A 45,489-nucleotide genomic window follows, 5' to 3' on the forward strand; every position below is an offset into this window, starting at 1 on the left:
ATGGAGGTGATCTCCAGCTCGCCGCGCTCGGAAGGCTTCACGCGCTTAGCGTACTCCACCACCTTGCTGTCGTAGAAATAGAGGCCGGTGACCGCCCAGTTGGATTTAGGCTGTTTCGGTTTTTCTTCCAGCGAGAGCGCGTGAAAATTATCATCAAACTCCACCACGCCAAAGCGTTCCGGGTCCATCACCTGATAGCCAAACACCGTCGCCCCTTCGTTACGCGCCGCCACGTGGCGCAGTTTCGGGCTAAAGCCCTGCCCGAAGAAGATATTGTCGCCAAGCACGAGGCACGACGGTTCGCCGTTGAGGAACGTTTCGCCAATGATAAACGCCTGCGCCAGGCCGTCCGGGCTTGGCTGCTCGGCATACTGCAGCGAAATACCAAATTCACTACCGTCACCCAGCAGGCGCTGGAAGTAACTTTTGTCTTCCGGCGTGGTGATGATCAGAATTTCACGGATCCCCGCCAGCATCAGCACCGACAGCGGATAGTAGATCATCGGTTTGTCGTAAATCGGCAGCAGCTGTTTTGACACGCCGCGGGTGATCGGATGCAGGCGCGTGCCCGATCCGCCAGCAAGAATAATACCTTTCATTGCTTTCCTCCTCTGGGGTGATTACCCCTTCAGACCCAGACGTTCACCCTGATAGCTACCATCCTGTACCTGCTTCCACCAGCTTTCGTTGGCGAGGTACCACTGGACCGTTTTACGCATCCCACTTTCAAAGGTCTCTTCTGGGGTCCAGCCCAGGTCGCGGGCGATTTTCGCCGCATCGATAGCGTAACGTAAATCGTGGCCAGGACGGTCGGCGACAAACGTAATCAGGTCATGATAATGCGCGATACCCTGCGGCTTTTCCGGCACCAGTTCTTCAAGCAGGGCGCAGATAGTCTCGACCACATCGAGGTTTTTACGCTCGTTATGACCGCCGATGTTGTAGGTCTCTCCGATGCCGCCTTCGGTGGCAACGAGGTAGAGCGCACGGGCGTGATCGTCAACATAGAGCCAGTCGCGGATCTGCTGACCGTTGCCATACACCGGCAGTGGTTTCCCGGCCAGCGCGTTGAGGATGGTCAGCGGAATCAGCTTCTCCGGGAAATGGTACGGGCCGTAGTTGTTTGAACAGTTGGTGATAAGCGTAGGCAGGCCGTAGGTACGCAGCCAGGCGCGAACCAGATGGTCGCTGCTGGCCTTCGAGGCCGAGTAAGGACTGCTTGGCGCATATGGGGTGGTTTCGGTGAAGAAATCGTCCACGGAATGCAGGTCGCCGTACACTTCATCGGTTGAAATATGGTGGAAGCGGAATGCCGCTTTACCGCTGTCATCCAGCGCAGACCACCAGGCGCGAGCAGCCTCCAGCAGCGTGTAGGTGCCGACGATATTGGTTTCGATAAACGCCGCCGGGCCGTCGATAGAACGGTCAACGTGACTCTCCGCCGCCAGGTGCATCACCACATCCGGGCGATACTGTGCAAACACGCGATCCAGCTCTGCGCGATCGCAGATATCCACCTGCTCGAATGCAAAGCGTGGATCTTGCGCCACCGGTGCCAGCGAAGCCAGGTTACCTGCGTAGGTCAGTTTGTCCACAACAACGACGCTGTCAGAGGTGTGGTTGATAATATGGCGGACGACCGCCGAGCCGATAAAGCCTGCGCCACCGGTTACCAGAATTCGTTTCAACGCCAGACTCCTTTGGTATCAACTACATACTGCTGAGTAATTGCATCGCCGCTGATGGCTTTAAATTGGCTGTGATCGACCAGCATCACAATCACATCAGCGCTGGCAAGCGCGGCCTCAAGCGAGACCAGCGAGCACAGGCCGTCGAGTTTTTTCGGCAACTGATGAATATTGGGTTCCACGACCAGCGTTTCGCCGCTGTGCCATTGGGCAATCAGTTGCGCAATTTCCATCGCCGGGCTTTCGCGCAGATCGTCGATGTTGGGCTTAAATGCCAGGCCAAAGCAGGCAATTTTCAACTCGCTGGCGCGCTTATCGCTGGCCGCCAGACAGTCGGCGACGTTAGCCTTCACCTTGTCGATAACCCAGAACGGTTTATGGTCGTTCACCTCGCGGGCGGTGCGAATCAGACGCGCCTGCTCCGGGTTTTGCGCCACGATAAACCACGGGTCGACGGCAATACAATGCCCACCGACGCCTGGGCCCGGCTGGAGAATATTGACGCGCGGGTGGCGGTTCGCCAGGCGAATCAACTCCCAGACGTTAATGCCCTGATCGGCGCAGATAAGCGACAACTCGTTGGCAAAGGCGATGTTCACATCGCGGAAGCTGTTTTCCGTCAGTTTGCACATCTCGGCAGTGCGGGCGTTGGTTACCACGCATTCACCTTCGAGGAAGATGTTATAGAGTTCACTGGCGCGCGCGGAGCATACCGGCGTCATCCCGCCAATCACGCGGTCGTTTTTAATCAGTTCCACCATCACCTGCCCTGGCAGCACACGCTCCGGGCAATAGGCGATATTGATGTCCGCCTGCTCGCCCGCCTGCTGCGGGAAGGTCAGGTCCGGGCGCATCTCGGCCAGCCAACCGGCCATCAGCTCGGTTGCGCCCACCGGGGAGGTGGATTCGAGGATCACCAGCGCGCCTTTCTTCAGCACCGGCGCAATGGAGCGCGCCGCTGCTTCGACGTAAACCATATCCGGCTCATGGTCGCCCTTGAACGGCGTTGGCACGGCAATCAGATAGGCATCTGCCGCTTCCGGCGTGGTGGTGGCGCGTAAATAACCAGCGGACACCGCCGTTTTCACCACCCTGTCGAGATCGGGCTCAACAATATGAATCTCGCCGCGGTTGATGGTATCAACCGCATGCTGATTAATGTCTACGCCCACCACCTGTTTTTGCCGCGAAGCAAACGCAGCCGCAGTTGGAAGGCCGATATAGCCCAGACCGATCACCGAGAGGGTTGAGAAACTCATAGCGTTACCTGATTATTTTTTAATGCTGACAATATACGTTCGCATGCCCGGCCATCCCCATAGGGGTTATGGGCCCGGCTCATCCTTTGATATTCATCTTCGTCACGCAGTAGTCGCGTGACTTCATCCACGATGCGTTGGCTATCGGTGCCCACCAGGCGTACCGTTCCGGCATCAATGGCTTCCGGGCGTTCGGTGGTTTCGCGCATCACCAGCACCGGTTTGCCCAGCGACGGCGCTTCTTCCTGAATGCCGCCAGAGTCGGTCAGGATAAGCCAGGCGTGGTTCATCAGCCAGACGAACGGCAGGTACTCCTGCGGCTCAATCAGCATGACGTTATCAATATGTCCCAGAATACGGTTAACCGGTTCGCTGACGTTCGGATTCAGATGCACCGGGTAGACAATCTGTACGTCTGGGTTGTTCGCGGCGACTTCCGCTAGCGCATGGCAAATTTGTTCAAAGCCCTGACCAAAGCTCTCCCGACGATGCCCGGTGACCAGAATCATCTTCTTTCCTTGGCTCAGGAAAGGGTAACGTTGGGAGAGATCTGCATTCAGCGCCTTATCGTTCATCACCCGATCGCGTACCCAGAACAGCGCATCAATCACCGTATTGCCGGTCACAAAAATCCGCTTATCTGACAGATTTTCTCGCAGCAGGTTCTGCCGGGAATTTTCAGTCGGCGCGAAGTGATACATTGCCAGATGCCCGGTCAGCGTCCGGTTGGCTTCTTCCGGCCACGGCGAGTAGAGGTCACCTGTGCGCAGACCCGCCTCAACGTGCCCTACGGGAATACGCTGATAGAAGGCCGCCAGGCTCGCGGCAGCAGTGGTGGTAGTATCGCCATGCACCAGCACAACGTCGGGTTTAAACGACTCCAGAACGGGCTTTAACCCCTGCAGAATTCGGCAGGTAATTTCAGTTAAACCCTGTCCTGGACTCATGATGTTGAGATCATAATCTGGAACGATGGAGAAGAGGCTTAGCACCTGATCAAGCATTTCCCTATGCTGCGCGGTGACGCAGACCTTCGCCTCAAAATGAGGGTCCTTTGCAAGCGCGTGGACCAGAGGCGCCATTTTGATCGCCTCCGGACGTGTGCCAAATACAGTCAGTACTTTCACATCGATTCTCTTCTATAGATGAAACAGGCCCATCGCCCTTCATCAATTGATGGGTATTTACTGCGTGCGACGACGCGCCAGTGCTACCCCAGCACCAACCAATGCGCCGACAATGCCCCACATGACCATCAGGAATACACGACGTGGGCTAGTGCGTTTTACCGGTTCCTCCGGTGTGCGCAAATACCGATATGTCTGGAAACTTGGCGCCAGAGTCGGGCCTACGTTGAGGGTCGTTAGCATAGCCCTCCCCTGATCGTAATCAAGGTCAAACGTCGGACCTACGGCCTGAAGATTCTCCAGACGCGCCTGCAGCATCGGGCGGCCAAGCAGGGAGAGCTCAGAGTCCGGCAACTCATCGGACGGCACGTCAGTCTCGCTGCGATTGATATTGTGCTGCTGCGCAATTTTCAGCGCTGCTTCAATGCTGTGCAGACGGCGATTGAAAATCGCCTGCGCGACCTCTTCCTGGCGTTTTACCTGCGCCTTCACCTGAATGGTGCGGGCAGCCCAGGCGCCTTTCAGTTCGTCATTCAGGTGCCCTGCGGCGCGCTGGCTGGCGAAGGCCACGTACTGACGTAGCAGATTATTCGCGTCCGGTGCCGTTTCCGCCGTCAGTTTCACGCTGTCGCTAACGCTTTTCTGCGCATCGCCGGGGATAAACTGAATATCGTCAATCAGGTCATCGAGCAACGCAGCATCAGCGCGCGAGTTACCGACCATCCGCTGCTTGTAGTAATCCGTCTGCAGCCAGAAATCACGGCGGGTATCCCAGGACGCCAGTTGCATGACGAACTCTTTGTAGACTTCATCCATCACCGAAGGCGGCGTTGCGCTAGTCGGGTTGACCTTCACATCCAGATTGCGCAGGAACTGCTGCTGCGAATAGTAGCCACCCAGCATGTTAACGGTTGGCCGGTCGGTGATCGCCGTTGCGCTCCACTCCTGGCGGGCAAAAAAGGTATAAATCAGCACCACGGCGGCAAACAGCACCGCAAAGCCAATAATCCAGTGTTTTCCTGACCACAACGCGCGAAACAGGCCACGAATATCCAGTTCATTCTCAGCACTAGCCAACTGTGCTTCCGGTAATGGTTGTGTCATTACTACCCCAGTTTTACTTGGTTAATTTTGGATTGTTGTCGCTGTTCCGACGCATTCTGCGCTTCATGCGCTTAATAAAGCGCGCCACTTTCCAGGCCCGCTTGATGCAGTAACCGTAGAGGCCAAAGGCCAGCAGGAACAGGATCAGCATGACCCATTCAGGCACCACGCGGGTGTACTCCGCGACAACACCAATGGCTGCCAACAGCGCGGCGGCGAGAGTAATCAACACCAGCGCCTGACGCGAGGTGAAGCCCGCGCGCATAATGAGATGGTGAATATGCTGGCGGTCAGGAGAGAACGGACTCATCCCTTTGCGTAAACGACGATACATGATGGCAACCATGTCCATCAACGGAATCGCCACAATCCACAGCGCCGTAACCGGGCTTATCGGATGGTGCGTTCCCTGGGTGGTTTCCAGCAGGATCCAGATGACGGTAAAACCAATCAGCGTACTGCCGGCATCGCCCATAAAGACTTTGTAACGGCGGCCCAGCACGCCCAGGTTCAGCATGATATAAGGCAGGATGGTGGCAATCATCGCGAAGCACCACATGGCGAGGCTGGTCTGGCCGTCAAACCACAGGATCAGGCCAATAGCGCCAAAGCTGACGCACGACAGACCGCCGAGCAACCCATCAATACCATCGACCATGTTGAAAGCGTTAATCATTCCCCAGACGGCAAACAGGGTCAGGAAGAAACCAAATGGCCCCAGCACCAGTTCCCACGAACCGAAGAGATAGCCCAGGCTTTGCAGATATAAATGGCCTGCGGTCATCATGACGATGCCTATTGCCGCCTGAACGGTGGCACGGATTTTGACGCTGATGTCGTAACGGTCATCCAGAGCCCCCACAAGCACCAGAACACCGGCACAAGCAAGGTACAGGGAAGCGTGTGGGATATAGTAATTGGCAATCGTGAAAGTGAGGCAGATCCCGGCATACACAGAGATGCCGCCCACAAGCGGGATAAGCCCCTGGTGACGTTTACGAAAGTTTGGTTTATCCACCAAACCGACCCATTTTGCCGCTTTGCGGGCAAAAAACAGGAATACGGTGGTGAACAAAAAAATACTGATCAGGTCAGTACCGACGGTCAGTAAACTCACAATTTATACTCGCTGCGAATATTAATAGCGAAAGTATACCCACGATAGCAACGCATCAGAAGAGGAAGCCTGATGAATATTGGGGAAACTTGCCTGATTTATAACCGATTTTGCAAACTAACTATCATTGTAGCCACAAACTCCAAGTATCCATGAAAAAATACGATTCCCCATTGGCTAAACTCCTAAAAACGAAAACGCCACACGATTGTGTGGCGTTCGTCAGCAAAAACCTTATGTTACGAGCGTTTCATCATATCGAAGAAATCGTCGTTGGTTTTGGTCATGGCCAGCTTATTAATGAGGAACTCCATCGCGTCGATTTCACCCATTGGATGGATGATTTTGCGCAGGATCCACATTTTCTGCAGCTCTTCAGGCGTGGTGAGCAGCTCTTCTTTACGAGTACCGGAACGGTTGTAGTCGATAGCCGGGAAGACGCGTTTTTCAGCAATCTTACGAGAGAGGTGCAGTTCCATGTTGCCGGTACCTTTAAACTCTTCATAGATAACTTCATCCATTTTAGAGCCGGTATCGATAAGCGCGGTCGCGATGATAGTCAGGCTACCACCCTCTTCCACGTTACGCGCAGCACCGAAGAAACGCTTCGGACGGTGCAGGGCGTTGGCATCAACACCACCGGTCAGGACTTTACCAGACGCTGGAACCACGGTGTTGTACGCACGTGCCAGACGAGTGATGGAGTCGAGCAGGATGATAACGTCTTTCTTGTGTTCAACCAGACGTTTCGCTTTCTCAATAACCATTTCCGCAACCTGAACGTGGCGAGATGCTGGTTCGTCAAAGGTAGAAGCAACCACTTCACCTTTCACCAGACGCTGCATCTCGGTCACTTCTTCTGGACGTTCGTCGATCAGAAGAACCATCAGTACGCAGTCTGGGTGGTTGTAGGCGATGCTCTGCGCGATGTTCTGCAGCAGCATGGTTTTACCGGCTTTTGGCGGTGCCACAATCAGACCACGCTGGCCGCGACCGATTGGCGAGGCCAGGTCCAGGACGCGAGCGGTTAAGTCTTCGGTAGAACCGTTACCACGTTCCATACGCAGACGAGAGTTTGCGTGCAGCGGGGTTAAGTTCTCGAACAGGATCTTGTTGCGCGAGTTTTCCGGCTTATCGTAGTTAACCTCGTTAACTTTCAACAGCGCAAAGTAACGCTCACCCTCTTTCGGAGGACGAATCTTACCTGAAATGGTGTCACCAGTGCGGAGGTTGAAACGACGGATTTGGCTAGGGGAAACGTAGATATCATCAGGGCCGGCGAGGTAGGAGCTGTCTGCGGAGCGGAGGAAACCAAATCCATCCTGCAGTATCTCCAGCACACCGTCGCCAAAGATATCCTCGCCACTCTTCGCGTGCTGCTTCAGGATGGCGAAAATGATGTCCTGCTTGCGCATACGTGCCTGGTTTTCCAGACCCATATTTTCGCCGAGAGTGATCAGCTCAGAAACCGGCGTGTTCTTTAATTCGGTAAGATTCATAATGGTGTGGGTTCTTAAACTCGGGGTAAATCTCGAACTTAATTTGTGAATGGTATGGCAGGGTCATCCGTGCCTGTTTACGGCCATCAACTCATGTCTGTTCGCTGCCTGGTCACAGGAGAGTACGCAGAACTGAAACGACAAGACGGAAAAGAGTGACAAGCCTGGAATTTTTCAACCTCTGACGCTGTTAACGACAACGGGAGGTTTGGGTCAAACAGATTCAAACAAGGTATGTTTAAAACGAAGTCAAAGTTAACTTAGCACGACTGATGGCAAGCGTCCAGAGTTCCGCTCAAATTAAGAACACAGGAACCCTGAACGCCCACGTTGAATCTCTTACGCCAGGTTAGCGTCGAGGAACTCTTTCAGCTGGCCTTTAGACAGTGCGCCAACTTTGGTCGCCGCGACTTCGCCGTTTTTGAACAGCAGCAGCGTAGGGATACCGCGGATACCATACTTCGGTGCAGTACCTGGGTTCTGATCGATGTTCAGTTTAGCCACGGTCAGTTTGCCCTGATACTCCTCGGCGATTTCATCCAGAATCGGGGCGATCATTTTGCACGGACCGCACCACTCTGCCCAGAAATCGACGAGTGTCAGCCCGTCAGCCTTGAGTACGTCCGTGTCAAAACTGTCGTCAGTCAGGTGAATAATTTTATCGCTCATATTTAACTCCACAGGAATAAGCCTGGTGTGTTGGTGTAGCATTAACCAACGAGGTGTTGATGTTGACTTCGCCAACAAAGGTTGACGTTATTTCACCGGATACGCTTTCTTAATGCAATAGTAAGCTGATATTCTACCACACTATGAGCAAAACACATTTAACAGAACAGAAGTTTTCCGACTTCGCCCTGCACCCTAAAGTGGTTGAAGCCCTTGAAACTAAAGGGTTTTATAATTGCACGCCCATTCAGGCGCTGGCTTTGCCGCTGACGCTTGCTGGACGTGATGTAGCGGGACAGGCGCAAACCGGTACCGGGAAAACGATGGCGTTCCTGACGTCAACGTTTCATTATCTTCTTTCTCACCCGGCAGTTGCTGACCGCCAGGTGAACCAACCGCGCGCCTTAATTATGGCGCCAACCCGTGAGCTGGCAGTACAGATTCACGCTGACGCAGAGCCGCTGGCTCAGGCGACTGGCCTGAAACTGGGCCTGGCCTACGGCGGTGACGGCTATGATAAACAGCTGAAAGTGCTGGAAAGCGGCGTCGATATTCTGATCGGCACCACCGGCCGTCTCATTGACTATGCAAAACAGAACCATATCAACCTGGGCGCGATCCAGGTCGTGGTGCTGGACGAAGCGGATCGTATGTACGATCTGGGCTTTATTAAAGATATCCGTTGGCTGTTCCGCCGTATGCCTGCGGCCAACCAGCGTCTGAACATGCTGTTCTCCGCGACGCTGTCTTACCGCGTACGTGAACTGGCGTTCGAGCAAATGAACAACGCCGAATACGTGGAAGTCGAGCCAGAGCAGAAAACGGGCCACCGTATTAAAGAAGAGCTGTTCTACCCTTCCAACGAAGAGAAGATGCGTTTGCTGCAAACGCTGCTGGAAGAAGAGTGGCCAGACCGCGCGATTATCTTCGCCAACACCAAGCACCGCTGTGAAGACATCTGGGGCCATCTGGCTGCCGATGGTCATCGCGTCGGCCTGCTGACCGGCGACGTGGCGCAGAAAAAACGCCTGCGTATTCTGGAAGATTTCACCCGTGGTGATATCGATATCCTGGTCGCAACCGACGTTGCGGCACGCGGCCTGCATATTCCTGCCGTCACGCACGTCTTTAACTATGACCTGCCGGACGACTGTGAAGACTACGTACACCGTATTGGTCGTACCGGTCGCGCGGGCGCAAGCGGCCACTCAATCAGCCTCGCCTGTGAAGAGTATGCGCTCAACCTGCCGGCCATTGAGACCTACACCGGTCACTCTATTCCGGTGAGTAAGTACAACCCGGATGCGCTGTTAACCGAACTGCCGAAGCCGCTGCGTTTGACGCGCGTTCGCCAGGGTAACGGCCCGCGTCGTTCGGGCGCACCGCGTAATCGTCGTCGTTCAGGTTAAATAAGTTATGCTCACTACCACCTCGCTCTATGCAGCTATCGATCTCGGCTCCAATAGTTTTCATATGCTGATAGTTCGCGAGGTGGCGGGCAGTATCCAGACACTGACGCGCATCAAGCGCAAAGTACGTCTGGCTGCCGGACTTAACCGCGACAACACGCTTACGACGGAAGCAATGGAGCGAGGCTGGCAATGCCTGCGTCTGTTCGCCGAACGTCTTCAGGATATTCCCCCAACGCAAATTCGTATCGTGGCTACCGCGACGTTGCGTCTTGCCGTTAATGCCGACGTCTTTATCGCCAAAGCCCAGGAAATCCTCGGCTGCCCGGTGCAGGTTATCCGCGGCGAAGAAGAAGCGCGCCTGATTTATCAAGGCGTGGCGCACACCACCGGCGGCGACGATCGTCGTTTAGTGGTTGATATTGGTGGTGCCAGTACCGAACTGGTCACCGGCACCGGTGCGCAAACCACCTCGCTGTTTAGCCTCTCAATGGGCTGCGTGACCTGGCTTGAACGTTACTTTACCGACCGCAATTTGGCGCAAGAACATTTCGACGAAGCGGAACGTGCCGCCCGTGAAGTGTTAAAGCCCGTTGCCGATGAACTGCGTCACCACGGCTGGAAAGTCTGCGTGGGTGCATCCGGTACGGTGCAGGCGCTGCAGGAAATCATGATGGCGCAGGGGATGGATGAACGCATCACCCTCGCCAAACTTCAGCAACTTAAACAGCGCGCCATTCAGTGCGGCCGTCTGGAAGAGCTGGAAATTGAAGGGCTGACGCTGGAGCGCGCGCTGGTATTCCCAAGCGGGCTCGCGATTCTTATCGCCATTTTCACCGAGCTGGATATCCAGTGCATGACTCTGGCCGGCGGCGCGCTGCGTGAAGGGCTGGTCTACGGCATGCTGCATCTGGCGGTTGATGAAGATATTCGCAGCCGCACGCTGCGTAACATTCAGCGCCGCTTTATGGTCGATATCGAGCAGGCAAATCGCGTGTCCCAACTGGCGGCGAATTTTGTCGAACAGGTGAAAGATAGCTGGGATCTGGAACCTTTAAGCAGCGAACTGCTGTTAAGTGCCTGTGCATTGCATGAAATTGGCCTCAGCGTCGATTTTAAACAGGCACCTCAGCATGCAGCCTATCTGGTCCGTAATCTCGACCTTCCGGGTTTTACTCCTGCGCAGAAAAAGCTGCTCGCCACCCTGCTGCTGAATCAGACCAACACCGTGAATCTGCCGTCGCTCCACCAGCAGAACGCCGTGCCACCACGCGTCGCGGAGCATCTCTGCCGTCTGCTGCGTCTGGCGATTCTGTTTGCCAGCCGCCGTCGCGATGATCTTCTGCCAGCGATTACGCTTGCCGCCGACGGGGAAAGTCTGACCCTGACGCTGCCGGACAGTTGGCTGGAACAGCATCCGCTGGGGCGTGAAATGGTCGATCAAGAGTGCCAATGGCAAAGCTATATTCACTGGCCGCTGCAGGTTGCTGGCGTCGGGCTACCGGATAGTTTGTAGCGCCGACTTCGGGAAGGCACTGTGCATATTCCCGGCGTCGCTTCGCTCGGCCGGGCTACTTGTTAGCTTTTTTTCGCTTTTGCCAGCATTTCTCGAATGTTGGCGACGTTAGCCTGTCCTTTATGCATGCGCTCTTCGGGCGTAATCACTTTTCGTTCCTGCTCCCATACCACATCGTCCTGCGGCAGTTCTAACAGGAAGCGGCTCGGCTCCGGGCGCACCAGTTCACCATACTGACGACGCTCTTTGCAGAGGGTGAAAATCAGCTCTTTCTGCGCGCGGGTGATACCCACGTAGGCCAGACGGCGCTCTTCATCAACATTATCCTCGTCGATACTGCTCTGGTGCGGCAGCAGCCCCTCTTCCATCCCCACGAGGAAGACGTACGGGAACTCCAGCCCTTTCGAGGCGTGTAGCGTCATGAGCTGAACCTGATCCAGCTCTTCTTCACTTTCGCCGCGCTCCATCATATCGCGCAGGGTAAAGCGAGTGACTACCTGAGTCAGGGTCATCGGCTCTTCCAGCTCGCTGCCTTCCAGCATCTCCGTCATCCAGCTGAACAACGTGTTGACGTTTTTCATGCGCATTTCGGCCGCTTTCGGGCTCGGCGAGGTTTCAAACAGCCAGGACTCATAGTCGATACCGTGGATCAGATCGCGCACGGCGGCGATCGGCTCACGCTCTGCCAGGCGTTGGATTTCCCCCAGCCACTGGGTAAATCGAGTCAGGGATTCATAGCCGCGCCCGGTTAGCGTCTGGTTCAGCCCCATATCGAAGCTGGCGGTAAACAGGCTTTTGTTGCGGGTCATCGCCCATTCGCCAAGCTTTTGCAGCGTCGCCGAACCAATCTCACGCTTCGGTGTGTTGACGATGCGCAGGAACGCGCTGTCATCGTCCGGGTTGCTCAGCACGCGCAGATAGGCCAGCAGGTCTTTAATTTCCGGGCGGGAGAAGAACGAGGTACCGCCGGAAATTTTGTAAGGGATGCGGTTTTGCATCAGGAATTTTTCAAACACCCGCGACTGGTGGTTGCCACGATAGAGAATGGCGTAATCCTTGTACTGCGTCTTGTTGACGAAGTGATGAGCGATAAGCTCGCCGGTGACGCGTTCGGCCTCATGCTCTTCATGGTTGGCGCTCAGCACTTTCAGTTCCGGGCCATAGCCCAGCTCGGAGAACAGGCGCTTTTCAAACACGTGCGGGTTATTGGCGATGAGGATGTTCGCTGCCTTCAGAATACGCCCGGAAGAACGGTAGTTCTGCTCCAGCTTAATCACCTGCAGTGCGGGGAAGTCTTTGCTCAGCAGCACCAGGTTCTGCGGACGCGCGCCGCGCCAGGAGTAAATCGACTGATCATCGTCACCGACCACGGTAAACCGCGCGCGCTGCCCCACCAGCAGCTTCACTAGCTCGTACTGGCTGGTGTTGGTGTCCTGATATTCATCCACCAGCAGGTAGCGAATTTTGTTCTGCCAGCGCTCACGCACCTCTTCATTACGCTGCAACAGCAGCGTCGGTAACAGGATCAGGTCATCGAAGTCCAGCACGTTGCAGGCCTTCATATGGGCGTCGTACAGGCTGTAGCAGTGGGCGAAGATACGATCGCGCTCGCCCTTCGCGCTGGCCGCTGCCTGCGGCGGCGTCATCAGATCGTTTTTCCAGTTGGAGATCGTCGAGATCAGCTGCTGGAACACCACTTTATCGTCTTCGATCAGCCCCTCGGTCAGATCCTTAAGCAGCGCGGTTTGATCGGTATCGTCAAACAGTGAGAAGTTCGACTTCATGCCCAGCGCCGCGTATTCGCGCTTAATGATATCCAGCCCCAGGGTGTGGAAGGTGGAGATCATCAGCCCGCGCGCCTCTTTACGTCCCAGCGTTTGCGCCACACGCTCTTTCATCTCGCGCGCGGCCTTGTTGGTAAAGGTGACGGCGGCGATATGACGTGCCTGATAACCGCAAACGCGGATCAGGTGGGCAATTTTATTGGTGATCACGCGGGTTTTGCCGGAGCCAGCACCCGCCAGCACCAGGCAAGGGCCAGTGACAAATTCGACGGCTTGTTGTTGTCCGGGGTTTAAACGCATAGGGGCATTGCTCAATCTGTAAACACGGGGGTGTGGATTGTAGCAGAAACTCAGGCTGAGATTTACCCGCCGAATGGTAAAGTGTTGGGCAGCAACCCAACGAAAAGAGTGACCTTATGGCAAAGAGCGCGGCAGCCCTGCACATCCTGGTAAAAGAAGAAAAACTGGCGCTGGAGATCCTCAGCAAGCTGGAGCGAGGAATAAGCTTCGATCATCTGGCAAAACGCTATTCCCGCTTCCCTTCCGGGCGCAACGGTGGCGATCTTGGGGAATTTAAACAGGGAGCGATGGTGGGGCCATTCGACGCCGCCGTTTTTAGCTGCCCACTGCTCAAGCCTTTCGGGCCAGTTAAAACCAAATTTGGCTATCACATCATCAAGGTGCTGTATCGGCGATAAGCCATGCTAAAATCGCCAGCCTTACAGACTCGCTTATAGAAAGGCACGATCATGGCAAAAACAGCAGCAGCAGTGCATATCCTGGTGAAAGAAGAGAAACTGGCACTGGACCTTCTGGAACAGATTAAAAACGGCGCCGACTTCGGCAAGCTGGCGAAGAAGCATTCCATCTGCCCATCGGGCAAACGCGGCGGTGACTTAGGTGAATTCCGCCAGGGCCAGATGGTTCCGGCGTTCGATAAAGTGGTCTTCTCCTGCCCGGTGCTGGAGCCAACCGGCCCGCTGCACACTCAGTTCGGTTACCACATCATTAAGGTGTTGTACCGGAAATAAACAGCAACGCCTTCTCATGGAGAAGGCGTTTAGTGTTTGCCCCCTCTCCCCGTGGGAGAGGGCACCAGCGTGCTCCGCAATTAGCCAGCGACGCCGGGTTTTTTATTTCTGCGATTGCAACGTCTGCTGGGCGTTATGCTTCATCACGTGGGTGCTAATCGCCGCCTGGAACACCTTAAACATCAATCCGTTAATTAGCGTCGTAATGGTAATCACGATAAACGCCGTCATCACCCAATCAATCAGCGCAAAGCCGCTGTTCAACAGCGCCGGACGATAGACCGCCATCCCGCCAAATACCACCCAGTGGCTTAAGCAGTAAAAGCAGTGGAACAAGTGCCCCATCAGCGCATTCTTTTTCGCCGTCCATTCGCGAAACGCGGCAAACAACTCCGTCTGCGTCACCGTCATCGAAATACTGCTCGCCGCCATCGCAATCATCAGGCAGGTGGTTAAGGTTTCAATCATGGTCGTGGCCTTTGTCGTTGAAGTAGCTGATAAATTCGCGGCCGATATCCTGTAGCGTCAGACGCTTAAAGCGATCGAGGATCAGCGTCTGCGCATCGGCGAGCGTCTCTGACATCACTCGGTTTACCCCCTGCTCCACCAGGCACTGTGGGTTTTCACTGCGGTTTCCCAGCGCAAACAGCGCCGGCTCGCCGAGCGCCATGTAGATATCGTAAAGCGTGATATCGCCGACCGGTCGACATAGCCGCCAGCCGCCGTGGTGCCCCTTAGTGGCACAGACAATGTTGTTTTCCCTGAGCCCGGCAAGCAGCTTACGGATGAATGCCGGGTTGCCGTCGATAAAGGCGGCCATCTGTTCGGATGTCAGAGGTTTATCCATCTGCTCAAGGTGAAGCAGGATGTGCAGAGTTGCTGAGAATGAGTTATTTGTTTTCATGTAACTTACGATATTACATTAAGACAACAATGAGCAATCTCGAATACTAAAATTTATACGAAAATGGAATTATTTAATTGATAAATATGCTTATTTATTTTTTACAGCAACGTTATTGATCAAAAACCATCTTGTGTTACTTTAAATATTACATGAAATTTATCGTCAATAAACGAGGTGATTATGCACGACGTTGAGCAACAGTCGGAAGCCTTCTGGGAGTCGCATTACGATGCGATGTCTCCACGTTCTAACGGCATTCCGGGTAAAATCCTGGTGCGCTTCACCGAAGGTTTGGCACCGGGTAAGGCACTAGAGTTGGGCTGCGGGCGTGGGGATGATGCAGTCTGGCTGGCAAAACAGGGCTGGCGAGTCACGGCGGTCGATCTTTCGCATCGGGCAATTGAATACGCGGCGGCCAATGCAGAACGTGCTGGTGTCGATATCACCTTCCAGCAGTGCGATCTCACTCAGGCGTTCCCGAAGGGGGAATTCTCCCTGATTGTCGCCTCGTTCCTGGAATCACCGCTGGCGTTCGATCGGGCCACGATCTTCCGCACCGCGCTCGATCACGTTGCGCCAGGCGGCATGCTGCTTATCACCTCGCACGGCAAAGTCCCGGGCTGGTCAAAGCACGTCCGCCCATTCCTGCCTGCACACGAAGTGCTGGCCTCTCTGGGCGCATTGCCACCGGGTTGGGAAGTGCAGTTTTGTGAAGAGGTTTCACGCACTATGACCGGGCCTGAAGGGCAGCGGGAAGAAGTATCAGATTCAGTGGTAGTATTAAAACGCGGATAAAAAAACAGCCCGGTCGCGAGGCGCTGACCGGGCCGGATGATAACGAGGTTTTATTAGCCTGCGACGGCAATACGCTTCATGTCGGTCATGTAGCCGCGCAGTTTCTTACCAACCTGCTCGATTGCGTGGCCGCGAACCGCTTCGTTCACGTCGCGCAGCTGAGCGTTGTCTACCGCGCCTTCAGCAATCGCTTTGCCCAGGTCGCCGGTCTGCAGGGTAGTCATGAACTCTTTCAGCAGCGGTACGCAAGCGTAAGAGAACAGGTAGTTACCGTATTCTGCGGTATCAGAGATAACCACGTTCATTTCGTACAGACGTTTACGGGCGATGGTGTTCGCAATCAGCGGCAGTTCGTGCAGTGATTCGTAGTAAGCAGACTCTTCGATGATGCCGGAATCCACCATGGTTTCGAACGCCAGCTCAACGCCCGCTTTCACCATCGCAATCATCAGAACGCCTTTATCGAAGTACTCCTGCTCGCCGATTTTACCTTCAAACTGCGGGGCGGTTTCGAACGCGGTTTTACCGGTCTCTTCACGCCAGGTCAGCAGTTTCTTATCGTCGTTAGCCCAGTCAGCCATCATGCCGGAAGAGAATTCACCGGAGATGATGTCGTCCATGTGTTTCTGGAACAGCGGCGCCATGATCTCTTTCAGCTGTTCTGACAGCGCGTAAGCGCGCAGTTTCGCCGGGTTAGACAGACGGTCCATCATCAGAGTGATGCCGCCCTGCTTCAGCGCTTCGGTGATGGTTTCCCAGCCGAACTGAATCAGTTTTTCGGCGTAAGCCGCATCGGTGCCTTCAGCCACCAGCTTGTCGAAGCACAGCAGAGAACCAGCCTGCAGCATACCGCACAGGATAGTCTGCTCGCCCATCAGGTCTGATTTCACTTCCGCCACGAAGGAGGATTCCAGCACGCCAGCACGGTGACCGCCGGTTGCTGCTGCCCAGGCTTTAGCGATGGCCATGCCTTCGCCTTTTGGATCGTTTTCCGGGTGAACGGCGATCAGGGTTGGAACACCGAAACCACGTTTGTACTCTTCACGTACTTCGGTACCCGGGCACTTCGGTGCCACCATCACAACGGTGATGTCTTTACGGATCTGCTCGCCAACTTCAACGATGTTGAAGCCGTGGGAGTAACCCAGCGCGGCGCCATCTTTCATCAGCGGCTGCACGGAACGCACCACGTCGGAGTGCTGTTTGTCTGGCGTCAGGTTAACCACCAGGTCAGCCTGCGGGATCAGCTCTTCGTAGGTACCGACTTTAAAGCCGTTTTCGGTCGCTTTGCGCCAGGAAGCACGCTTCTCAGCAATCGCTTCTTTACGCAAGGCGTAGGAGATATCCAGACCGGAGTCACGCATGTTCAGGCCCTGATTCAGACCCTGAGCGCCACAGCCGACGATGACCACTTTTTTACCCTGAAGGTAGCTTGCGCCGTCGGCGAATTCTTCGCGGCCCATAAAGCGACATTTGCCCAGCTGAGCCAGCTGCTGACGCAGATTCAGTGTATTAAAGTAGTTAGCCATGATGGTGTACTCCGTGATGTTGTGTGTCTTATTGTTCGGTTCGCGTTTCAGCGAGAATGAACCCACATTACAACAGGAAATTTATTGCGGAAATTGATATATTCACAACGTCACATTGCAATTTATGCAACGTCGAAAACCGGAGACTCGTCTGTGGATTTACGCGATCTGAAAACCTTCCTGCATCTGGCGGAAAGCCGCCATTTTGGCCGCAGCGCGCGGGCGATGCACGTCAGCCCGTCCACGCTTTCCCGGCAGATTCAGCGCCTTGAAGAGGATCTCGGCCAGCCGCTGTTTGTTCGCGATAACCGCACGGTAACGCTGACCGAAGCGGGAGAGGAGCTGCGCGTGTTTGCCCAGCAGACGCTGTTGCAGTATCAGCAACTACGCCACACCCTTGACCAGCAGGGACCATCTCTTTCCGGCGAGCTGCATATCTTCTGCTCGGTCACCGCCGCCTATAGCCACCTGCCGCCGATTCTTGACCGTTTCCGCGCCGAGCATCCGTCGGTTGAAATCAAGCTCACTACCGGCGATGCCGCCGATGCGATGGAGAAGGTCGCCACCAACGAGGCCGATCTCGCCATCGCCGGAAGGCCCGAAACGCTGCCCGGTGCCGTTGCCTTCTCAATGCTGGAGAATCTGGCAGTGGTGCTGATTGCCCCGGCGCTGCCCTGCCCGGTGCGCAACCAGGTCTCGGTGGATGAGCCAGACTGGTCAACGGTGCCGTTTATCATGGCCGACCAGGGGCCGGTGCGCCGCCGTATCGAGCTGTGGTTCCGCCGCCATAAAATCAGTAACCCATCCATTTACGCGACCGTCGGCGGACATGAAGCAATGGTATCAATGGTTGCGCTAGGTTGTGGCGTGGCGCTGATTCCCGAAATCGTGCTGGAAAATAGCCCGGAGCCGGTGCGCAACCGCGTAATGATTTTAGAGCGCAGCGATGAGAAGACCCCGTTCGAACTAGGCGTCTGCGTGCAGAAAAAGCGGCTGCATGAACCGTTGGTGGATGCCTTTTGGAAGATTGTGCTGGAGCGCAAAATCGTCGAATAGCGTTATTGCATTCAGCCCCCAGTCATGCCCCTGGTTCGGGAGATTAATTGGTATCAAAGGTGCCAGGTGTAAACGGACTCCGCAGGTAAAATCGTCACTAAAGAAACAGGACCTTACGAGAGGGAGTGACGATGCAAAAACCCAAAAAGATCTTCAACAACACCGATAATATTCGTAACGAAATCATGGAAGGGCTGGTGTACGCCGGGCGCGGTAAGATCCACGCCCTACCGGAGTATTGCGCGATTTATCGTACGATGGCGCAAAACGGCCAGACCGTTATCGTCAGCGGCGGCGGCAGCGGCCATGAGCCGACCTTTGCCGGGTTCGTCGGCGAAGGCGGCATCGATGCCTGCGCGCTGGGCGAAGTCTTCACCTCCCCTTCTCCCGACCAAATCATTGAAGCCAGCCGGGCCGTACATCAGGGCAACGGCGTGCTGTTCCTCTACGGCAACTATTCCGGCGACGGCATGAACTTTGATATCGCGGCTGAAATCCTTGCGGAAGAAGGGATTGAGTGCCGAACCGTGCGCGCCACGGATGATATTGCCTCGGCGCCGCCGGAAAGAATGTCCGATCGCCGCGGTGTCGGTGGGCTAGCGTTTTTGTACAAGCTAACCGGTGCCGCAGCCCAGTTTGAGCACTACGCTCTGCCTGAGCTGGAAGCGCTGGCAATCAAAGCCAACCATAACACCCGCACCATTGGCGTCGCACTCAGCGGCTGCGCGCTGCCGCAGGCCGATGCCTTTAACTTCACGCTGGCCGATAACGAAATCGAGCTGGGCATTGGCATTCACGGCGAGCCCGGGCTATGTCGCATTCCGATGCCGCAGAGCGATGAGCTGGTTGAGATGATGATTGAACGCCTGTGCAACGACCTTCCTTTCGCCAAGGGCGACAGCGTGTGCGTGAGCGTCAACAACCTCGGTGCGCTAAGTAATACCGAGTTGATGGTGGTCACCCGCAAAGTCGGCATGGCGCTAGCGGCGCGCGGCATCGAAACCTACGACGTGCAGGTTGGCCATTTCTGCACCTCGCTGGAAATGTCCGGCTTTTCCCTGAGTATGCTGCGGCTGGACGACGAAATGCAGCGCCTGTACGACCACCCTATTCGCACCCTCGGCTGGAGAAACTAAGATGAATACCACACAATTTATCGCCTGCCTGCGGTACGTCTCTGAGGGGATGATCGCCAGTGAGCCGCGGCTGACCGCGCTCGATCAGGTGATTGGCGATGGTGACCACGGTATTGGCATTAAACGCGGTTTTACCGCGCTTAACGCACTACTCGCCGCACCTGAATTTACCGCTACCGATATTGGCGACGCTCTGCTGCAAAGCGGTACTCGCCTGATGACCAGTATGGGCGGCGCCTCCGGCGCGATTTTCGGCACCCTTTTCCGCGCTGGGGGTAAAGGTCTGGCTGGGCGCGCTGAGCTGGATGCCGCTACCCTCTCCGAATGGTTGGCGATCGGCTTGCAGGCCATCCACCAGCGCGGCGGTGCCGAGCCGGGGGACAAAACCATGGTCGATGCGCTGGCCGCCGCCGCCGAGTGCGCCAAAACGGACGTCGCGCTAGCGCTGCCGGAAGCCCTTAACCACTGCGCACAGGCAGCGATGGCAGGCGCAGAGGGAACCAGCGCGATGGTTGCCCGCTTTGGGCGGGCAAAAAATCTGGGTGAGCGGGCCATCGGTCACTGCGACCCTGGCGCAGTGTCGATGGCGCTGATCCTGCAGTTTATGGCGGAATTTACCCATCAGAACTAACCTGCAATAGCGCTCAACATCTACAGGGGCCATGTTTACGCATGGCCCTTTTCTGTCCTGCGGCCCGGCGTCTGACGGCTAAAATCAGTGGTAGATTCAGTATTGGCGCTCCTTTTCTGTATAATGTTGCGATCCATTGTAGTGGGGGGCTTGTTAACCATGTCGTTAAGCAAGCCAGAACAGACGGTGTCATTGCGCACTTGACAGCGAAAATACAAACTTAATTAGCCATCATTATGATAATCAAACCAAAAATTCGTGGATTCATCTGTACAACGACCCATCCGACTGGCTGTAAAGTCAATGTGGAAAAACAGATCGAGTACGTTAAGCAAAACGGGAAAATCGAGAACGGCCCTTCCCGTGTGCTGGTGATCGGTGCTTCCACCGGTTACGGCCTTGCATCCAGAATTTCCGCCGCCTTTGGCAGCGGTGCCGCCACTATCGGCGTATTTTTCGAAAAACCAGGCACGGAGTCCAAACCAGGTTCCGCGGGCTGGTATAACTCTGCCGCCTTCGACGAAGCGGCCAAGCGTGAAGGTCTGTATTCCAAAAGCATCAACGGCGATGCGTTCTCTGACGAATGCCGCGATGAAGTGATCAAACTCATCAAAGAAGACCTGGGTCAGATTGATCTGGTGGTTTACTCACTGGCTTCCCCAGTGCGTAAAATGCCAAAAACCGGTGAAGTCGTCCGTTCTGCACTGAAGCCAATCGGCGAGGTTTACACCTCTAAAGCGATTGATACCAACAAAGATCAGATCATGACCGCCAGCATTGAGCCGGCAACCGAAGAAGAAGTTCAGAACACCGTTACCGTAATGGGCGGCGAAGACTGGGAACTGTGGATGGGTGCGCTGAGCGAAGCTGGCGTGCTGGCTGAAGGCGTGAAAACCGTAGCCTACTCCTACATCGGTACCGACCTGACCTGGCCAATCTACTGGCACGGCGCGCTGGGCAAAGCGAAAGAAGACCTCGATCGCGCGGCGGGTGAACTGCGTAACCAGCTGGCTCCGCTGAACGGTTCCGCGAACGTTGCGGTACTGAAGTCCGTCATCACTCAGGCGTCTTCCGCTATTCCAGTGATGCCGCTGTACATCTCCATGGTCTTCAAGCTGATGAAAGCACAGGGGATTCATGAAGGTTGTATCGAGCAGATCAACCGTCTGATGACCACCAGCCTGTACGGCGATAAAGTGGCGCTTGATGACAACCAGCGTATCCGCATGGACGACTGGGAACTGCGTGAAGATATTCAGCAGGCATGTCGCGACCTGTGGCCGCTGATCACCACTGAAAACCTGGCGCAAGAAACCGACTATGCAGGCTACAAGCAGGAATTCCTGAACCTGTTCGGTTTTGGCCTCGACGGCGTGGACTACGATGCTGACGTGAACACCGAAGTCGAATTCGACGTGATCACGCTGTAATTTGTTGATGTAGTAACAAAAGCAGACCACTGATAAAGCCCTGGCTAAAAAAGCCGGGGCTTTTAACTAATAAGGTCTGGACTTAATAACAACCGCTCCTGTACGATTCAATCCAACTTCCAATATATAACGTCAATTAAGCACTGAATGGAATTAATAGCTTCATCCAGATTAACTATATATCAATGGATGACCTATATTTCTCCACAATAATTTACAGCATGAATTAAACGAAATACTTCCATTAAATAGTTAGAGACTATCCTAATAGACACCATTTTGCAGTCAGTTTAAACCTGGATACCTGATCCCAGCATACTGGTAGGCCAAGCCTCATAGGGCTTTAAGCGGTTATAGGTGGACGATAAAATGGCCCATTTGGATAGGCTCTGAATCCTGCTCATGGATTGGAGCTTAATATTATGCACTCAACAAACCTATATCATCCTGACCATTCAGGTAATTTATTAAGATCGCCTAAATATATTCAAGAACAGGTGACTCTCCCGCCAGGAGATATAACAACAGCGGATCACCGTCCCTTTGTTTCGGCAATCATTCCATGCCTGAATGAAGAAATGACGCTTGCCATCTGCATTAATAAAATAATGGCCGCCTTTGAGCGTCGAGGTATTCGAGGTGAAGTCGTCGTGGGGGATAATGGTTCAACGGACAAATCCGTTGAGATTGCCACATCACTGGGTGCCCGGGTTATTCACCAACCCGTCAAAGGCTATGGTGCGGCAATAAGCGCGGCTGCCCAAGCAGCGCAGGGTAAGTATCTCATCATGGCCGACGCCGATGACTCTTATGACTGGAGCCAAATTGATATTTTCGTTGATGCACTGGAAAACGGCGCTGACTTCGTGATGGGTAATCGATTTGCCGGAGGAATAGAACCAGGGGCTATGCCCCCTCTGCATCGCTATCTGGGTAACCCGCTGCTTTCGGGCATTGCCCGACTGCTTTATCACTCTCCTATTCGTGACTTTCACTGCGGGATGCGGGCCTTCACCCGCGAGGCGTTCCAGAAGATATCCGCCCACGCTACCGGTATGGAATTTGCCTCCGAAATGATCATTAACGCACATCGCGCAGACCTCACCATCCGTGAAGTGCCGATCAAGCTCTACCCGGATAAACGCAACCGCCCGCCTCATTTACGCTCATTTCGCGATGGCTGGCGGCACCTGCGCCTTCTCATTGCCCACGCCCCGGATAAGCTATATTTGATCCCCGGATTTACGTTGCTCCTGCTCGGAACAATCGGCCTTGCGCTGCTTGCTGCGGGCCCCATCGAAATCAACGGTCACTATTTTGGTATTCATTTCGTCGCCCTGGCAACCATGTCGACGCTCATTGGCCTGATCTCAATCCTGCTAGGCGTGCTAGCTAAGGTCGCTATCGCCATTTATCAACCCGTTGCACAAAGTCGGATGATTTGCTGGCTGAGACGAGCGCACACGCTGGAATGGCTGGTTTTCGGCGGCTCTGCTCTGGCCGTATCAGGTTTTTTTGCCGACCTCCTCCTGGCCTTTCAATGGCTTTTTACCCAAGGTTCAATGGAACAGTCGGTACATGTTGTTTTTATCATTAGCACCGTGTGTATCGCTGGTGTGCTAATGGTGCTGGCCGGATTCGTACTGCAGCTGCTGCTGGATATCCTGAATCGGCTTGATTCAAACTCATCAACAAAAGGATCGGCAGTATGAAAGGAAGCAGAGCCATCCCACGTATTTGGCATACTGACTGGCTGCTGCTACGAGCGCTGAGGCAACGGTTACGCGAGCAGGCAGAACGCCACGTTCAGCCCGGTACATTCATGGTCGACTACGGCTGCGGCGATACCCCCTATGCCGAGATGATGCGCCAGCTGAATATCGACTACTGCGGCGCCGATCTGGACGACAGCGGCACGCTCAAAATTGACCCACAGGGACGCATCCCTTTAGCGGATGGTGCCGCCGGAGCCGTGCTTTCAGTCCAGGTACTGGAACATGTCAGAGACCTTGATGCCTATTGCGCCGAGATTCGGCGTCTGTTAGCGGACGATGGCCTCTTATTACTCTCCACGCATGGAACCTGGCTCTATCATCCTCATCCCGAAGATCACCGCCGCTGGACCCGCACTGGTCTCATAGCCGATCTCGCCGATCGTGGGTTCGTGGTGGATGAAGTCGAAGCGCTGGTTGGCCCGTTAGCCACCACGACCATTATCCGCCTGACAGGGTTTGCTTTTTTCCTCCGTCGGCTCCCCATCATCGGTGGTATTCTTGCCTCTGGTTTAGCCATCATGATGAATCTGCGAGCGATGTTCGAAGATTATGTCACTCCAGCGCACATACGCCATGATAACGCCTGCGTATTTTTACTCCGTGCACGGAAAGCTCCCCGATGAAAATGCGTACCCCTTTCGCTTACCTCTGCGTATCGGGTAGTTGTTTCCTGGGACATAATGCCGTCATGGTTGTGGCGGAGCGTTTATGTGCAGCACTCTGGCTAGCCGTCCTGTTATCTTTCGCTGCCGTCGCTATCGTCGGTTATCTGTTGCATAGCTTATTCACGTTTAAACAGCCGCTGTCACTTTGTGCCTTTAGCCGTTACACCTTCAGCATGTTGCTGAATATCCCGCTGACATTTGCCACCACCTGGTTTTGGTATCACTGGTTGGGATTACCCATGCCCGCAGCTGCACCGCTTGCTTCGCTCTGCATGATCGCGCTGAATTTTCTTCTTAGCCGCTGGGCGATTAGTACTTCAGAACGCAATAAGGCCGTCCACATATGACTAACGCCCCTATAACCTCGCAGCATTTACAGAATATTTTGTCACGCTACCTCGCGATGTATCGCACAAAAACCCCATGCTACCAGGCAACAATGTTGAACAGCCTGGGGGCTGTCTGGAAACAGCACCATAAACGCGTGCTTGACGTTGGTGGCGGAACCGGCGTGATGGCTCAAGCGATGGCTGAACTTTTTCCAATCGATGAGGTTGTCTCGGTCGATCTCGTTGACCGTTTCTGCGCTTCGTTAACCATTCAGACGCAGCAATACGATGGCGCTACGCTACCTTTTGCGGATGGCACATTTTCAGCGGCAACGCTGAATAATGTCCTACATCACGTCCCCCTTGCTGCCCGAAGTGGGTTACTTCGGGAAATCGCGCGAGTCGTAGACGGCCCGCTGTATATCAAAGACCATGAGAGCGTTGGAAAATTGGATAACGCGCGACTGACGCTGATGGATGCAATAGGCAACATTCCATTCGGTGGCATGCTGTGGGCGCGTTACCTATCCCGCCGGGAGTGGGAAACGCTAGCCAGCGAGAGCGGCTATCGCATTATCGCACGTGCTGTACCGTTGCAATATCGCCGGGGCATCTATGCCCTCATCTTCCCCAACCGTCTGGAAATAACGATGCGGCTGGAAAAGGTGTCACCTTGAATATCCTGACGATAAGTCATTTCTACGAAGCGCACGGCGGCGGTATTGAACGCGTTGCCGGGCATTTATGCCACCAGTTCATCCAGCTGGGAGCAACGCCTCAATGGGCAGCCAGCGCCAGCGATGCTTTACCTGACGGTGACATCAAAACCACCGCGTTACGCTGTGTCGACCCGCTGGAAAAACTCACCGGCTTGCCCATGCCATTACCTGGCCCGGGGGCTATTTGCGCCCTCAGAGATGCGGTACGGCATAGTGATGCGGTGGTGATCCACGATGCGCTCTATATCACCTCAATCATTGGCATGATAATGGCCAAACTCCACGGGAAACCCGTTGTTCTGATTCAGCATATTGCCGCGATTCCTTTCAGATCCCCCGCGTTGCGCCTGCTTATGCAACTGGCTAACCAGGCCGTAACGCGCCCCATGCTATGGGCTGCTGATGTCCGAATATTTATTAGCGACACGGTTCGTCACGACCTGCTCGGAACCCCTGCACGCTATCCGTATAAATTGCTGTTCAACGGCGTTGATAGCACCCTCTTTTATCCTCCCGCCTTCGAGGAGGCCGGACGATATCCGCCGGCACACTATCACCTTCCACCCTGCGCACGGCGCATACTGTTCGTTGGCCGTTACGTTGAAAAGAAAGGGTTGTCGATATTACGCGCCCTGGCGGCGGCCAGGCCGGAGTGCCAGTTCTTACTGGTCGGAAGTGGCCCGCTTCGGCCTGCAGAATGGGGGTTAGGCAATGTGTACGACCTTGGCTTCCAGACCCCTACGGCCCTGGCGGAACTTTATCGCAGCGTGGATTTGCTGCTGTTACCTACCGTCGGTGAAGGCTATCCGCTCGTTATCCAGGAAGCGATGGCCTGCGGGCTACCGGTCATCTGCGGTGCCCCGGCGCATAGAGCCGATCCCAAGGCGGCAACGTGGTTACGTGGCGTGAACATAGACCTTAGCGATCCACAGGGTTCGGCACAGCGTTGTTCTGCCGCAATAGATAGCTGCGTGCTGGCCGCCCATGAACGTGAAGCGATGATTGGTTACGCCAAAGCGCGATATAGCTGGCGAACCATGGCACAAGAAATTCTGAGGCTGGCGCAAAGCGCGAGATGCAGATAGGGAAAATGGCGTCACCAGAAGAGATTAAAATGGATACACCCACTCAGCACGTTTTTCGCATCAACCCGCGTAGGTTAACGTCACTTCTTAGCGTCAGTATTGCCATTAAAGTGACGCTTATCTTCCTTTTTGCCTGGCATATTCACCTGATCATGGATGAATTTGCCCAGCTTGGTTACGCCAAGTATTTTGCCTACGGGCTATTTGACACTATTCAACCGCCAAAGGCGGTGGGCTTCGCGGTGTTTTATAAACTGGCCCATCTCATTGGGTGGGATGCCGCTTCGATTATTCTTGTCGCGCGAATGCAGACAGCCCTACTCGCCTGTGGAACCCTGCTGCTGGTCTACGCCTGCGCGCGTGCGCTAGGTGAGACGCGACTACGCTCACTTTTTATCATTCTCGTTTTACTGTGTTTTACTAATTTTATGGAGCGTATCTTCCGCACTCGTGCAGAACCCCTGGCGCTGTTTTTCGCGCTGGCTGCCGTTCTGGTTATACTTCGCGGCCATAGCCTCAATGCCAGAAAAATTTTCATCGCCGGTATCTTAAGCGGGCTGGCGTTTTTGGTGACCCAGAAATCCGTGTTCTTCAATCTGGCCCTTGGGCTTGGAGTAGTGATGGACGCGACCTTGCGCAAAGATGTCATCACAGCTATCGTCCGCGGCGTTTACTTAACCATGGGCTGGTTACTTCCCGCGATTGCCTATTGCTTTATTTTCGGCGGCAGTGACCCATTACGTATAGCTGAGAGTTTAATCTTTGGCCCAATGGAAGTAGCAGCAAGCGGCAGCGAAGCCTATAGCGGAGCGCTTCGCGTGTATGTCTTACAAACCCTGTTAGACAATACGTTTCTCTACCTGCTCTGTTTTGGCGGCATGATAATGGCGTTTAAACGCTGGGGTATCTCGAATGAAAAAACGCGCATTGCTCTGATATTTTCACTTGTCATGACCATACTGGTGTTCACCCATGACCAACCATGGCCCTATGTGTTTATTATGGCGCTACCGTTTATATCGCTCTGGTCTCTCATTCCGTTGGACTATTTCTTCGCCCAGAACGACAAGCCGATCCTGAGGTTATTTTTCCCTGCGGTGGCAACGTTCACACTGCTTTCAAGCTACTTCAGCGACTTTACCTACCTGAAAATTAACAACGTGAGACAGCTTGAAATGGTGACCAGAGCAGAAGCGCTGCTCAAACCAGATGAAAAGTATTTTGATGGTATAGGGATGCTACCCAACAGACTGGAGCCGACAACTCTATGGCTTGATACCTGGTATGTTTTAAAGACGTTGCAGGAAGGAAAAGAGTCAGAAGCCTGGCGGGTGTTTACCCAATCCCCGCCGAAAGTTATTTTATGGTCTTACCGGTTGAGTAATATCCATCCTGCTATCGCCGAAGTCATCGACAACAGCTATGTCCAGGTGGCGCCGAATATAAGGCTCGCGGGGCAACTGTTGCAGATCGGCCGCCAGGAAGAATTCAGGGTGCCACTGGCTGGGAAATATCAGCTGTACAGCGCAACTGGCGCACCCGTGTCAGCACAAATAAAAGTGGATGGAATGACGCTAGCGCCGCCCATTACCTTGTCGACGGGTCGCCAAACCATCACCTTACTTAATGGCCCGGAGAAAGCGCTACTGTTACCGGTAGGCACCTATGATGGCCTTTTCAAAGCCGGGGATGATGACAACACGCTGTTTGCTTTTACCTATAATCGTTGAGATTGACAAACCGCCGTGATTACGGCGGTTTTGGTGGGAGAATATTGGGTATTTCGGAGCTAATCGAAACCAAACCCTTCCGCGAACAGCACCTTCAGCTTCGCCATCGCCTCCTGCTCGTCGCTGCCGCTGCAAATGATCTCAAGCGATCCTCGGCCTTTGATCCCGGCACCCAGAATACTCATGATGCTTTTTCCCTTGATGGTTTTGCCATCGTAGATCATCTCGATCCGTGACTGGTACTGCGCGCACGCCTTTGCTAGCACGCCCGCCGGGCGGGCATGAATACCGTGTAGATTGCTGATTTTCACTACTTCTTTCAACATAATTGCGGTTCCTTACTTACTGTCCGTTTGCCGGGTACATCGCCTGAACGACGTTAAAATAGCCCTGGATCAAAAGCTGGGCGATCATCGCGCCGGGGTCGACGAACGCGCGGGATCGCTCACCGTGGATAGCCGCGCGCCCGTGCTTCGCCACCATCGTGGTGGTCTGCTGTACGCCCTGCTGCGCCGCTAACAACGCATCTCGTGCCACGCTCAGCGGCTCGCCCGGACCACGCAGCGCCACCAGCGCCGGAGCCATCCCATCAAGAAAGGTTTTTTCGCCCGGCTGCGCTTTGCCACGTAGCTGCACGCCATCAAACCAGGCCTGGAAAAAGTCGCCCGCATCCTGCAGCGTCATCGCCTCGCGCCCCTTAAAGACTTTCCCCGCCTGCATCAAGCCAGAGGCCATCAGCGTACCCATTGTGGAGGGAACCGCCGAGGACATCGCTTTACCCGCCAGATAGAAAAACCGCCCCAGGTCTGGTTCGTCGCTATGCTGTACATAGTCCGACGCCGCGGCAAAACCATCGCTCATGGTGAGGCCCAGATCGCCGTCGCCCACTACGCTGTCCAGTTCAGTCAGTACCGTTTTGTTGCCCTGCATCACCCGCGCCCACTCGGCAAAGAGCGGGCGTAAGCTCTCGCTGCTTAATGTCATAGCGCCTCCTTAGGCGGGAAACTGCCGGAACATCGGCGTGTCGGCCTGCGCGTTCAGCAGTGCCTTAAGCTCATCGTCTACCGGCATCAGGCTGATGGACATACCGGTCATCTCCATCGCCGTGGCGAATTCCCCCACCCACACGCGGAAGACGCGGATGTTGCTCTGCGCCAGAATCTGGTGCACGTGGCGATACATCAGGTACAGCTCTTCCAGCGGCGTCGCACCGAGGCCGTTAATCAGCACCGCCACTTCATCGCCCTGTTGGCAGGGAGAGTCGGCAATCAGCCAGGACATCATCTCTTCAGCAATATTTTCAGCACTCAGCTGCGGGCCACGGCGAATACCGCTTTCGCCGTGAATGCCCATGCCGATTTCCATCTCGTTGTCGCCAATATGGAAACCCGGTTTGCCGATGCGCGGCACAATGCACGGCGACAGCGCCACACCTAACGTGCGCACGCGGTCCCCGGCTTTCTGGGCGATACGCTGGACGGTATCGAGATCGTCCATTCTGGCCGCCGAGGCTCCGGCACATTTATAGACGAAGAAAATGCCCGCCACACCGCGCCGCGTGGTGGCACCACCGCCTGGCACAGCACCGGCGGAATCATCGGCAGCAACGACCGTGCAGGTCCGAATGTCGCTCTCCATGTCGGCCATATCTGCCGCCATGTCAAAATTGAAGATATCGCCGTTGTAGTTGCCGTACAGATAGAGCACGCCCGCACCGCTGTCCACCGCCTGCGTCACGGCGAGAATTTGCTCCGGCGACGGCGACTGGAACACATCGCCAATGGCGCAGCCGTCGAGCATGCCCTGACCAACGTAGCCGAGGAACAACGGCAGATGCCCGGAGCCACCGCCGGTGACTATCCCCACTTTGCCGGGTACCGGGCGCGCCGTAGCAAGGCAGTGCAGATCCTCATTCACAAAGCGGAATTTATCCGGGTGCGCCAGATAGATACCTTCCAGCATCTCCGGGATAAAGTCCTCCGCCTGATTTAGAAATTTTTTCATGCGTTCTCTCCATGAATATCCCCCCCGATAGGGCGGGCGCGTCAATTAGCGGGCAAATTTAATCTGCGACGGATAGGCCCAGCTTTGCAGTTCGTCTGGGGCGAAAGAGTCTGGCTCCTTACCGCCGTTAATCACCAGCGCGTGGTAGTAAATCTGCGCCATCTCTTCCAGGTAGGCTGATTTCAGCACCGCTTCATACGGGTCTTTATCCACGCCAATCGCGCCATGTTTTTCCATCAGAATGGCATCCGCGCGTTTGATCGGTTCAATCACGCTGTTGGAAAGATCGGGCGTACCCGGGCGACCGTACGGTGCTACCGGGATCACCCCGTCCTTCAGATTGAGGATCGCGCACTCATATACCACCGCCGGGATAGGCTTATTCAGCACGGCAAAGGAGGTGGCGTAGAGGGAGTGCGTGTGGGAAATGGCGAACACGTCCGGGCGCGCTTTGTAAATCTCGATATGCATCAGGCATTCGCTGGTTGGGCGCAATCCGGCTTCGCTTTCAATCACGTTGGCTTCAACATCCATCACCACGATATCGCGCGGCGTTAAATGCATTTTGTCGATAGTGGTTGGGGTCACCAGAATAAGTCCCGTCTCTTTATCCCGTACGCTTGAATTACCTGCTTTATGTTTACAGAGTCCCCATTGCTGAGCGGTTCTGGCCATTTCAACGACGTGTTTTTTCTGAATGTCTAACATAATATTTATCCTGTATACGGTGATAGGGGCGAGCGATGTCGCGACAATTATTGCCAGGAGATAACGTTGCAGTATTTCAGCTGCAACGGCGTTAAATTAATAATTACTGGTGAAGCGTAATTTCTTTTATCAGTTCATATTCATCCCGCGCACGGCGAATAACATTACTGCCATCATAGAATTCGAGAAATTCATTTAATTGCGCTAGCGCCTTAAGATGCTTTTGCGGATTATTCGTCGCCAGGACGATAATAATATCGGCCTGCATATACCCGGCGACATCAATCTTAGAAGGTAGACGTAATAGCGCTATCCCCGTGTCCAGCGCGCCATCGTCGACGCCAGCGTGGGCGATAATCACACCATCGGCCAGCATGATATACGGCTGCTCGTCGGCGATTTTATGCAACATAATTTGCAGATAGCGGGGTTCAATCACTTCGGTTTCCAGCAGGGATGCCGAAGCCTGGGAGATAGCCTGCTGCCAGCTATCAGGCAGCGAGGCAACAAACTGAACGTGCTCGGGCTGCAGTAAATCCGTTAGCGACGGCGTTGGCGGCTCAATGCTACTCACCGCGCCAACGGCGCTATTCTCATCGTAGATGTAGTTAGCGAGCGCGCGCTGTAACCCTTTGTGATCGATAATATTGCCGAATCGCTCAAAGATAAGCAGCAACTGCTCTATCTGAATAATATTCGGGTCAACTCCCTGTAACGCGCTGATCACGTGATTACGAAACGCATTCTTATGGATGCTGCCAATCGACGGATTCACCACAAACACCATCTTGCTGGTGTTGAGGTGCGTAGTTGAGAAGACCACATCGTAGTGCCCGGTATAGCGCTCAAACTCGCGACGCGACATCACCAGAGAAAAATGCAGTTCCGGGATAAGTACCTGCAGCGTCAGGAACAGGTAGGTAGAAATCGTAGCGCTGTTTTCACACACTACCACCGCCGTTTTCTGCAGCTTAATCTGGTGGATAACCCCTTCGCGGGTCAGCCAACCGCCAAAGAGAACCGTCAAAAACGCCATCTCTTCATCGGGGATTTCGCAGTGCAGCACGCTCTCGAACGGCACCACCGCACGGCGAACCATCTCGTGCAGATGGCTAAATTCCTTCATCACCAGGTCATAAACGCTGCTGGTATTGGTCAGATGATAGCGAATACGGTAATAGGCCGGTTTCCAATGCTGATAGATTTTTTCAATCAGCTCATTTTTCTCTTTAATGGTGACGCAGCTTATTTTTTCAAAGTTGTCGACTACCGCCACCACGCTTTCAAGCAGCAGCGTATCCAGGTGGAAATATTTATCGGCAATACTTTGAATATTGGAGCTTTGGATCAGTGCCGTCAGGAAAACCAGTTCATTTTCGCTATTGATATTGATTTTACTGATAACGCTTTGCATCAAGGTAAATTCTCTGCTGCCAATAATATCGGCGTAGCTACTCGGAATATTGACCAGACCTTTTCCTGAATCAATGCGATGCAGAACAAAGCATATAAAATAAATAAGTTCCTGAAGCTGGCGATCGGTAAATTGAATTTTAAAGCGCTTTTCAATTTCGCTGAAAACGTTGCCGACTTTTTCCAGGTAATCGCTCATTACATTGTTGTAGTGGGCGAGGATAGTTTTTGCGACCGGAATTTCCAGCACCCGGCGCAGGCAGTTCAGCAGCAGGTAGCGTTTTTCCAGCTCCTCGCCAAGAATATGGTAGCCGTTGCCCCGGTCGTAGCTTATCTCCAGTCCGTGCTCGATGACTTCAGTACGCACCTTTTTCAGGTCGTTGATAATCGTATTCTGGCTAACGCCCAGCGAAGAGGAGAGATGTAGCAATGACAGCCGTTCGCTGCGGGTCAGCAGCATAAAGATAATCATCTGTCCGCGTTCTTCTTCCGAATAGAGATAGCGGTGCTCGGTTTCAGAGGTCTGATTCTGACGAAAATGCTCAATCACATGGCGCGGGATATGCAGCTTCCCGGTTTTCAAACGGTTGATTCGGTCGAAATGGTTCGACTCCAGGTAGTCATTCACCTTTTTCAGCGTGTAGCTCAGCTGTTTACGCGTCAGGCAAAACTGCTCTTCAAGCTTCGTCCCCGTGATGCCGGGATCGTTCACAATGGCATCCAGCACTGCAACCACACGTTTATCCATAGCCATGCCAACTCTCCTGCAGTGAAAAGCCTGGCGGCGGCGCCTGCCGCCAGACATGAACATGAAACCCAGAATTACGCTTGCTGCACCTTCTCTTGCTGTTCGGCTTCCTGCTGCGCCAGATTGCTTTCACGACGCAGTTCACGGGAGTAGAAGAAGTAGCCGCAGCCCCACCACAGCGCGAACACCAGCGGGATAAAGTTGCCTTCCAGGAATTTGAACAGGAAGGAGAAGGCATAGGTAAAGACCGGGGCATCAATCGAGCTGTTCGAAATCAGCTGCCCTGCCGGTATAGTGATCGCTTTAGTGGCCAGACCGAGGTCGGTTATCATTGGCGCAAACTGCGTACCCACGAACAGGAAGAACGGCACGCCAATAATGCTCAGGATAACCATGCGCAGCGTGTTGCCGCGCGTCACCAGATAGGCTGGAACAATCAGCGCGATATTGATGATGCCGGCGAACGGCAGGATTTTATTGCCCGGCAGAATCAACGCCCACAGCAGGGTGAACGGGATGGCGACGATAATGGCAAACCAGATTTCGCTCGCGCCGCCCATAAACGGCCAGTCGATACCCACGAACAGCTTACGCCCAGAGAATTTCTTGTTCATATAGTCGCTGATGGCCTCAGAGATCGGCGACAGCGCCTGCATAAAGAGCTTGGAAATCATCGGGAACAGCACCAGCGCCGTTGAAGCCTGCACACCCAGCATCAGCGTTTTCGCGACGCTGTAGCCTGCAATCACCCCAAACAGGATCCCCAGAATAAAACCAATGATGTGGTTTTCAGCGAAGACCCCGACTTTGGCGCGCAGCGCGCTGGCATCCATCGGCTTATTGCAGACCGGAATTTTGCGCAGCAGCAGATCGAACGGGTAATAGATGGCACCAAAGAAGACCATTCGGTGGGTACAGGTCACGCCTGGGATCCCCGTGAGCTTCTCGATACGATGCTGGTGAATATCCCCCGCGTTCAGTTCCATAATGATCTGGAAAGCGGCAACGAGGAACGCCAGCACCAGACTCCAGACCGGGCCAAACAATGGGGTGGTGACGCTCACCACGATAAACGCGGTAAAGATTTTCCCCCACACGTTCCACAGGTCGGCGTTGAAGGTATTGGTCTTGTTCAGCATCAACATCACAATGTTTACGCCAACCTGAAGCGGGAACATGGCGAACGCATAAGGCCAGGCCCAGGAGATATTCGCCATCGTCGTCCAGCCGCCATCGACGATACTTAACTCAAGGCCGGTACGGTTCATCATGGTCTGCGCGGCAACACCGATGGCATCAACCATAAAGCCAATCAGCATGCTCATCCCGACGAAGGCGACGCCCAGCGTGATGGCCGCCGAGGCCGCATCGCGAAATTTCATCCGCACCACCAGCCCGGCTAATAACATAATAAAAGGCACAAAAACCGGCGCGCCTAAATTCAGAATATAATTTATGACTACACCAAGAAAGTCCATAGCACTTCTCCACTAAAATAATTATACGGATTAAAGAGCTACACCTTATTTACAGGCATCGATGACCTTTTGTAATTCCTGCTCCATCCCCATGCCGGTCAAAAAAGCAATCCCATTAATTACCGGGATAGGATATTGCTTATCAACTTTGGTGATGGCGATATAAGCCGCGCTGTCCTTTATATGACTATCAAGCGATTTCAGGTCGATGACTTCGACTTTGATATGCGACTGCTGACGTTCATTCAATAAGCGGGTCACTTTACTGGCAACCGTTTGTGAGGTAGCAACGCCGCTTCCACATGCAACAATGACTTTTTTCATCTTATAAATCCTTATCTAATTGCAGTCTTGATGTGAGGGTACAGAGAAAGGTTTCTACATCGTCTATTTCGCGTAGGGTCTGAACAACCTCTTCATCCGCAAGGCAGTCCATAAGCTTTTGCAGCGCCGTCAGGTGGCTGCTGTGGTCAACAAAACCAAGTAAAACAATAAAATGAACATAGAGCGTGTTGTCATCATTGCCCATTTCCTGCCAGGCAATGGGCGTAGACAACCGCGTTACGGAGATAAAAGGGCGAATAACGTGCTGAGGGTCGGTATGAGGAAGCGCGATGGCCACCGGCAGCGTTGGCAGCGCGGTAGGGTACGCTTTTTCACGGGCGATGATGGCGTCAAGAAAAGAGTTCCGGACATAGCCTTGCTCTTTCAGCAGCAAAAATATCGAAGAAAAAAAGTCCGTGGAATTATTATAATGTTTATCCAGAAATGTGAGCTGAGGCGTAAAATATTCACATCCTTGCGCACTTTCATTCGGGGCATCAATTATATCCGTTCTCATCCGAATATCCTCTCTAACCGCTAAGAATTAACTACAGGCAATGTTAATTCAGCAGCAGCGAGCGGGCGACAAATATTGCCCCCAAAAGATGTGCTCAGGCTGGCGCAACGCGGTGAGCGTTTTATTATGAATTACGTCACATTTTTATCGTTGAAATTCGTTGGCGGCGAAATAATTTGGCGGGTTACGACAAATAGAAAGGAGAACGAGAGATAACCCGACCAGGTTATCTCTCGTTAAGCGGTACTTAGCCCGCGAGGAAAAAGCGGAACGCGGGGTTATTGGTCTCGTTATGACAATCGTAACCCAGTTCGTTGAGTCGGGTTTCAAAGTCCGGCTCATTCTCGCCCAGCTCAAACGCCGCCAGCACGCGACCATAGTCAGTGCCGTGGCTGCGGTAGTGGAACAGGGAGATATTCCAGTGCGTGCCTAAGGTGTGAAGGAACTTCAGCAGCGCGCCCGGTGATTCAGGGAATTCAAAGCTGTAGAGGCGTTCCTGTAGCGGTTTAGACGGACGACCGCCAACCATATAGCGCACGTGCAGCTTCGCCATTTCGTCGTCGGAGAGATCCACCACGCTATAGCCGCCTTCGTTGAGCAACTGCAGGATCTCTTTACGCTCTTCCAGACCCCGGCTCAGACGGACACCAACAAAAATGCAGGCATTTTTCGCGTCGGCAAAACGGTAGTTGAACTCGGTAACCGAACGCCCACCCAGCAGCTGGCAGAACTTCAGGAAGCTGCCCTTCTCTTCTGGGATCGTCACCGCCAGCAGCGCTTCACGTTGCTCACCCAGCTCGCAGCGTTCAGAGACGTAGCGCAGGCCGTGGAAGTTAACGTTCGCGCCGGAGAGCACGTGCGCCAGACGTTCGCCGCGAATGTTGTGCTGGGCGATATATTTCTTCATCCCCGCCAGCGCCAGCGCCCCGGAAGGTTCCGCTACCGCGCGCACATCTTCGAACAGGTCTTTCATCGCCGCGCAGATTGCATCGCTATCGACGGTGACGATATCGTCGAGATATTCCTGACACAGGCGGAAAGTTTCATCACCGATACGCTTCACCGCCACGCCTTCAGCAAAGAGACCCACGCGCGGCAGGTCAACCGGATGACCGGCATCCAGCGCCGCTTTCAGGCAGGCAGAATCTTCGGCTTCCACCGCAATCACTTTGATTTGCGGCATCAGCTGTTTAATCAGCACCGCCACGCCCGCTGCCAGACCGCCGCCGCCAACCGGCACAAACACGCGGTCGAGGTGAGCATCTTGTTGCAGCAGTTCAAGCGCCAACGTGCCCTGCCCAGCAATCACCATCGGGTGATCGAAAGGCGGAACCCAGGTAAAGCCCTGCTGCTGCGCCAGCTCAATGGCTTTCGCTTTCGCTTCGTCAAAGTTCGCGCCGTGCAGCAGCACTTCGCCGCCAAAACCGCGTACCGCATCCACTTTGATGTCGGCGGTCGCGACCGGCATGACGATAAGTGATTTCAGGCCAAGGCGAGCGGAGGAGAACGCCACGCCCTGCGCATGGTTGCCCGCAGATGCGGTGATCACGCCGTGCGATTTCTGCTCGGCCGTCAGGCCCGCCATCATCGCGTAGGCCCCGCGCAGCTTGAAGCTGTGCACCGGCTGGCGGTCTTCGCGCTTCACCAGAATGACGTTATCGAGGCGCGAAGAGATCTTTTCCATTTTCTGCAGCGGCGTCACCTGCACCGCTTCGTAGACCGGTGCGCGAAGCACCGCTCTGAGATACTCGGCCCCCTCAGGGGAGCCGGATAGGGGTTGTGAATCTGCCATGATTAGCCACCCAGTTTCGATTTATCGCGTACGGCGCCTTTGTCGGCGCTGGTTGCCAGGCTAGCGTAAGCGCGAAGGGCAAAGGAGACCTGACGCTCACGGTTTTTCGGGGTCCACGCCTGTTCGCCGCGGGCTTCCTGCGCTTCACGACGTGCGGCAATTTCCGCATCGCTCAGCTGCAGTTGAATGCCACGGTTCGGAATATCGATAGCAATCATGTCGCCATCTTCGATGATGGCGATATTGCCGCCGCTTGCCGCTTCCGGAGAGACGTGACCGATAGAGAGGCCGGATGTGCCACCCGAGAAACGACCGTCGGTAATCAGGGCGCAGGCTTTACCAAGGCCCATCGATTTCAGGAAGGTGGTTGGATAGAGCATTTCCTGCATGCCCGGCCCGCCTTTCGGCCCTTCGTAGCGAATCACCACTACGTCGCCTGCGACCACTTTACCGCCGAGAATCGCCTCTACCGCGTCGTCCTGGCTTTCGTACACTTTCGCCGGGCCGGTGAATTTGAGGATGCTGTCATCTACACCAGCGGTTTTCACGATGCAGCCGTTTTCCGCAAAGTTACCGTACAGCACGGCCAGACCGCCGTCTTTGCTGTAGGCGTGTTCCAGAGAACGAATACAGCCTTCGGCGCGATCGTCATCCAGCGTATCCCAGCGACAATCCTGCGAGAATGCCTGAGTGGTACGGATGCCCGCAGGGCCCGCACGGAACATTTTTTTGACCGCTTCATCCTGGGTGAGGGTGATGTCGTACTGTTCCAGCGTTTGCGGCAGGGAGAGGCCGAGGACGTTTTTCACGTCGCGGTTTAGCAGACCTGCGCGGTCCAGCTCGCCGAGGATCCCCAGCACGCCGCCGGCGCGGTGTACATCTTCCATATGGTATTTCTGGGTACTTGGTGCCACTTTACACAGCTGAGGAACCTTGCGGGACAGCTTGTCAATATCGCTCATGGTGAAGTCGATTTCGGCTTCCTGTGCCGCTGCCAGCAGGTGCAGAACGGTGTTGGTGGAGCCGCCCATGGCGATATCCAGCGTCATGGCGTTCTCAAACGCTTCTTTGCACGCGATGTTGCGCGGCAGTGCGGATGCATCATCCTGCTCGTAGTAGCGCTTGGTCAGCTCAACGATGCGCTGGCCTGCGGTGAGGAACAGTTCTTTACGGTCGGCGTGGGTGGCCAGCAGTGAGCCGTTACCCGGCTGAGACAAGCCCAACGCTTCGGTCAGGCAGTTCATCGAGTTGGCGGTGAACATACCGGAACAGGAACCGCAGGTTGGGCAGGCGGAACGTTCCACCTGCTCGCTCTGCGAGTCAGAGACTTTCGGGTCTGCACCCTGAATCATCGCATCGACCAGGTCGAGTTTGATAATTTTGTCAGAGAGCTTGGTTTTCCCGGCTTCCATCGGGCCACCGGAAACGAAGATAACCGGAATGTTCAGGCGCAAAGAGGCCATCAACATCCCTGGGGTGATTTTGTCGCAGTTGGAGATACAGACCATCGCATCGGCGCAGTGGGCGTTCACCATATACTCGACGGAGTCGGCAATCAGTTCGCGCGACGGCAGAGAGTAAAGCATGCCGCCATGGCCCATGGCGATACCATCATCCACCGCAATGGTATTGAACTCTTTAGCGACACCGCCGGAGGCTTCGATCTGCTCGGCAACCAGTTTACCGAGGTCGCGCAGGTGCACGTGGCCCGGCACGAACTGGGTAAACGAGTTTACGACGGCAATAATCGGTTTACCGAAGTCATCATCGGTCATCCCGGTGGCGCGCCACAGTGCGCGAGCGCCCGCCATATTGCGGCCGTGAGTGGTGGTGGCGGAACGGTATTTAGGCATGCTTTAGTACTCCCAGTCTTTATCTTGTTAAATGGGGTGCTGCGTGACACCCCATCTTTTTATACTTATGGATTAACCTGATCCAACCAACCCCATTTATCTTCGGTTTCACCGGTAAAGAGGCCAAAGAATGCTTGCTGAACGCGTTTGGTGACCGGGCCACAGCGGCCTTCCCCTACCTGGATACCGTCGACGCTACGTACCGGCGTGATTTCAGCAGCGGTACCGGACATGAAGACTTCATCTGCAAGGTACAGGGATTCACGAGACAGCACCTGCTCGCGCACTTCAATACCGAGGTCTTTCGCCAGCTTGATGATGGCATCACGGGTGATACCCGGCAGCGCGGACGAGGTGAATGGTGGGGTAAAGATCACACCATCTTTCACTTCAAACAGGTTTTCGCCCGCCCCTTCAGACAAATAGCCGTTCACATCCAGCGCAATCCCTTCCTGATAACCGTGGCGGCGCGCTTCGCTGCCAACCAACAGTGAGGAGAGGTAGTTACCGCCCGCTTTTGCTGCCGTTGGGATGGTATTCGGTGCCGCACGGTTCCAGGAAGAGACCATGGCATCGATCCCCTGATCCAGCGCTTCTGCGCCCAGGTATGCTCCCCACGGGAACGCCGCAATGATCACGTCAGTGGTATAGCCATCAGGCGGGTTAACACCCATACCCACGTCACCCACGAAGACCAGCGGACGGATATAGGCGCTGGTCAGATTGTTTTTGCGCAGCACTTCGCGGCAGGCTTCCATCAGTTCGTCAACGCTCTGAGAAACCGGGAAGCGATAGATTTTGGCGGAGTCACGCAGGCGCTGCATGTGCTCACGGTGACGGAAAACAACCGGGCCTTTATGAGAGTCGTAGCAGCGGATACCTTCAAACACAGAGGTGCCGTAGTGCAGCGCGTGGGACATAACGTGTACTTTTGCGTCTTCCCAGCGCACCATCTCACCGTTGAACCAGATGTAATCCGCTTTTTTCGTCGTCATTTCTCTTCCTATTGCGCTCAGGCGCGAATCTGTTGTTGTGATGTGCTTGTACACTGCTGAACGGCAACCGAGGCCACGTCCACCAGTTTAGTTAATTGACTAAACAGTAAGTCGACCGACCGTGGGCTGGCAACGGTCAATTCGATATTTATGTTCTGTGCATCGCTCGCCGTTTCCATATTCATCGCGCAAATCTGAAAGCCGCGATGACGAACCACACGTAAGACGCGTTCTAAGGTTTCCGGGTTGAAGCGGGCCTGCACGTTGACCTGATGTTGCATCATGATAATTTCTCCAGCATTTGTGAGTTGCTGGCGCCAGGCGGCACCAGTGGCCAGACATTCTCAAGTTCGTCGATTGAGACATGAAGCAGGTACGGGCCTTCGCTTGCGAGCATAGTGTCGAGTGCCGCTTCTACCTGGTCTTTACGGGTGATGTGTTGGCCAGGGATGCCGAAGGCGCTGGCCAGCGTGAGAAAATCGGGGTTATCGGTCAGGGTGGTTTCGCTATAACGTTCCTGGAAGAACAGCTGCTGCCATTGTCGAACCATCCCTAACCGCTGGTTGTCGAGCAATACGATCTTCAGCGGCAACTGCTTGCGTTTTACGGTGCCCAACTCTTGTACGTTCATCATGAAAGAGCCGTCACCGGAGATACAGATAACCGTATCGTTCGGGCGCGCTACCTGTGCGCCAACGGCTGCCGGCAGACCGAAGCCCATGGTGCCTAAACCGCTTGAGGTGATGAAGTTCTCCGGGCGGGTGTAGGTCATGTGCTGAGCGGACCACATCTGGTGCTGGCCAACGTCTGTCGTCACCACGCTTTCCGCCGGTTTACGATCGGAGAGCTGTTTCAGCAGCAATGGCGCGTAGATAGCCTCGCCCGGATGGTCATAACGCCACTCATGCTCGGCGCGCATCGCCGCGTTATGTTCACACCAGGCATCGATCGTCAGCGGCTGCTGCAGCGCAGACAGCAGTGCATTCAGGTCGCCCTGCAGGGCAACGTGCGCCTGGCGCAGTTTGTTCATTTCAGCCGGGTCGATATCCATATGAATAACTTTGGCGTGCGGGGCGAAGGTGTTCAGCTTGCCGGTCACGCGGTCATCGAAGCGTGCGCCAACGGCGATCAGCAGATCACACTCTTGGACCGCCAGGTTGGCCGCTTTGGTGCCGTGCATGCCCAGCATACCGAGGTAGTACGGATAATCAGCAGGAACCGCGCCCAAGCCTTTCAAGGTGCAGGTCGCTGGCATATTCGTGACTGTCATAAACTCACGCAGAGCGGGAACCGCCTGCGCCATCCCCACGCCGCCGCCGACGTAAAGCATTGGCTTCTGGGACTCAGCCAGCATCTGCTGCGCCTGTGCCATTTCGCTGTACGGGAAACTGTCGTCACTTTCTACGGTGGAGAAGTACGGATCCAGATCGCCCTGTGCAATCTGAATATCTTTAGGAATATCAACCAGAACCGGGCCAGGACGGCCTGAGTTTGCCACCTGGAAAGCTTCAGCGATTACGCGCGGCAGCTCTTCCAGGGATTGCACCAGGAAACTGTGTTTAGTGCAGGCCAGAGACAAACCGAGGACGTCCACTTCCTGGAAGGCATCCGTACCGATAAACGGTGCGGCAACCTGGCCGGTGATGGCAACAACGGGAACGGAATCGAGCAGCGCGTCCGCCAGGCCAGTGATCAGGTTGGTTGCACCTGGGCCTGAAGTGGCGATACAGACGCCGGTTTTACCGGTAGAGCGGGCATAGCCAATGGCCGCCATCGCCGCGCCCTGCTCGTGTCGACACAGCAGGTGCTCTACGCCGCCGTCATACAGAGCGTCGTAAACTGGCATAATGGCACCGCCTGGATACCCAAATACCGTTTCGACTCCCTGCGCTCGCAACGCATGTACCACCCACTGTGCGCCATTCATAGTTAGTTCCCCGCCTTAGATCGTAAGAAACAGAATTTTGTGCTACTCGTCATTCTCTGCTCCTCGTTATTGTTTTTTAGTCATAAAAAAACCCCCGGACCTTTCGGTGCGGGGGTCTTAGTTCGTTAAGGCTTGATTTCTAAGCCTTTCCTCGTCCAAGTGCAGCCCCGCACGGTGGGATAATAATCACCACCACGCTAATCACGACCAGGCTAATCACTCGTAGAAGGGCTGTCATTTTTGTCTATTCTTGCATCTTGTTCGAAGGAATACCTACAGAGTTACCACAGACATCACAAAAAGCACAAGTTTTTTTTATGACACCATTGATTACCATGCTAAGAATTATTAGAAAAAGATTTGTTTTATATAGAAAAAATATGAAATGAAAATATTTCACCATCTGACGTTCACAATCGGTAAAAGCGGGTGGTGCAGGGCGATAGCGTGAAAAAATGCGGGTGCGCTTCCGTGAAAAATGAAAATGCATGAAAAGCAGTAAAAATAGCAGAATAAGACGCGTAAATACGCGAAGTAACGGATTAATACAACAGTACGCCGATGCATAATGTCCTTCATCAGGGAGGAGTTATGTCACTATCCATCGTCTATACGCGTGCAGCGCTCGGCGTGAATGCGCCACTTATTACCATTGAAGTACATATCAGCCAGGGGCTGCCGGGGCTGGTGATGGTGGGTCTGCCGGAAACGACCGTCAAAGAGTCTCGGGATCGGGTTCGTAGTGCAATCATCAACAGCGGTTATACCTTTCCGGCGAAAAAAATCACCATCAACCTGGCGCCCGCCGACCTGCCGAAAGAAGGTGGTCGATATGATTTACCTATCGCTATTGCGCTCCTGGCGGCTTCTGAGCAGCTTAGCACCCAGAAACTGGGCCAATATGAGTTCGTGGGTGAATTGGCGCTTACAGGTGCGTTACGCGGCATTTCTGGGGCCATCTCTGCGGCAATGGAGGCCATAAGCGCCGGGCGACAGATAGTACTCGCTGAAGACGATGCCCCATTGGTTGGGCTGCTCGGCGGCAATGATTGCCTTATCGCCAGCCATCTTCTGGAGGTTTGTGCGTTTCTGGAAGGGAAGCAGGAACTGCGGTTTCCACCCGAGGAGCCCCCCGTCATTACTGAAGCCGTTAACGACCTGAGCGAAGTCATCGGGCAGCAGCAGGGGAAGCGCGCGTTAGAGGTGACGGCGGCAGGCGGGCATAATTTATTGCTTATTGGCCCACCGGGCACCGGAAAAACCATGCTTGCCTCCAGGCTCAGAGGACTGCTACCGCCGCTCAACGATCGCGAGGCGCTGGAAAGCGCCGCTATCATCAGTCTGGAAAATAGTCGCCGCGTACAGGCTGAGTGGCGCTGCCGACCTTTTCGCGCGCCGCACCATAGTGCTTCTTTAACCGCGATGGTGGGCGGAGGATCAATACCTGCCCCTGGTGAGGTCTCGCTGGCCCATAACGGTATTCTGTTTCTGGATGAACTACCGGAGTTTGAACGCAGGGTGCTAGATGCATTACGGGAGCCTATCGAGTCGGGCAAGATCCATATTTCACGGACACGCGCCAAAATCACCTATCCTGCTCGCTTCCAGCTTATTGCTGCCATGAATCCCAGCCCGACCGGGCACTATGAGGGAAAGCACAATCGCTGCACGCCAGAACAGACGCTGCGTTATCTCAATCGTCTGTCAGGGCCTTTCCTCGACCGTTTCGATTTATCGCTTGAGATCCCCATGCCTCCGCCAGGATTGCTAAGTCAGCCCGTTCGTCACGAAGAAAGTAGCCAGGTGGTACAACGTCGCGTGATTGCTGCCCATCAGCGCCAGTTTTCCCGGCAGGGAAAGCTTAATGCCCATCTCGGTAGCGGCGAAGCAAGAGTACATTGTGTTCTCTGCGATGAGGATTCGCGCTGGCTGGAGCAGACGCTCACGCAGTTGGGGCTTTCCATACGCGCGTGGCAGCGGCTGCTTAAGGTTGCGCGTACGTTGGCCGACATGGAGGGAGTTGACGTCATTGAGCGTCGACATTTGCAGGAAGCGTTAAGCTACCGCGGGATTGACCGCATGCTCAGCCACTTGCAAACCTTACTGCAATAAAAAAGGGGCCGGAGCCCCTTTTTCTTAATCGTCGCTTTCAGTGTAGTCGTCAGCGCCTTCCATCTGCGGTTTACCACCGGACAGCGTATGGAAACGCTTAGGACGCTTAATGCGAGTCACATACTTGTGCCATACGCGTTCAGCTTCTGAAGCCGGTTCACGCTCGCCGCGACATACCGCTACGAACTGATGTTCCTCATCGGTTGCTGGCTCACGCTTGCCAAGATCGAGTTCGTTAAAGGCAAAGCCATAACGCTCCAGTAGCTGCGCCTCTTTGATGGTGAAGTCACCATGACGAGAGAACCCGCGCGGATAATTTTTATTATCGAAAAAACGATTAGTCGTCGTAAAGCTTTCCGCCATCCTACACGCTCCTAATTCTTTGGCCGAGCTATTTATGGCGCGGAGTATTAGATACGCTTGACAGAGTGTAAAACAAAAGATTTAAATCATTACGACAAAAAATTTTGCGGAGAAAGCTGTGGATACCGAATTGCTGAAAACTTTCCTCGAAGTGAGCAGAACTCGCCACTTCGGGCGAGCCGCAGAAGCGCTCTATCTGACACAATCTGCGGTGAGCTTTCGTATTCGTCAGTTAGAAAATCAGCTTGGCGTTAATTTATTTACCCGTCACCGCAATAACATACGGCTGACGGCTGCGGGAGAAAAGCTGCTCCCTTACGCAGAGACGCTGATGAGTACATGGCAGGCCGCGCGTAAGGAGGTCGCCAGTACCTCACGACATAACGAGTTTTCGATTGGTGCCAGCGCTTCGCTGTGGGAATGCATGCTCAATGAGTGGCTAGGAAGACTCTACCAGGCAGATGATGCCCTGCAGTTTGAAGCGCGAATTGCACAACGGCAGTCGCTGGTGAAGCAACTGCATGAGCGCCAGCTCGATCTGCTGATCACCACCGAAACGCCAAAGATGGATGAATTTAGCAGCCAGTTACTAGGATATTTCACCCTCGAATTGTTCTGTGCGTCACCGGCCACTATCAAAGCCGATCTGAATTATCTTCGCCTCGAGTGGGGGGCAGATTTTCAGCAGCATGAAACCGGGCTTATTGCCAGCGATGACATTCCGTTATTAACCACCAGTTCAGCTAGCCTGGCCTATCGACAACTGCTGCCGTTAAAAGGGTGCACCTGGTTGCCAACATCATGGGCTCAGGAGCAAAACGGTATATATCCGGTTGCAGATGGTTCATCAATTACACGGCCTTTATACGCGATCTGGCTGCAAAATAGCGACAAACAGGCGCAAATTCGCGACATTTTGAAAAATAACGTTTTTGATGAATAGGGAATAATGAGCGGCCCGGAGTGAATAGCGATGGGCCTTTAGAAAGGCAAATTTTGAGCAAAAAAAATCCTTTGCCTAAGCAAAGGATTATATATGGCAGGGGCGGAGAGACTCGAACTCGCGACACCCGGTTTTGGAGACCGGTGCTCTACCAACTGAGCTACGCCCCTAAAGACTTCTTAATTTTTCTTATCATTAAGCCTGCTAATGTAGCAGGCTTAATTTTAAATAAGTGGCGGAACGGACGGGACTCGAACCCGCGACCCCCTGCGTGACAGGCAGGTATTCTAACCGACTGAACTACCGCTCCACCGAATTTCTT

44 protein-coding genes, 2 tRNA genes and 1 pseudogene (1 of these 47 only partly in view) are annotated in these 45,489 nt (G+C 54.3%); 17 read left to right on the plus strand and 30 right to left on the minus strand.

Annotated features, from left to right (window positions below; genetic code table 11):
• From rfbA to trxA, 9 genes and pseudogenes are all read right to left on the minus strand, one after another.
• A protein-coding gene (rfbA, locus tag ACLGE8_RS18955) for a glucose-1-phosphate thymidylyltransferase RfbA (RefSeq protein ID WP_411000451.1) crosses the window boundary here: on the minus strand, nucleotides 1-599 show its 5' portion. Its footprint begins 283 nt before the window's first position; only the first 599 of its 882 coding nucleotides appear in the window; its start codon is at nucleotides 597-599; the stop codon falls past the left edge of the window.
• A gap of 21 nt (nucleotides 600-620) precedes the next feature.
• Nucleotides 621-1,688, minus strand: coding sequence for a dTDP-glucose 4,6-dehydratase (rffG, locus tag ACLGE8_RS18960; protein WP_411000452.1), 1,068 nt, complete (start codon nucleotides 1,686-1,688; stop codon nucleotides 621-623).
• The gene (gene wecC / locus ACLGE8_RS18965) at nucleotides 1,685-2,947 is read right to left on the minus strand and encodes a UDP-N-acetyl-D-mannosamine dehydrogenase (protein ID WP_411000453.1); all 1,263 of its coding nucleotides are present in this window, start codon (nucleotides 2,945-2,947) and stop codon (nucleotides 1,685-1,687) included. The genes rffG and wecC overlap by 4 nt, the downstream gene beginning before the upstream one ends.
• The gene (gene wecB / locus ACLGE8_RS18970) at nucleotides 2,944-4,074 is read right to left on the minus strand and encodes a non-hydrolyzing UDP-N-acetylglucosamine 2-epimerase (protein ID WP_411000454.1); all 1,131 of its coding nucleotides are present in this window, start codon (nucleotides 4,072-4,074) and stop codon (nucleotides 2,944-2,946) included. Before wecB ends, wecC begins: the two co-directional genes overlap by 4 nt.
• Nucleotides 4,075-4,131: 57 nt before the next feature.
• On the minus strand, nucleotides 4,132-5,178 hold the full coding sequence (gene wzzE, locus ACLGE8_RS18975; protein ID WP_185669609.1) for an ECA polysaccharide chain length modulation protein: 1,047 nt from the start codon (nucleotides 5,176-5,178) through the stop codon (nucleotides 4,132-4,134).
• Nucleotides 5,179-5,191: 13 nt separating this feature from the next.
• Complete coding sequence (wecA, locus tag ACLGE8_RS18980) at nucleotides 5,192-6,295, minus strand: UDP-N-acetylglucosamine--undecaprenyl-phosphate N-acetylglucosaminephosphotransferase (RefSeq protein WP_411000455.1); 1,104 nt, start codon at nucleotides 6,293-6,295, stop codon at nucleotides 5,192-5,194.
• A gap of 239 nt (nucleotides 6,296-6,534) precedes the next feature.
• Nucleotides 6,535-7,794: a transcription termination factor Rho gene (gene rho, locus ACLGE8_RS18985; RefSeq protein ID WP_035895778.1), complete on the minus strand. Its 1,260-nt coding sequence runs from the start codon at nucleotides 7,792-7,794 to the stop codon at nucleotides 6,535-6,537.
• Between the two features lie 86 nt (nucleotides 7,795-7,880).
• A pseudogene (locus tag ACLGE8_RS18990) lies at nucleotides 7,881-7,943 on the minus strand (rho operon leader peptide); the annotation flags it as partial.
• A 190-nt stretch (nucleotides 7,944-8,133) separates the two neighbouring features.
• Nucleotides 8,134-8,463, minus strand: a complete 330-nt coding sequence (gene trxA, locus ACLGE8_RS18995) for a thioredoxin TrxA (RefSeq protein ID WP_002883224.1) — start codon at nucleotides 8,461-8,463, stop codon at nucleotides 8,134-8,136.
• Nucleotides 8,464-8,606: 143 nt separating this feature from the next.
• Here trxA and rhlB point away from each other — a divergent pair, with 143 nt between their 5' ends.
• Both rhlB and gppA read left to right on the plus strand, forming a co-directional pair.
• Nucleotides 8,607-9,872 (plus strand): ATP-dependent RNA helicase RhlB, encoded by a 1,266-nt coding sequence (gene rhlB, locus ACLGE8_RS19000; RefSeq protein WP_185669611.1) that lies wholly within the window; start codon nucleotides 8,607-8,609, stop codon nucleotides 9,870-9,872.
• 7 nt (nucleotides 9,873-9,879) lie between these two features.
• Nucleotides 9,880-11,388, plus strand: a complete 1,509-nt coding sequence (gene gppA / locus ACLGE8_RS19005) for a guanosine-5'-triphosphate,3'-diphosphate diphosphatase (RefSeq protein ID WP_411000456.1) — start codon at nucleotides 9,880-9,882, stop codon at nucleotides 11,386-11,388.
• A gap of 62 nt (nucleotides 11,389-11,450) precedes the next feature.
• Here the strand turns inward: gppA and rep are convergent, their stop codons facing one another.
• The gene (rep, locus tag ACLGE8_RS19010; RefSeq protein ID WP_411000457.1) at nucleotides 11,451-13,472 is read right to left on the minus strand and encodes a DNA helicase Rep; all 2,022 of its coding nucleotides are present in this window, start codon (nucleotides 13,470-13,472) and stop codon (nucleotides 11,451-11,453) included.
• A gap of 116 nt (nucleotides 13,473-13,588) precedes the next feature.
• Between rep and ppiC (ACLGE8_RS19015) the strand changes: the two genes are divergently transcribed.
• Together ppiC (ACLGE8_RS19015) and ppiC (ACLGE8_RS19020) are read left to right on the plus strand one after the other, a co-directional pair.
• Nucleotides 13,589-13,870, plus strand: a complete 282-nt coding sequence (gene ppiC, locus ACLGE8_RS19015; protein WP_411000458.1) for a peptidylprolyl isomerase PpiC — start codon at nucleotides 13,589-13,591, stop codon at nucleotides 13,868-13,870.
• A 51-nt stretch (nucleotides 13,871-13,921) separates the two neighbouring features.
• A complete protein-coding gene (ppiC, locus tag ACLGE8_RS19020; protein ID WP_023309650.1) occupies nucleotides 13,922-14,203 on the plus strand; it encodes a peptidylprolyl isomerase PpiC in 282 nt (93 codons plus the stop codon).
• Between the two features lie 102 nt (nucleotides 14,204-14,305).
• Here ppiC (ACLGE8_RS19020) and ACLGE8_RS19025 read toward each other — a convergent pair whose 3' ends face one another.
• Together ACLGE8_RS19025 and ACLGE8_RS19030 are read right to left on the minus strand one after the other, a co-directional pair.
• Nucleotides 14,306-14,671: a DUF1360 domain-containing protein gene (locus ACLGE8_RS19025; protein ID WP_185669615.1), complete on the minus strand. Its 366-nt coding sequence runs from the start codon at nucleotides 14,669-14,671 to the stop codon at nucleotides 14,306-14,308.
• Complete coding sequence (locus tag ACLGE8_RS19030) at nucleotides 14,664-15,107, minus strand: Rrf2 family transcriptional regulator (protein ID WP_411000459.1); 444 nt, start codon at nucleotides 15,105-15,107, stop codon at nucleotides 14,664-14,666. The genes ACLGE8_RS19025 and ACLGE8_RS19030 overlap by 8 nt, the downstream gene beginning before the upstream one ends.
• 183 nt (nucleotides 15,108-15,290) lie before the next feature.
• On the opposite strand from ACLGE8_RS19030, the gene ACLGE8_RS19035 reads away from it, so the two are divergent.
• Nucleotides 15,291-15,905, plus strand: a complete 615-nt coding sequence (locus ACLGE8_RS19035) for a class I SAM-dependent methyltransferase (RefSeq protein ID WP_411000460.1) — start codon at nucleotides 15,291-15,293, stop codon at nucleotides 15,903-15,905.
• A gap of 53 nt (nucleotides 15,906-15,958) precedes the next feature.
• On the opposite strand, the gene ilvC is transcribed toward ACLGE8_RS19035, so the two are convergent.
• Entirely contained in the window at nucleotides 15,959-17,434 is a 1,476-nt protein-coding gene (gene ilvC, locus ACLGE8_RS19040; protein ID WP_035896549.1) for a ketol-acid reductoisomerase, read from the minus strand.
• Between the two features lie 84 nt (nucleotides 17,435-17,518).
• On the opposite strand from ilvC, the gene ilvY reads away from it, so the two are divergent.
• The 10 genes from ilvY to ACLGE8_RS19090 all read left to right on the plus strand — a co-directional run bounded on the left by ilvY (nucleotide 17,519) and on the right by ACLGE8_RS19090 (nucleotide 27,990).
• Entirely contained in the window at nucleotides 17,519-18,490 is a 972-nt protein-coding gene (gene ilvY / locus ACLGE8_RS19045) for an HTH-type transcriptional activator IlvY (RefSeq protein ID WP_411000461.1), read from the plus strand.
• A gap of 131 nt (nucleotides 18,491-18,621) precedes the next feature.
• Nucleotides 18,622-19,626 carry a dihydroxyacetone kinase subunit DhaK gene (locus ACLGE8_RS19050; protein WP_411000462.1) on the plus strand — a complete coding sequence of 335 codons (1,005 nt, stop codon included), beginning with the start codon at nucleotides 18,622-18,624 and terminating at the stop codon, nucleotides 19,624-19,626.
• 1 nt (nucleotide 19,627) lies between these two features.
• A complete protein-coding gene (dhaL, locus tag ACLGE8_RS19055) occupies nucleotides 19,628-20,257 on the plus strand; it encodes a dihydroxyacetone kinase subunit DhaL (RefSeq protein WP_411000463.1) in 630 nt (209 codons plus the stop codon).
• 236 nt (nucleotides 20,258-20,493) lie between these two features.
• Nucleotides 20,494-21,687 carry an enoyl-ACP reductase FabV gene (gene fabV, locus ACLGE8_RS19060; protein ID WP_185669622.1) on the plus strand — a complete coding sequence of 398 codons (1,194 nt, stop codon included), beginning with the start codon at nucleotides 20,494-20,496 and terminating at the stop codon, nucleotides 21,685-21,687.
• A gap of 422 nt (nucleotides 21,688-22,109) precedes the next feature.
• Nucleotides 22,110-23,399 carry a glycosyltransferase family 2 protein gene (locus ACLGE8_RS19065; RefSeq protein WP_411000464.1) on the plus strand — a complete coding sequence of 430 codons (1,290 nt, stop codon included), beginning with the start codon at nucleotides 22,110-22,112 and terminating at the stop codon, nucleotides 23,397-23,399.
• Entirely contained in the window at nucleotides 23,396-24,085 is a 690-nt protein-coding gene (locus tag ACLGE8_RS19070; protein WP_411000465.1) for a methyltransferase domain-containing protein, read from the plus strand. The genes ACLGE8_RS19065 and ACLGE8_RS19070 overlap by 4 nt, the downstream gene beginning before the upstream one ends.
• A complete protein-coding gene (locus tag ACLGE8_RS19075) occupies nucleotides 24,082-24,474 on the plus strand; it encodes a GtrA family protein (RefSeq protein WP_411000466.1) in 393 nt (130 codons plus the stop codon). The genes ACLGE8_RS19070 and ACLGE8_RS19075 overlap by 4 nt, the downstream gene beginning before the upstream one ends.
• The gene (locus ACLGE8_RS19080) at nucleotides 24,471-25,133 is read left to right on the plus strand and encodes a class I SAM-dependent methyltransferase (protein WP_411000467.1); all 663 of its coding nucleotides are present in this window, start codon (nucleotides 24,471-24,473) and stop codon (nucleotides 25,131-25,133) included. The genes ACLGE8_RS19075 and ACLGE8_RS19080 overlap by 4 nt, the downstream gene beginning before the upstream one ends.
• Nucleotides 25,130-26,260 carry a glycosyltransferase family 4 protein gene (locus ACLGE8_RS19085; protein ID WP_411000468.1) on the plus strand — a complete coding sequence of 377 codons (1,131 nt, stop codon included), beginning with the start codon at nucleotides 25,130-25,132 and terminating at the stop codon, nucleotides 26,258-26,260. Before ACLGE8_RS19080 ends, ACLGE8_RS19085 begins: the two co-directional genes overlap by 4 nt.
• A 29-nt stretch (nucleotides 26,261-26,289) precedes the next feature.
• On the plus strand, nucleotides 26,290-27,990 hold the full coding sequence (locus tag ACLGE8_RS19090) for a hypothetical protein (RefSeq protein ID WP_411000469.1): 1,701 nt from the start codon (nucleotides 26,290-26,292) through the stop codon (nucleotides 27,988-27,990).
• Nucleotides 27,991-28,049: 59 nt separating this feature from the next.
• Here ACLGE8_RS19090 and ACLGE8_RS19095 read toward each other — a convergent pair whose 3' ends face one another.
• The 14 genes from ACLGE8_RS19095 to ilvL form a co-directional block, all read right to left on the minus strand.
• A complete protein-coding gene (locus ACLGE8_RS19095; protein ID WP_035896560.1) occupies nucleotides 28,050-28,316 on the minus strand; it encodes an HPr family phosphocarrier protein in 267 nt (88 codons plus the stop codon).
• A 16-nt stretch (nucleotides 28,317-28,332) separates the two neighbouring features.
• Entirely contained in the window at nucleotides 28,333-28,974 is a 642-nt protein-coding gene (locus tag ACLGE8_RS19100; protein WP_411000470.1) for a DAK2 domain-containing protein, read from the minus strand.
• Nucleotides 28,975-28,983: 9 nt separating this feature from the next.
• Nucleotides 28,984-29,994: a dihydroxyacetone kinase subunit DhaK gene (locus ACLGE8_RS19105; RefSeq protein ID WP_411000471.1), complete on the minus strand. Its 1,011-nt coding sequence runs from the start codon at nucleotides 29,992-29,994 to the stop codon at nucleotides 28,984-28,986.
• A 45-nt stretch (nucleotides 29,995-30,039) separates the two neighbouring features.
• Complete coding sequence (locus ACLGE8_RS19110) at nucleotides 30,040-30,702, minus strand: class II aldolase/adducin family protein (protein ID WP_411000472.1); 663 nt, start codon at nucleotides 30,700-30,702, stop codon at nucleotides 30,040-30,042.
• A gap of 103 nt (nucleotides 30,703-30,805) precedes the next feature.
• Nucleotides 30,806-32,869 (minus strand): BglG family transcription antiterminator, encoded by a 2,064-nt coding sequence (locus ACLGE8_RS19115; RefSeq protein ID WP_411000473.1) that lies wholly within the window; start codon nucleotides 32,867-32,869, stop codon nucleotides 30,806-30,808.
• A 68-nt stretch (nucleotides 32,870-32,937) separates the two neighbouring features.
• Entirely contained in the window at nucleotides 32,938-34,341 is a 1,404-nt protein-coding gene (locus tag ACLGE8_RS19120; protein ID WP_220439468.1) for a PTS galactitol transporter subunit IIC, read from the minus strand.
• A gap of 45 nt (nucleotides 34,342-34,386) precedes the next feature.
• A complete protein-coding gene (locus tag ACLGE8_RS19125; RefSeq protein WP_035896401.1) occupies nucleotides 34,387-34,665 on the minus strand; it encodes a PTS sugar transporter subunit IIB in 279 nt (92 codons plus the stop codon).
• 1 nt (nucleotide 34,666) lies between these two features.
• Nucleotides 34,667-35,182, minus strand: a complete 516-nt coding sequence (locus tag ACLGE8_RS19130) for a PTS sugar transporter subunit IIA (protein WP_411000474.1) — start codon at nucleotides 35,180-35,182, stop codon at nucleotides 34,667-34,669.
• A gap of 247 nt (nucleotides 35,183-35,429) precedes the next feature.
• Nucleotides 35,430-36,974 carry a threonine ammonia-lyase, biosynthetic gene (gene ilvA / locus ACLGE8_RS19135; RefSeq protein WP_185669633.1) on the minus strand — a complete coding sequence of 515 codons (1,545 nt, stop codon included), beginning with the start codon at nucleotides 36,972-36,974 and terminating at the stop codon, nucleotides 35,430-35,432.
• 2 nt (nucleotides 36,975-36,976) lie between these two features.
• Entirely contained in the window at nucleotides 36,977-38,827 is a 1,851-nt protein-coding gene (gene ilvD, locus ACLGE8_RS19140) for a dihydroxy-acid dehydratase (RefSeq protein ID WP_411000475.1), read from the minus strand.
• A gap of 65 nt (nucleotides 38,828-38,892) precedes the next feature.
• Nucleotides 38,893-39,822: a branched-chain-amino-acid transaminase gene (gene ilvE / locus ACLGE8_RS19145; protein WP_035896405.1), complete on the minus strand. Its 930-nt coding sequence runs from the start codon at nucleotides 39,820-39,822 to the stop codon at nucleotides 38,893-38,895.
• Between the two features lie 17 nt (nucleotides 39,823-39,839).
• Nucleotides 39,840-40,106 carry an acetolactate synthase 2 small subunit gene (ilvM, locus tag ACLGE8_RS19150; RefSeq protein ID WP_411000476.1) on the minus strand — a complete coding sequence of 89 codons (267 nt, stop codon included), beginning with the start codon at nucleotides 40,104-40,106 and terminating at the stop codon, nucleotides 39,840-39,842.
• On the minus strand, nucleotides 40,103-41,749 hold the full coding sequence (ilvG, locus tag ACLGE8_RS19155; RefSeq protein ID WP_411000477.1) for an acetolactate synthase 2 catalytic subunit: 1,647 nt from the start codon (nucleotides 41,747-41,749) through the stop codon (nucleotides 40,103-40,105). The genes ilvM and ilvG overlap by 4 nt, the downstream gene beginning before the upstream one ends.
• Before the next feature lie 139 nt (nucleotides 41,750-41,888).
• Complete coding sequence (ilvL, locus tag ACLGE8_RS19160) at nucleotides 41,889-41,987, minus strand: ilv operon leader peptide (RefSeq protein ID WP_001311244.1); 99 nt, start codon at nucleotides 41,985-41,987, stop codon at nucleotides 41,889-41,891.
• A 353-nt stretch (nucleotides 41,988-42,340) separates the two neighbouring features.
• On the opposite strand from ilvL, the gene ACLGE8_RS19165 reads away from it, so the two are divergent.
• Entirely contained in the window at nucleotides 42,341-43,861 is a 1,521-nt protein-coding gene (locus ACLGE8_RS19165; protein WP_411000478.1) for a YifB family Mg chelatase-like AAA ATPase, read from the plus strand.
• Nucleotides 43,862-43,885: 24 nt separating this feature from the next.
• Here ACLGE8_RS19165 and ACLGE8_RS19170 read toward each other — a convergent pair whose 3' ends face one another.
• Nucleotides 43,886-44,224, minus strand: coding sequence for a DUF413 domain-containing protein (locus ACLGE8_RS19170; RefSeq protein ID WP_035896409.1), 339 nt, complete (start codon nucleotides 44,222-44,224; stop codon nucleotides 43,886-43,888).
• Nucleotides 44,225-44,342: 118 nt separating this feature from the next.
• Here ACLGE8_RS19170 and hdfR point away from each other — a divergent pair, with 118 nt between their 5' ends.
• Entirely contained in the window at nucleotides 44,343-45,167 is an 825-nt protein-coding gene (gene hdfR / locus ACLGE8_RS19175) for an HTH-type transcriptional regulator HdfR (RefSeq protein ID WP_411000479.1), read from the plus strand.
• Between the two features lie 94 nt (nucleotides 45,168-45,261).
• Here hdfR and ACLGE8_RS19180 read toward each other — a convergent pair.
• Nucleotides 45,262-45,337: transfer RNA gene (locus tag ACLGE8_RS19180), tRNA-Trp, on the minus strand.
• A 63-nt stretch (nucleotides 45,338-45,400) separates the two neighbouring features.
• A tRNA-Asp gene (locus ACLGE8_RS19185) sits at nucleotides 45,401-45,477 on the minus strand.
• Between the last annotated feature and the right edge of the window lie 12 nt (nucleotides 45,478-45,489).

Origin of the sequence: Kluyvera sp. 142486, from assembly GCF_046569695.1 — a bacterium.
In the GTDB taxonomy this organism is placed as follows: domain Bacteria; phylum Pseudomonadota; class Gammaproteobacteria; order Enterobacterales; family Enterobacteriaceae; genus Kluyvera.

What these genes read in the sequence shown, in the direction of transcription:
- gppA (WP_411000456.1), top strand. Translation starts at nt 9,880, where the DNA reads ATGCTCACTACCACCTCGCTCTATGCAGCTATCGATCTCGGCTCCAAT.
- ACLGE8_RS19090 (WP_411000469.1), top strand. Translation starts at nt 26,290, where the DNA reads ATGGATACACCCACTCAGCACGTTTTTCGCATCAACCCGCGTAGGTTA.
- ACLGE8_RS19030 (WP_411000459.1), bottom strand. Translation starts at nt 15,107, where the DNA reads ATGAAAACAAATAACTCATTCTCAGCAACTCTGCACATCCTGCTTCAC.
- ACLGE8_RS19120 (WP_220439468.1), bottom strand. Translation starts at nt 34,341, where the DNA reads ATGGACTTTCTTGGTGTAGTCATAAATTATATTCTGAATTTAGGCGCG.
- ACLGE8_RS19165 (WP_411000478.1), top strand. Translation starts at nt 42,341, where the DNA reads ATGTCACTATCCATCGTCTATACGCGTGCAGCGCTCGGCGTGAATGCG.
- ACLGE8_RS19065 (WP_411000464.1), top strand. Translation starts at nt 22,110, where the DNA reads ATGCACTCAACAAACCTATATCATCCTGACCATTCAGGTAATTTATTA.
- ACLGE8_RS19075 (WP_411000466.1), top strand. Translation starts at nt 24,082, where the DNA reads ATGAAAATGCGTACCCCTTTCGCTTACCTCTGCGTATCGGGTAGTTGT.
- ACLGE8_RS19035 (WP_411000460.1), top strand. Translation starts at nt 15,291, where the DNA reads ATGCACGACGTTGAGCAACAGTCGGAAGCCTTCTGGGAGTCGCATTAC.
- rep (WP_411000457.1), bottom strand. Translation starts at nt 13,472, where the DNA reads ATGCGTTTAAACCCCGGACAACAACAAGCCGTCGAATTTGTCACTGGC.
- ACLGE8_RS19105 (WP_411000471.1), bottom strand. Translation starts at nt 29,994, where the DNA reads ATGAAAAAATTTCTAAATCAGGCGGAGGACTTTATCCCGGAGATGCTG.
- wzzE (WP_185669609.1), bottom strand. Translation starts at nt 5,178, where the DNA reads ATGACACAACCATTACCGGAAGCACAGTTGGCTAGTGCTGAGAATGAA.
- ilvM (WP_411000476.1), bottom strand. Translation starts at nt 40,106, where the DNA reads ATGATGCAACATCAGGTCAACGTGCAGGCCCGCTTCAACCCGGAAACC.
- ACLGE8_RS19125 (WP_035896401.1), bottom strand. Translation starts at nt 34,665, where the DNA reads ATGAAAAAAGTCATTGTTGCATGTGGAAGCGGCGTTGCTACCTCACAA.
- ACLGE8_RS19080 (WP_411000467.1), top strand. Translation starts at nt 24,471, where the DNA reads ATGACTAACGCCCCTATAACCTCGCAGCATTTACAGAATATTTTGTCA.
- ilvC (WP_035896549.1), bottom strand. Translation starts at nt 17,434, where the DNA reads ATGGCTAACTACTTTAATACACTGAATCTGCGTCAGCAGCTGGCTCAG.
- ppiC (WP_411000458.1), top strand. Translation starts at nt 13,589, where the DNA reads ATGGCAAAGAGCGCGGCAGCCCTGCACATCCTGGTAAAAGAAGAAAAA.
- ACLGE8_RS19130 (WP_411000474.1), bottom strand. Translation starts at nt 35,182, where the DNA reads ATGAGAACGGATATAATTGATGCCCCGAATGAAAGTGCGCAAGGATGT.
- rho (WP_035895778.1), bottom strand. Translation starts at nt 7,794, where the DNA reads ATGAATCTTACCGAATTAAAGAACACGCCGGTTTCTGAGCTGATCACT.
- ACLGE8_RS19170 (WP_035896409.1), bottom strand. Translation starts at nt 44,224, where the DNA reads ATGGCGGAAAGCTTTACGACGACTAATCGTTTTTTCGATAATAAAAAT.
- ACLGE8_RS19115 (WP_411000473.1), bottom strand. Translation starts at nt 32,869, where the DNA reads ATGGCTATGGATAAACGTGTGGTTGCAGTGCTGGATGCCATTGTGAAC.
- ilvE (WP_035896405.1), bottom strand. Translation starts at nt 39,822, where the DNA reads ATGACGACGAAAAAAGCGGATTACATCTGGTTCAACGGTGAGATGGTG.
- ilvA (WP_185669633.1), bottom strand. Translation starts at nt 36,974, where the DNA reads ATGGCAGATTCACAACCCCTATCCGGCTCCCCTGAGGGGGCCGAGTAT.
- ACLGE8_RS19110 (WP_411000472.1), bottom strand. Translation starts at nt 30,702, where the DNA reads ATGTTAGACATTCAGAAAAAACACGTCGTTGAAATGGCCAGAACCGCT.
- wecC (WP_411000453.1), bottom strand. Translation starts at nt 2,947, where the DNA reads ATGAGTTTCTCAACCCTCTCGGTGATCGGTCTGGGCTATATCGGCCTT.
- ACLGE8_RS19070 (WP_411000465.1), top strand. Translation starts at nt 23,396, where the DNA reads ATGAAAGGAAGCAGAGCCATCCCACGTATTTGGCATACTGACTGGCTG.
- ilvL (WP_001311244.1), bottom strand. Translation starts at nt 41,987, where the DNA reads ATGACAGCCCTTCTACGAGTGATTAGCCTGGTCGTGATTAGCGTGGTG.
- ACLGE8_RS19050 (WP_411000462.1), top strand. Translation starts at nt 18,622, where the DNA reads ATGCAAAAACCCAAAAAGATCTTCAACAACACCGATAATATTCGTAAC.
- trxA (WP_002883224.1), bottom strand. Translation starts at nt 8,463, where the DNA reads ATGAGCGATAAAATTATTCACCTGACTGACGACAGTTTTGACACGGAC.
- ilvG (WP_411000477.1), bottom strand. Translation starts at nt 41,749, where the DNA reads ATGAATGGCGCACAGTGGGTGGTACATGCGTTGCGAGCGCAGGGAGTC.
- ACLGE8_RS19025 (WP_185669615.1), bottom strand. Translation starts at nt 14,671, where the DNA reads ATGATTGAAACCTTAACCACCTGCCTGATGATTGCGATGGCGGCGAGC.
- rhlB (WP_185669611.1), top strand. Translation starts at nt 8,607, where the DNA reads ATGAGCAAAACACATTTAACAGAACAGAAGTTTTCCGACTTCGCCCTG.
- ppiC (WP_023309650.1), top strand. Translation starts at nt 13,922, where the DNA reads ATGGCAAAAACAGCAGCAGCAGTGCATATCCTGGTGAAAGAAGAGAAA.
- fabV (WP_185669622.1), top strand. Translation starts at nt 20,494, where the DNA reads ATGATAATCAAACCAAAAATTCGTGGATTCATCTGTACAACGACCCAT.
- ilvD (WP_411000475.1), bottom strand. Translation starts at nt 38,827, where the DNA reads ATGCCTAAATACCGTTCCGCCACCACCACTCACGGCCGCAATATGGCG.
- ACLGE8_RS19095 (WP_035896560.1), bottom strand. Translation starts at nt 28,316, where the DNA reads ATGTTGAAAGAAGTAGTGAAAATCAGCAATCTACACGGTATTCATGCC.
- ACLGE8_RS19100 (WP_411000470.1), bottom strand. Translation starts at nt 28,974, where the DNA reads ATGACATTAAGCAGCGAGAGCTTACGCCCGCTCTTTGCCGAGTGGGCG.
- dhaL (WP_411000463.1), top strand. Translation starts at nt 19,628, where the DNA reads ATGAATACCACACAATTTATCGCCTGCCTGCGGTACGTCTCTGAGGGG.